This is a genomic window from Vibrio sp. Hep-1b-8 (assembly GCF_006124995.1).
Lineage (GTDB): Bacteria > Pseudomonadota > Gammaproteobacteria > Enterobacterales > Vibrionaceae > Vibrio.
This window is the reverse complement of record NZ_QEWN01000129.1, coordinates 1-57,671: the sequence shown is the minus strand read 5'-3', so window position 1 is coordinate 57,671 and position 57,671 is coordinate 1. Positions and strand designations below refer to the sequence as shown.

General features: G+C 45.9%; 46 protein-coding genes, 3 pseudogenes and 1 other annotated feature (1 of these 50 running past the window's edge). Of the genes and pseudogenes, 22 read left to right on the top strand and 27 right to left on the bottom strand.

Annotation, left to right across the window (positions count from 1 at the left end; all coding sequences use genetic code 11):
* The 3 genes from DA100_RS17470 to DA100_RS17460 form a co-directional block, all read right to left on the bottom strand.
* Nucleotides 1–496 carry the 5' portion of a hypothetical protein gene (locus tag DA100_RS17470; RefSeq protein ID WP_138973295.1) on the bottom strand. Its footprint begins 17 nt before the window's first position, so the window shows 496 of its 513 coding nt (coding positions 1–496); its start codon is at nucleotides 494–496; its stop codon lies beyond the left edge, outside the window.
* A 113-nt stretch (nucleotides 497–609) separates the two neighbouring features.
* Entirely contained in the window at nucleotides 610–1,515 is a 906-nt protein-coding gene (locus tag DA100_RS17465; RefSeq protein ID WP_138973294.1) for a lysine exporter LysO family protein, read from the bottom strand.
* 18 nt (nucleotides 1,516–1,533) lie between these two features.
* Nucleotides 1,534–2,454: an HDOD domain-containing protein gene (locus DA100_RS17460; RefSeq protein ID WP_138973293.1), complete on the bottom strand. Its 921-nt coding sequence runs from the start codon at nucleotides 2,452–2,454 to the stop codon at nucleotides 1,534–1,536.
* Between the two features lie 350 nt (nucleotides 2,455–2,804).
* On the opposite strand from DA100_RS17460, the gene DA100_RS17455 reads away from it, so the two are divergent.
* Nucleotides 2,805–3,392, top strand: a complete 588-nt coding sequence (locus DA100_RS17455; RefSeq protein ID WP_138973292.1) for a TfoX/Sxy family DNA transformation protein — start codon at nucleotides 2,805–2,807, stop codon at nucleotides 3,390–3,392.
* 90 nt (nucleotides 3,393–3,482) lie between these two features.
* On the opposite strand, the gene DA100_RS17450 is transcribed toward DA100_RS17455, so the two are convergent.
* The 3 genes from DA100_RS17450 to DA100_RS17440 all read right to left on the bottom strand — a co-directional run bounded on the left by DA100_RS17450 (nucleotide 3,483) and on the right by DA100_RS17440 (nucleotide 6,662).
* A complete protein-coding gene (locus tag DA100_RS17450) occupies nucleotides 3,483–4,049 on the bottom strand; it encodes a hypothetical protein (protein ID WP_138973291.1) in 567 nt (188 codons plus the stop codon).
* A 166-nt stretch (nucleotides 4,050–4,215) separates the two neighbouring features.
* Nucleotides 4,216–4,713, bottom strand: a complete 498-nt coding sequence (locus DA100_RS17445; protein ID WP_138973290.1) for a response regulator — start codon at nucleotides 4,711–4,713, stop codon at nucleotides 4,216–4,218.
* Complete coding sequence (locus tag DA100_RS17440; RefSeq protein WP_138973289.1) at nucleotides 4,710–6,662, bottom strand: ATP-binding protein; 1,953 nt, start codon at nucleotides 6,660–6,662, stop codon at nucleotides 4,710–4,712. Before DA100_RS17440 ends, DA100_RS17445 begins: the two co-directional genes overlap by 4 nt.
* 173 nt (nucleotides 6,663–6,835) lie before the next feature.
* Here DA100_RS17440 and DA100_RS17435 point away from each other — a divergent pair, with 173 nt between their 5' ends.
* Together DA100_RS17435 and serC are read left to right on the top strand one after the other, a co-directional pair.
* A complete protein-coding gene (locus tag DA100_RS17435) occupies nucleotides 6,836–8,101 on the top strand; it encodes a DUF945 family protein (RefSeq protein WP_138973288.1) in 1,266 nt (421 codons plus the stop codon).
* Between the two features lie 124 nt (nucleotides 8,102–8,225).
* Entirely contained in the window at nucleotides 8,226–9,308 is a 1,083-nt protein-coding gene (serC, locus tag DA100_RS17430; protein WP_138973287.1) for a 3-phosphoserine/phosphohydroxythreonine transaminase, read from the top strand.
* 63 nt (nucleotides 9,309–9,371) lie between these two features.
* On the opposite strand, the gene DA100_RS17425 is transcribed toward serC, so the two are convergent.
* Nucleotides 9,372–11,666, bottom strand: a complete 2,295-nt coding sequence (locus DA100_RS17425) for a YgiQ family radical SAM protein (RefSeq protein WP_138973286.1) — start codon at nucleotides 11,664–11,666, stop codon at nucleotides 9,372–9,374.
* 209 nt (nucleotides 11,667–11,875) lie between these two features.
* On the opposite strand from DA100_RS17425, the gene DA100_RS17420 reads away from it, so the two are divergent.
* From DA100_RS17420 to DA100_RS17405, 4 genes are all read left to right on the top strand, one after another.
* Nucleotides 11,876–14,338 carry an EAL domain-containing protein gene (locus DA100_RS17420; protein WP_138973285.1) on the top strand — a complete coding sequence of 821 codons (2,463 nt, stop codon included), beginning with the start codon at nucleotides 11,876–11,878 and terminating at the stop codon, nucleotides 14,336–14,338.
* A 53-nt stretch (nucleotides 14,339–14,391) separates the two neighbouring features.
* Nucleotides 14,392–16,863 carry an EAL domain-containing protein gene (locus tag DA100_RS17415; RefSeq protein WP_138973284.1) on the top strand — a complete coding sequence of 824 codons (2,472 nt, stop codon included), beginning with the start codon at nucleotides 14,392–14,394 and terminating at the stop codon, nucleotides 16,861–16,863.
* Between the two features lie 55 nt (nucleotides 16,864–16,918).
* Entirely contained in the window at nucleotides 16,919–17,599 is a 681-nt protein-coding gene (locus DA100_RS17410; protein ID WP_138973283.1) for a hypothetical protein, read from the top strand.
* 98 nt (nucleotides 17,600–17,697) lie between these two features.
* Nucleotides 17,698–17,898 (top strand): DUF4250 domain-containing protein, encoded by a 201-nt coding sequence (locus DA100_RS17405; RefSeq protein ID WP_138973282.1) that lies wholly within the window; start codon nucleotides 17,698–17,700, stop codon nucleotides 17,896–17,898.
* Between the two features lie 36 nt (nucleotides 17,899–17,934).
* Here DA100_RS17405 and DA100_RS17400 read toward each other — a convergent pair whose 3' ends face one another.
* Nucleotides 17,935–18,846: a LysR substrate-binding domain-containing protein gene (locus tag DA100_RS17400; RefSeq protein WP_138973281.1), complete on the bottom strand. Its 912-nt coding sequence runs from the start codon at nucleotides 18,844–18,846 to the stop codon at nucleotides 17,935–17,937.
* Between the two features lie 275 nt (nucleotides 18,847–19,121).
* Here DA100_RS17400 and metE point away from each other — a divergent pair.
* Nucleotides 19,122–21,407, top strand: a pseudogene (gene metE, locus DA100_RS17395) (5-methyltetrahydropteroyltriglutamate--homocysteine S-methyltransferase).
* Nucleotides 21,408–21,465: 58 nt separating this feature from the next.
* Here metE and DA100_RS17390 read toward each other — a convergent pair.
* The gene (locus DA100_RS17390; protein WP_138973280.1) at nucleotides 21,466–21,888 is read right to left on the bottom strand and encodes an organic hydroperoxide resistance protein; all 423 of its coding nucleotides are present in this window, start codon (nucleotides 21,886–21,888) and stop codon (nucleotides 21,466–21,468) included.
* 110 nt (nucleotides 21,889–21,998) lie between these two features.
* On the opposite strand from DA100_RS17390, the gene DA100_RS17385 reads away from it, so the two are divergent.
* Nucleotides 21,999–22,460 (top strand): MarR family transcriptional regulator, encoded by a 462-nt coding sequence (locus tag DA100_RS17385; protein ID WP_138973279.1) that lies wholly within the window; start codon nucleotides 21,999–22,001, stop codon nucleotides 22,458–22,460.
* Nucleotides 22,461–22,514: 54 nt separating this feature from the next.
* A pseudogene (locus DA100_RS17380) lies at nucleotides 22,515–23,051 on the top strand (GNAT family N-acetyltransferase); the annotation flags it as partial.
* Between the two features lie 50 nt (nucleotides 23,052–23,101).
* Here the strand turns inward: DA100_RS17380 and DA100_RS21410 are convergent.
* Nucleotides 23,102–23,411 (bottom strand): annotated as a pseudogene (locus tag DA100_RS21410) (DNA-3-methyladenine glycosylase I); the annotation flags it as partial.
* Nucleotides 23,412–23,529: 118 nt separating this feature from the next.
* On the opposite strand from DA100_RS21410, the gene DA100_RS17370 reads away from it, so the two are divergent.
* Nucleotides 23,530–23,709, top strand: a complete 180-nt coding sequence (locus DA100_RS17370; protein WP_138973277.1) for a hypothetical protein — start codon at nucleotides 23,530–23,532, stop codon at nucleotides 23,707–23,709.
* 63 nt (nucleotides 23,710–23,772) lie between these two features.
* On the opposite strand, the gene DA100_RS17365 is transcribed toward DA100_RS17370, so the two are convergent.
* The 6 genes from DA100_RS17365 to DA100_RS17335 form a co-directional block, all read right to left on the bottom strand.
* Nucleotides 23,773–24,372 carry a thiol:disulfide interchange protein DsbA/DsbL gene (locus DA100_RS17365; protein ID WP_138973276.1) on the bottom strand — a complete coding sequence of 200 codons (600 nt, stop codon included), beginning with the start codon at nucleotides 24,370–24,372 and terminating at the stop codon, nucleotides 23,773–23,775.
* A gap of 76 nt (nucleotides 24,373–24,448) precedes the next feature.
* Nucleotides 24,449–24,802, bottom strand: a complete 354-nt coding sequence (locus DA100_RS17360) for a hypothetical protein (protein ID WP_171052249.1) — start codon at nucleotides 24,800–24,802, stop codon at nucleotides 24,449–24,451.
* 125 nt (nucleotides 24,803–24,927) lie between these two features.
* A complete protein-coding gene (locus DA100_RS17355) occupies nucleotides 24,928–25,797 on the bottom strand; it encodes a DMT family transporter (RefSeq protein ID WP_138973275.1) in 870 nt (289 codons plus the stop codon).
* 426 nt (nucleotides 25,798–26,223) lie between these two features.
* Nucleotides 26,224–29,046, bottom strand: a complete 2,823-nt coding sequence (locus DA100_RS17345; RefSeq protein WP_138973273.1) for an Hsp70 family protein — start codon at nucleotides 29,044–29,046, stop codon at nucleotides 26,224–26,226.
* Between the two features lie 61 nt (nucleotides 29,047–29,107).
* Nucleotides 29,108–31,027 (bottom strand): Hsp70 family protein, encoded by a 1,920-nt coding sequence (locus DA100_RS17340; RefSeq protein ID WP_138973272.1) that lies wholly within the window; start codon nucleotides 31,025–31,027, stop codon nucleotides 29,108–29,110.
* Complete coding sequence (locus DA100_RS17335) at nucleotides 31,027–31,659, bottom strand: DUF2760 domain-containing protein (RefSeq protein ID WP_138973271.1); 633 nt, start codon at nucleotides 31,657–31,659, stop codon at nucleotides 31,027–31,029. The genes DA100_RS17340 and DA100_RS17335 overlap by 1 nt, the downstream gene beginning before the upstream one ends.
* A 325-nt stretch (nucleotides 31,660–31,984) precedes the next feature.
* Between DA100_RS17335 and DA100_RS17330 the strand changes: the two genes are divergently transcribed.
* Complete coding sequence (locus tag DA100_RS17330; protein ID WP_138973270.1) at nucleotides 31,985–33,514, top strand: sensor domain-containing diguanylate cyclase; 1,530 nt, start codon at nucleotides 31,985–31,987, stop codon at nucleotides 33,512–33,514.
* An 88-nt stretch (nucleotides 33,515–33,602) separates the two neighbouring features.
* Nucleotides 33,603–34,133: a 3'-5' exonuclease gene (locus tag DA100_RS17325; protein WP_138973269.1), complete on the top strand. Its 531-nt coding sequence runs from the start codon at nucleotides 33,603–33,605 to the stop codon at nucleotides 34,131–34,133.
* A gap of 30 nt (nucleotides 34,134–34,163) precedes the next feature.
* Here DA100_RS17325 and DA100_RS17320 read toward each other — a convergent pair whose 3' ends face one another.
* The 3 genes from DA100_RS17320 to DA100_RS17310 form a co-directional block, all read right to left on the bottom strand.
* Nucleotides 34,164–34,613 (bottom strand): TerB family tellurite resistance protein, encoded by a 450-nt coding sequence (locus DA100_RS17320; protein ID WP_138973268.1) that lies wholly within the window; start codon nucleotides 34,611–34,613, stop codon nucleotides 34,164–34,166.
* A gap of 77 nt (nucleotides 34,614–34,690) precedes the next feature.
* The gene (locus tag DA100_RS17315) at nucleotides 34,691–36,592 is read right to left on the bottom strand and encodes an alkaline phosphatase D family protein (protein ID WP_138973267.1); all 1,902 of its coding nucleotides are present in this window, start codon (nucleotides 36,590–36,592) and stop codon (nucleotides 34,691–34,693) included.
* A 3-nt stretch (nucleotides 36,593–36,595) separates the two neighbouring features.
* A complete protein-coding gene (locus tag DA100_RS17310) occupies nucleotides 36,596–36,961 on the bottom strand; it encodes a hypothetical protein (protein ID WP_138973266.1) in 366 nt (121 codons plus the stop codon).
* A 154-nt stretch (nucleotides 36,962–37,115) separates the two neighbouring features.
* Here DA100_RS17310 and DA100_RS17305 point away from each other — a divergent pair, with 154 nt between their 5' ends.
* From DA100_RS17305 to DA100_RS17290, 4 genes are all read left to right on the top strand, one after another.
* Complete coding sequence (locus DA100_RS17305; RefSeq protein ID WP_240800954.1) at nucleotides 37,116–38,405, top strand: MipA/OmpV family protein; 1,290 nt, start codon at nucleotides 37,116–37,118, stop codon at nucleotides 38,403–38,405.
* A 273-nt stretch (nucleotides 38,406–38,678) separates the two neighbouring features.
* Nucleotides 38,679–42,569 carry an ATP-dependent RNA helicase HrpA gene (hrpA, locus tag DA100_RS17300; RefSeq protein ID WP_138973264.1) on the top strand — a complete coding sequence of 1,297 codons (3,891 nt, stop codon included), beginning with the start codon at nucleotides 38,679–38,681 and terminating at the stop codon, nucleotides 42,567–42,569.
* A gap of 103 nt (nucleotides 42,570–42,672) precedes the next feature.
* A complete protein-coding gene (locus DA100_RS17295; RefSeq protein ID WP_138973263.1) occupies nucleotides 42,673–43,170 on the top strand; it encodes a porin family protein in 498 nt (165 codons plus the stop codon).
* Nucleotides 43,171–43,324: 154 nt separating this feature from the next.
* Nucleotides 43,325–45,133 carry an ABC transporter ATP-binding protein/permease gene (locus DA100_RS17290; RefSeq protein WP_171052248.1) on the top strand — a complete coding sequence of 603 codons (1,809 nt, stop codon included), beginning with the start codon at nucleotides 43,325–43,327 and terminating at the stop codon, nucleotides 45,131–45,133.
* A 323-nt stretch (nucleotides 45,134–45,456) separates the two neighbouring features.
* Here the strand turns inward: DA100_RS17290 and DA100_RS17285 are convergent, their stop codons facing one another.
* Entirely contained in the window at nucleotides 45,457–46,713 is a 1,257-nt protein-coding gene (locus DA100_RS17285) for a dicarboxylate/amino acid:cation symporter (RefSeq protein WP_138973262.1), read from the bottom strand.
* 123 nt (nucleotides 46,714–46,836) lie between these two features.
* On the opposite strand from DA100_RS17285, the gene DA100_RS21065 reads away from it, so the two are divergent.
* The gene (locus DA100_RS21065) at nucleotides 46,837–46,986 is read left to right on the top strand and encodes a hypothetical protein (protein ID WP_171052247.1); all 150 of its coding nucleotides are present in this window, start codon (nucleotides 46,837–46,839) and stop codon (nucleotides 46,984–46,986) included.
* 65 nt (nucleotides 46,987–47,051) lie between these two features.
* On the opposite strand, the gene trpA is transcribed toward DA100_RS21065, so the two are convergent.
* The 7 genes from trpA to DA100_RS17250 form a co-directional block, all read right to left on the bottom strand.
* A complete protein-coding gene (trpA, locus tag DA100_RS17280; RefSeq protein WP_138973261.1) occupies nucleotides 47,052–47,858 on the bottom strand; it encodes a tryptophan synthase subunit alpha in 807 nt (268 codons plus the stop codon).
* Entirely contained in the window at nucleotides 47,858–49,048 is a 1,191-nt protein-coding gene (gene trpB / locus DA100_RS17275) for a tryptophan synthase subunit beta (protein ID WP_138973260.1), read from the bottom strand. The genes trpA and trpB overlap by 1 nt, the downstream gene beginning before the upstream one ends.
* Before the next feature lie 55 nt (nucleotides 49,049–49,103).
* Nucleotides 49,104–50,531: a bifunctional indole-3-glycerol-phosphate synthase TrpC/phosphoribosylanthranilate isomerase TrpF gene (trpCF, locus tag DA100_RS17270; RefSeq protein WP_138973259.1), complete on the bottom strand. Its 1,428-nt coding sequence runs from the start codon at nucleotides 50,529–50,531 to the stop codon at nucleotides 49,104–49,106.
* Between the two features lie 24 nt (nucleotides 50,532–50,555).
* Nucleotides 50,556–51,554, bottom strand: a complete 999-nt coding sequence (trpD, locus tag DA100_RS17265) for an anthranilate phosphoribosyltransferase (RefSeq protein WP_138973258.1) — start codon at nucleotides 51,552–51,554, stop codon at nucleotides 50,556–50,558.
* An 11-nt stretch (nucleotides 51,555–51,565) separates the two neighbouring features.
* Nucleotides 51,566–52,156, bottom strand: a complete 591-nt coding sequence (locus DA100_RS17260; RefSeq protein WP_138973257.1) for an aminodeoxychorismate/anthranilate synthase component II — start codon at nucleotides 52,154–52,156, stop codon at nucleotides 51,566–51,568.
* A 7-nt stretch (nucleotides 52,157–52,163) separates the two neighbouring features.
* Entirely contained in the window at nucleotides 52,164–53,726 is a 1,563-nt protein-coding gene (locus tag DA100_RS17255) for an anthranilate synthase component 1 (protein WP_138973256.1), read from the bottom strand.
* 125 nt (nucleotides 53,727–53,851) lie between these two features.
* Nucleotides 53,852–53,954, bottom strand: a sequence feature (Trp leader region).
* Entirely contained in the window at nucleotides 53,901–54,026 is a 126-nt protein-coding gene (locus tag DA100_RS17250) for a Trp operon leader peptide (RefSeq protein WP_138973255.1), read from the bottom strand. Its footprint overlaps the feature before it by 54 nt.
* A gap of 83 nt (nucleotides 54,027–54,109) precedes the next feature.
* Here DA100_RS17250 and DA100_RS17245 point away from each other — a divergent pair, with 83 nt between their 5' ends.
* From DA100_RS17245 to DA100_RS17230, 4 genes are all read left to right on the top strand, one after another.
* On the top strand, nucleotides 54,110–54,976 hold the full coding sequence (locus tag DA100_RS17245; RefSeq protein ID WP_138973254.1) for a PHP domain-containing protein: 867 nt from the start codon (nucleotides 54,110–54,112) through the stop codon (nucleotides 54,974–54,976).
* A 36-nt stretch (nucleotides 54,977–55,012) separates the two neighbouring features.
* Nucleotides 55,013–55,633: an L-threonylcarbamoyladenylate synthase gene (locus tag DA100_RS17240; RefSeq protein WP_138973253.1), complete on the top strand. Its 621-nt coding sequence runs from the start codon at nucleotides 55,013–55,015 to the stop codon at nucleotides 55,631–55,633.
* A gap of 106 nt (nucleotides 55,634–55,739) precedes the next feature.
* Nucleotides 55,740–56,678, top strand: coding sequence for a 23S rRNA pseudouridine(2605) synthase RluB (gene rluB / locus DA100_RS17235; protein ID WP_138973252.1), 939 nt, complete (start codon nucleotides 55,740–55,742; stop codon nucleotides 56,676–56,678).
* Between the two features lie 480 nt (nucleotides 56,679–57,158).
* Nucleotides 57,159–57,671 (top strand): Hcp family type VI secretion system effector (locus DA100_RS17230; protein WP_138973251.1); only part of this gene is annotated, 513 nt, incomplete at its 3' end.

The following is a 57,671-nucleotide window of genomic DNA, read 5'->3' as shown; positions in this document are numbered from 1 at the left end:
CTTCTAGATTCTTGATTGATTCATTGTAGCGTTTAAGGGCTGAATCAATTTTGGTTGGATGGCTGAGTAGATCAGCGAAAGCAGAACGAAGCTGGTAGTTTTTCTCATGTGGCGTCGCTTGGCGATCTGCGAACGTGATCTGAGCAAGTTGTCCAAGTTCGTCGCTGCGAGAGGCAAGTACCTTAATATCTTTCTGTTCAAGCTGTAACCATGCTTCGACAGGTTGAGCGGTTGCAACTTTTGTAGGATCTTGTTTAAGGTAGTAATGAACTGCTGCTCGATTGAGTTCGAAGTGGTTTTTACGCCCTTTAAGGAACCATTCGCTGACTTCTTTCAACTCTGGATACTGCTCAGCGGTAAGCTGGGATAAATCTTCATACCAGTGCAGAGAAGCGTCAATGTACGCATCATATTTTTGTGACATGCAGGTGTTGTCTGCGGCTGCGGCCATTGTTGAGGTGGCGGCGAGTAGCAGTGCAGCAATCGTACGTTTCATAATGATTCCTTTTGAATATAATTATTATACTAATATTTTCTAATTTAGTGCTTTCTAAAATTAATGGCTTGTAAGCGGCCAATATAAATAATTTTCTTGTCGATTCCTGCGATCTAGCCTGCAAGTGAGACAAAGAAAAGCATCAAAACGGGCACGAGAAGGCTAAGAATAAATCCACTTACGATAGCAATGGGTACACAGCGAACCCCACCGGTTGTCTGAATCACTGGTAGCGTAAAGTCCATCGCGGTTGCCCCTGCATAACCAATTGAAGTACACGGACGGGTTCTAATAAACAAAGGGATTAGAACTAACGCAATCAGCTCACGTAAGAGCTCAATCATGAATGACGCCCCACCATACACTGGACCAAAAGCATCACCCATCAAAATACCAGCTAAAGAGTACCAGCCAAAACCAGACGCCATAGCGAGGCCACGATAGAGGTCGATATCGAGGATCAGAGCCGAAATAACACCGCCGATCATAGAGCTTGCGACTATGGTCAGTGCGATGACCATGCCCTGCTTATTAAGAAGAATTTGGCGCAGAGTGAGGCCGCTATTTCGAAGTTGGATGCCAATAAAAAATAGCAGTAAAAAGAGAATCCATTCGCTTGCGGTGTCAACCCAGCTAAGATCGATTGGCAGCATAAGGCCGATGACCAGTCCACCGCCGACAACCAAAATCAGTTTGGCAGATTCCATCGCCATCGCAGAAAGCGGCAACTTGGTATTACTGGCATCGGTATGAATGGGTAGCCATTTGTCGATCAATGGCAGTACCGCCAAGTTCGCTAAACTTAGACAGGTAAAAAATACCGCTGTCGTCTTTAGAATCAATTGGAGGTTCTGACCGAGATTATCCAGTGCCGCTAAACTCAAGCCCATTAGCGCCAGAATGACGTAAATAAGGTTTGATGTTGTGGCGTTGATTTTATCTAGGAGTGACTTTTTAGATATAGAAATGAAGTACCCCACCACAAGTGGGGCAAAGATAAATAACATCCCTGAAAACATGATACTTCCTGTTCGTGGTTACAAACCACTTGCGCTAATAAGTTCATCTATTTGAGTATTGAACTCAATATCACTTAAATTACTGAGTTTGTACAGTATATCCGCGCCTGTTACATCAAATTCTACAGTGTGTTCATCTATGTGCTCGTCTTGACGACGGAACATTAGTATATGATTAGCAATTCTGGCGATATCAAGGTAAGTCACTGCTAAGTCAGATTTTGTTTTGGTTTGGTTTGAGGCAACTTCTAGGAAGTCATTGTCAAAGCCCCAGCTTTCAAGAACTAGTGAACTAGCGTTAGAACACTGACGGTCGAACACCTGAAAAGCAATCTCTTCGTCAAGGTAATTTCCTTGCTCTAGGTAGCTATGATATTCGCTAATAATGCAGAATAAGCCGATATCGGCGAGCAAACCTGCCAGAAGTGCCTTGTCAGTTTCGATATGTTGATATCTTGGTGATTCTGATTCTTTAAATCCACGAGCAACGAGAACCATAGTGGCGGCAAGCTCTCGTGAGTTTGCAGCACTCTGCACCAGCATTCTGTTGCATGAAGGGCTTAGGTTGATCGAATGCTTTAGCTGCTCAATTGCCTGAGCAGTCACTATGTCACGTACGCGTAAAATACCCAAACGAGATACCGCGGTAACTAAGTCGGTGCAAGTGATATTGCGGCGATTAAAAATGACTGAGTTAGCGACGCGAATAACGATGGCTGCGAGGCCAGGATCTTCCAACAAACTATCAGCGACGTCAGCAATACCTGTGGAGTCTTGCGAACATAATTGCTGGATCTTTAATACCACATCAGGGATAGGAGGCAGTGATATCTTCCGCGATTTGATTGAGTGTTCAATAAGAACTGAAAACTCAGATTCGATGCCTTTAATTAAAAGCTCATTATTCTGCGGTAGCCAATAAAATGATAGGTGATTCATAAGTGCTAGAAGGTTAATTTGTCCTATGCAGTGTAGCGTTTTCCTACATACTTTAGCAAACAATAGATTACTTATATTGATAGGTTTTGTGATACGGGATGTTGTGAAAGCTATGGCATTCAAAGGACGTAAAGTACTAAATTGTGACACTTAATCCAGAATTGCCCCTTTCTCATGCAATTGATGTGACGCATGCCCAGACTTATTTCGTTTCGTTAACTATCATTCTTATTGTTGTTATCACTCTGGCTCAAACAAAAAAATTAACTGCTCGAGTGTGTTTTTATCTTTCGCTTATAACTGCTGCTATCTGGTGATCACGACTAATCGGGGTTTTTGATTGAGGATCAATGGATATGACAGAGCAACAATTTATTCAATATGTTAAGAAATTTGGTGACTTCCAGAAACGATCAATGTTTGGTGGTACTGGGTTATTCAAAGACGACGCAATGTTCGCTCTTCTTAGCGCGAATAAAATTTTCATCCGTGGTGCTGAAGCACTCGACGAAGAGTTAAGAGCTCTTAATTGCGAGAAGTATCGCCACGTTAAAAAACAGACGACAGCAACCGTTAACTACTACGACATTACCTCACTTTTTGTTGATAACTTTGAACGTGTCGAAGAGTTAGTTGAGCAATCCATTAAGTGTTCTGTATCACAACGTAAATACAAACGTTCTTCTGCTAATCGTCGCCTTAGAGATTTGCCTAATATGCAGTTGACGCTAGAGCGCATGGTTAAAAAAGCCGGTGTGGAAGATGTTGATACCTTCCTAGAACTCGGTGCAGCGGCAGTATTTAGCCGTGTCAAAGAAGCTTATGGCAGTGATGTAGATGTCAAGCTACTGTGGAAGTTTGCCGGTGCAGTCGAAGGGATTCATTGGAAACTGATTCAGGAACCACGCAAGCGTCAACTATTGGCTAACTGCCACTAGATTAATCGTCACTTTAAGTGTTCGCTCAAAGCAAATGGATTTGCATAAAAAACCGAGGCAGTGCCTCGGTTTTTTAACAATTACGTTCTATTAGAATTTAAAACGTGTAGTGAACATTAGCTGATCACCGTAGAAGTCATTGATACGCGCTTCAGCACCTAGAGAGAATAGCTCTGTAGAGTGGAATCGTGCGTAGGCTGAACCAATCCACTTGTCGTCGTCATCAATTGAGACATAGCCACCTTTACCACCTACTTCTAGTTGTGGACCTAACCACTGGCGGATGCCTAAATTCAGTTCCATGCCTGTGTTGGTTCCGCGACTGTAACCGTTACGGCCCTGATCACCTGTGTCAACAAGGCGAAGAAGCATTTCACCAGTAAAGTCAGCCCAGTTATTGATTGGAGCATGGAAACCGAAGCCTGCTGCTGCATCGTAGTCACCTTCGAACTCAGAGTCCACTCGACCTAAAATGTGAGCGTTAGGGTGGATTGACTTACTCATTGCTGCACCGAAAGTTACAGGACTAGCACCGATACGAGCTTCTAAGTAGTCATAACTGAAGTTACTCATGACCGCAGGGCTATTTGGATCGGTTTGAGCAAATGATTGACCGGATGCAAGCACTAAAGCTGCAGCTAAGATTGTTTTACGCATATGGACGATAAACCTATATCTTGTTAATTTCCTTGGTCTTTAGCGACACAAGCGCTATGACATTAATTACGACATGATAATGCATCATAGCAATGGTCACTATAAAAATGTCATTGTTTTGTCGTTATTTATACCTATAAGCAATCTGTGTGCCATAAATGATTATTTATTCACCAAATTCGAGGCGATTTTTAGCCATAGCTTCAAACATTCTTTCAGTATCTAAAGCCGACGCCCAAGGCATTAAGTTAGATTCGTTGTCGATGATATAGGTAGTCAACTGGTCTTTAATCACTTTGCGTAGCTCATCACCACGCCAAGGTTTAGCAATGTAAAAATCTAGGCTGGAGTGATTGATTGCTTCAACGGTGTCTTCCAAACCTGCTTGTCCGGTTAGGAGCAACTTGCGCGTGGCCTTGGTTTGAGGGTCATCATTCAACTCGATAAGAAATTGGATGCCCGTTTGCTCAGGCATGATGTGGTCACACAAGATCAGCGCCAGTTTTACGTCTTCTTGCTGTGCTTCATGGATGATATCCTTAGCCTCTTTTACCGACTCAGCCGGTTCGAGTATAAAGTGCTCTTCGAAGCAGTCTAAGTCTTGAATGACGCTGTCCAATACTTCTCGTTCATCATCGACACATAAGATTAGGTATTTGTTCATTCGGGACTCCTTGGCGAAATAGCCAGTTGACGGCAGGGCAGCCAAACTGACATTGACGTAAATTGGTTTTCAACAGACTCGACCTCAATTCTACCGCCGTGCTGATGGACAATTTGCTGGCAGACAGATAATCCAATACCCAAGCCAAAATTGCCTTCTTTCTTGGTGGTAAAGTTGAGATCGAACATTTGTGTCTTAACAGAGTGGGGGATACCACAGCCGTTATCGGTAAATGTCACCACAACCCAGTCTTGATCTGCGTTGTGGGTATTTTGGGTCTCAATCCTCAATACTCCTTGTTGGGGAAAAGCATCAATGGCATTGGAAATGAGGTTGGTCCAGACTTGCTGTAATGCAATCGGTAGGCATTGAATGGTCGGAATGTCAGCATAATGACGCTCAACTGAATGAAATTTGAGTTTGTTCTCAAAAATGGTCAGTGTGTCTTCGATGCCTTCGTGAATATCTGCGAGATGAAAGCGCTCGTCGTCTGGTCGCGCGTACCCTTTGAGGCTTTTAACCATGTCTGCGATTCTTCCAGCACAAACATTAATGGAGCGCAGCGTCGAACCCGCCAGATAGTAATCTTCTAACTTTTCAAGTTGCTCTAAGGTTCGTTCAGGATCCTTTTGTGCCAGATCATGCCAATTGGTTTGTGTCTCTAAACCGAGTTTGACCAGTTTTTTAGCGATTCTTCGGTGGCTGACTAAAGCTTCAACATCGCGAACAATGGCTCGTTCGGTTGCGGTTGAACGCGGGCGTTGAGTCAGCCCTTGTTTGAGGACTGAGATACCTTCGAGCCCGATGTCATCAATCGAATGAACGTCGACCAGATGTTGCATCTTTTCGGTCAAGAGGTCGGTGCCGCGCAGTATTGCTGCAACTGGATTGTTGAGTTCGTGGGCGACGCCTGCGACGAGTTGCCCCAACATTGCCATCTTTTCACGTTCAATGAGTTGCTGGTGGGCAAGCTCTAAGGATTCAAGCGTTTTTTGTAATTCTAATTTAGTGTTAATGCTGCGCTGTAGTCGGCGGTTAAAGTGGCGAAGCAGCAAGTTAGTAAAGAGTGGTAACAGCGTCATATTGGAGTGCATGACCTTACCAAACACTTCTCGATCTAACTTAATAACTTCAGTCTGTGAGAGTGTGACTGCGGTTGAGAATGAAGGTTCTCCGGTCACAAAAGACATACCACCGACAATATTCCCCTGTGAGTGTCTAACCACTTCTCTTTGTCGGCCAATATCATCTTTTTTATACAGGGCAACTTGACCTTTGGTTATGAACCATAGGAACTGGTTCTCTTCACCTTCTTTGGTCAGTAAGTGGTCCGGTGAATAGGTTCTTATCGCCCGACTTTCATCTTGATCAGCAAAGAATTCCAGCAGTGCGGTGGTGACCTGTTGGGCTAATTGTTGATCGGAAAGGCTATGATGATCGGTAATAAAACCTTCTCGATAGCTGCGCATCTTCTGTTCGATGTGGGCACGTAGCAGTCGATGCTGATCGAGCACCATACTATACGCGAGTAAGTTATCTTTATCGTTTTGTAGAATAAAGGTCGTCAGTTCTTTCTGCGCGATTTGGTGAACGAGATTGTCTTGCAACGGTTTGGTTAAGCAGTGGTCTAACCGACCATCATTCACCGCTGACAAGATAGCCTGTATATCCTGTCCGCAACTGATTAAGATTTTACGTGCTCGTTGGGTGTGACTGTTTTTGTCGAGCTGGATAAGAAAGTCAGCGCCGTTGAAATTTTCATGGTGGCTAGCAATGACAAGTGCGACGGTTTGGTTTTGCTCTAGGCAATACTCAAGCGCTGCGTGAGCCTCGTCGAGTGAGTCGGCGGTATGCAGGTCGAATTTGGCAGAAAGAGGGCTGAGTTCACGCCTCAGCTGCTCGATACTAATTGGGTTGTTATCTAAACACAGTACGGCAAAATGATTCACGAGTAAGCTACAATTTGAAAATCCACAGGGATAACTGTATCAAGGTTGAAAAAAATGTATTGAGAGCTAGGTATGAGAATTTCTGATGTTTTTAATAGAAAGCCAATACTCTGATTTATCTCAATGTTTTTTCGTGTAGACTGGATGAAATCGAAGTTTAAGAAATTTATACCATGGAACTTAAAAAAATTGCTGCCATAGGCGGTGCTGTTGTACTTGGATTATGTTGGCCACTTGCTGTCGGTCAGATTGGACAAGCCGTTATTAGTGATGGTATCGCTCACCTTAATAGTGATTCCATAAAAGCAGAAATCGTAGAGTATGACAGAGGCTACTTGTCATCTACGGTAAAAACTCGCTATACGGTTTTTGATCCAACGTTGGCTGAGCAGCTTGCCGTCGATGGTTTGCCAACCGAGGTTGTGCTCACGAGTCATGTAAGCCATGGTTTATTTAATCTTAAAGCGGAATCGGTCATAGATAACCAGCCGGAACTGCCATTGACTTTAAACACAGTCACTCAACTCAACGGTAATACCGATTACGTCTTATCAATGGCCAACTGGAATCAGGTTTCTGAAGGTCCGGATGGGGCTATTGTTTCTGTGACCGCATCAACGCTGAAAGGGCATATCAGCGTATTGGGTGATTTAACCTATCAGCTAAGTGTTCCGTCGGTAGAGGTTGACTTCAATTCCGGTGAAAAAGTGCTGCTTTCTGGATTATCGGGTCAAGGTGAAGGAAAGAAAATTAACAGCTTTTGGATTGGCGAACAGACGCTAAAAGTGGCAGCAGCGTCCATCCTAGATGTGGATCAGTCGCCGCTATTTAGCCTTAGCGACAGTCAGTATACTTTCACAAGCTCATTTGACGACGTGGAAAAAACGGTCAGCAGCCAACATGTTGTCGATTTAAGAGATCTAGTGACTGTCGATGGTGATGTGGATAGCGTGTCAATTGACCTTGCATTTGGCGGCTTAGATAGCGTTGCTTTTGAGCATTTGGTCAATCTCTATCAGAACAACCCAATGCCAACCAATGAGGACATTGATGCCGCGGTACCATATGTGGAAAGTTTATTCTCAAAAGGTTTTTACCTTGCAATGAACAAAATGGCAGTTAAGTTAGGCGATGAGAGTGAATTTGAGTCTAAATGGCAGATAACTGTTCCTCAAGGGACTGACAACGTTACACAGAATCCAGCCATGATTTTGCCTGCGCTAACTGGCGATCTAGACACCTTCTTTTCTAATGGTTTAGTTACTCAATACCCATTTATACAGCAAGGCATTGATGAAGCGATGGTGATGGAACTGATTAAAGAAACCGACCAGGGCTACCAGATTAAAGCGGAGCTGAAAGAAGGTAATTTAGTGTTCGCTAACGGGCAGCAAATTCCTCTAATGGCGTTGCTTCTACCCGCATTGATGACGCCGTAATTGCAAAATTTAATTGCTTAGAGAGAAAAGAGGTCTTAAGACCTCTTTTCTTGCTTTTTATCAAGCAAAAAACATGGTATTAATCGATCAATCTCTTATAGAAGCATATGCAAGGAAAGTATAGATGAGCAAGGTTTTCAACTTTAGCGCAGGCCCCGCAGCACTGCCTAAAGAGGTGATGGAAAAAGCACAACAAGAATTTGTCGATTGGAATGACCTAGGTACGTCGGTGATGGAAATCAGTCACCGTAGTAAAGAGTTCATCAAGGTTGCGGAAGAGGCCGAACAGGATCTCCGCGATTTGCTAAACATTCCTAACAACTACAAAGTTCTTTTCTGCCAAGGTGGAGCACGAGCGCAGTTTGCTGCCGTACCACTGAACTTGCTAGGTGAAGCCAACAAAGCGACCTACATTGATGCTGGTTACTGGGCTGAGAGCGCTATCGATGAAGCGCAAAAGTACTGCCAAGTTGATACTTTTGTGGCGAAAACAGACATTGACGGTAAAACGGCGGTGTTGCCTGCTTCTGAATGGCAAATCGCTCCTGATGCAGCATATGTTCATTTCTGTCCAAATGAAACTATCGATGGTGTCGAAATCAGTGACTTACCAACAACAGACAAGCCAATTGTTGCCGATATGTCATCGAATATTCTTTCGCGCCAAATCGATGTCTCTAAGTATGGGGTTATCTATGCAGGCGCACAGAAAAACATCGGCCCTGCTGGTATCTGTATTGCCATTGTTCGTGATGACTTGTTAGAGCTAGCGAGCAACGTCGTTCCGAGCTTTATGAATTACAAAGTATTGGCGGAAAAAGATTCGATGTTTAATACGCCTCCAACCTATGCTTGGTACTTGTCTGGCTTGGTTTTCAAATGGCTGAAAGAGCAGGGCGGTGTGGCTGAAGTCGAAAAAGTAAACCAAGAGAAGGCGGCGCTGCTTTACAATCAAATCGATGGTTCAGATTTCTACATTAACAATGTGCATCCGAACAACCGCTCGCGTATGAATGTTCCTTTCCAGCTAGCTAAGCCAGAGCTTGACGGGCTGTTTTTGCAGCAGGCAGCCGAGCGCGGAATGGTGGCACTCAAAGGTCACCGAGTTGCGGGTGGAATGCGTGCTTCTATCTACAATGCTATGCCATTAGAAGGTGTTCAGGCATTGGTAGACTTTATGCAAGAGTTTGAAGCTGAAAACGCTTAATCGAAAATAAGTAAAGGGCCTAACGAATCGACGTTAGGCCCTTTTTGTATCTGGAAACTGCTGTTAGCGGCGTTTTGGCTTACGTCCTGCTGGTGGCTTACCCGCGTGACTTGCCGCAGGCTTACCGCCGCGGTTGCTATTCGGTTTGCTATCCGGTTTACCATTGCGTTTTGGCGCGGAACCACCTTTATTATTCGCTGATTGGCCTTTGCCTTGTCCACGTTGCTCGCCTTGCAGTTTTTCAAAGCCAGGTTGGCTCTTGGTATGCTTAGTGGCAAAACGTTGTGAACCGTGTCGACCTGACTTACGGCGCTGAGCTGGGGTTTTAGCCTCGATATCTTCCTCTGGTACCAGACAACCTGGTTTGTCACCAATCAGGTGCTTTTTACCCATGTTGACGAGTGCTTCACGAATCAATGGCCAGTTTGCTGGATCATGATAGCGTAGCAATGCTTTGTGGAGACGACGTTGACGTTCACCTTTAGCGACAGGAACCTCTTCACGCTTTTTGTATTTAACGCGTTTTAGTGGGTTGGTCTCTGAGTAGTACATAGACGTCGCATTACACATCGGCGATGGATAGAAGTTTTGTACTTGATCACATTCAAAGTTGTTCTTTTTCAGCCATAGCGCGAGATTCAGCATGTCTTCGTCTTCCGTGCCAGGGTGTGCAGAAATAAAGTACGGGATAAGGTATTGTTTTTTACCTGCTTCTGCACTGTATTTCTCAAACATCTCTTTGAAACGGTCATAGGCTCCCATGCCTGGCTTCATCATCAAATCCAGCGGACCTTTTTCGGTGTGTTCTGGAGCGATTTTCAGATAACCACCGACGTGATGGGTCACCAGCTCACGCACATATTCAGGCGATTCAATCGCAAGATCATAACGAACGCCCGACGCGATCATGACCTTGTTGATGCCTTGAACTTTGCGGGCAGCACGGTAGAGATCAATCGTGTGTTTATGGTCGGTATTCAGTTTGTTACAGATACCAGGGAAAACACATGACGGGCGACGACAATTCGCTTCCGCTTTTGGATCACTACAACCTAGGCGATACATGTTGGCCGTTGGCCCGCCAAGGTCGGAGATTGTGCCAGTAAATCCAGGAACTTTGTCGCGAATTTCTTCTAACTCGTTAAGAATCGATTCTTGTGAACGGTTCTGAATAATTCGACCTTCGTGTTCGGTGATAGAACAGAATGAACAGCCACCAAAACAGCCTCGCATGATGTTTACCGAGGTTTTAATCATATCGTAGGCTGGAATCTTCGCTTTACCGTACATTGGGTGCGGAACGCGTGCGTAAGGCAGCCCAAACACGTAATCCATTTCTTCCGTTGTAAGTGGAATTGGCGCCTGGTTGACCCAAAGTTCGCGATCACCATGGCGTTGAATCAATGCACGACCCGAATACGGGTTGGTTTCAAGGTGCATGATTCGACTGGCATGAGCGTAAAGAATACGGTCATTGTTGAGTTTCTCGAACGGTGGGATACGTACCGCTGTCGTAGCTGCATCGTGACGAGATGGTCGGATCGTAATCGGCTTGGCTTCAGACTCTTGCGCCTTTGCCTTAGTATCACATTGTTCCTCAACCGCATAAGGGTTAGGCGGAATAAAGGCTTCTTTGCGCGGCTTCTCGATACGCGAAGAGTCGATCACTGTGTAACCTTCTGGCTCTGCAGGAAGGCTGACGGCAGTACCACGAATGTTGGTCATGCTGGTGATCTCTTCACCATCCGCTAGTCGATGTGCGACTTCGACCAAAGCACGTTCTGCGTTACCAAACAACAGGATGTCTGCTTTAGCGTCAAATAGGACAGAACGACGTACTTTGTCAGACCAGTAATCATAATGCGCGAGGCGACGCAGACTGGCTTCGATTCCGCCCAGTACGATAGGTACCCCTTTGTAGGCCTCACGACAGCGCTGCGAGTAGACGAGTGTCGCGCGGTCTGGGCGTTTGCCACCTTCGTTGTTTGGTGTGTAGGCGTCATCATGGCGCAGCTTACGATCAGCAGTATAACGGTTGATCATCGAATCCATGTTGCCAGCAGTGATACCAAAAAATAGATTTGGTTTACCAAGAGCAGTGAAGGCATCTTTATTGTGCCACTCTGGTTGAGCGATAATACCGACTCGAAACCCTTGGGCTTCAAGAAGACGGCCAATAATCGCCATACCAAAGCTTGGGTGGTCGACGTACGCATCACCCGTTACGATGATAATGTCACAGCTGTCCCATCCTAGGGCATCCATTTCCTTACGATTGGTCGGCAGAAATGGCGCAGTGCCAAAGCATTCTGCCCAATATTTTTTGTGCTCGTGAATAGGAGTGATATTGCTGTACATATTTTGCTCTCAGTGCCAAGGAGCGCGAATTATAGCGACTTGAAGGGCGACTATCTACCTCATTATAACTAAGTCTATTTAGCTACCGCGGACGAGGATTTTCTTGATCGGGAACTGATTGACTAAAGTGTTATCTCATTAACGTATTGTTTATACAACTCCAGCTATATTAGACGTTAACGCTATTATGAAAGTAGGTGGTTATACTAGTGAATGACTCCGATACAAATGGTCGCTTAATCAATGATCTAGCTGCGTCTTCAAAATACGCGATTTACGATTGGTATCTAAACTTGAAAACACAAGTTTTTGAGTGTGACAGTCAGGTAAAAGCGCTACTAGTGGGAGATAGCAGGAGTAATTTGACCGCCCGAACGCTATTTCGGCTTTTACCTAAGCCACAGCAGGTTATTGTCAAACAGGCGTTTCAAACGGCCATCAACAGTCAAGAGCGCACCTACGCCCATTGCTGTTTATTCACTGAACCTCATCTGTTTGCCTATGTCGAAATCGCTATTGACAGAGTTAGCGATCATGAATTGAGGGGAACCTTGTCGCCTTGCCTCATTTTTCCAACCGAACATGAAGTCGTTGAGCTGTTTTATGCTTTATTTGAAAATTCTCATCATGGAATTATCGTCACCGATAGCGACACCAGAATCCTTGCCTGCAATCACTACTTTGAAACCTTGACGGGGTACCTGCGCAATGAGTTGGTCGGGCTACGCACGCAGATCTTCAATGCGGGAGAACACAGCGAAGCATATTATCAAGAGATGTGGACACGAGTTCATGAGCAAGGATTCTGGAAAGGCATCATTTTGTCGCGTCATGCTAACGGTGAAGCTTTTCCCCACGAACTGACGCTTCAAAAGATTCATTTTGCTGATGGTCAGGTCTATTACGTTGGCTTCTCCTCTGATGTTTCCAGTGAACTAGAGCGGCTTGAAGATTTAGAGTCGGGTGGGGTTGATCTGCTCACCCAACTTCCCAGCAAGGAGGTATTTCTCACCCGTTTAAAAGAGTATTGCTCTGATACTGACCCACGAAGAGGCGTAGTGGTATTAGCGATTCAGCCGAAGTTTAAACAAAACTCTGCGCAGGAAACGAAGCGCCAGTTCGCTAGCTACCTCAAAGACAATAGCCATGTTCTCGAGAGTGGTTATTTAGGCAGTGATTGCTTCGTCGTGTGCTTAGCCGTTGATGTGCAGTTGTCCCAGCAGGTTGCAAGTGACATCGGACGGTCAATTACCCAACTGTTTCAAAGTTTTAAGCACGCCCAAGCGTCGGTCGCATTGGCTCTTAAAGCAGGGGTAACTGGGGTGTCAGTGTGGAATGTAGATGCAACTCAGCCGAACCAGTTGGTATCTCATGCCTACCAAGCTTTATTAGAACTTCATTCTGGTCAAACGCGACGAATAAACTTCTATGATCGAGAAATCCATCGTCAGGTGGAGCGTAAGAAACTGCTTGAGCACCACGTTTTACATAGCCTTGAGCAAGGGAAAGTGGATGTCTATTTCCAACCGATTGTTGATATTCAGCGTCGTCGAATCGACAAGTTTGAAGCCTTGTGTCGTTTTCCACACAGCGACGAGTTTGCAGCGTCAACGCAAGAGTTGGTCGAAGTGGTTGAAGAGTTAGACAAGGTTGTTGAACTTGATGATCTGGTCTTGCTGTCGGCCCTTGAGCAATTCCCACAATTACAGAAAAAATTTGGGGAGCATGTGGCGATCTCAGTCAATCGTTCACTGAGAAGTACCACAGACCTGAGTGATATCTTGCAACGAGCGGCGCATATTCTAGATAAACAGAAGATGGCTCCTGAATTGCTGACGCTCGAATTTACGGAAAGCGCTTTTTTTCAAAGTAACAGCCACAATAAACATTTACTGGGTTTGCTTCGTGACGCGGGTGTACAAATCGCTGTGGATGATTTTGGTACCGGCTGTGCGTCATTCAAATATTTAAAAGAGAGTTACTTTGATATTCTCAAAATTGATCGTGAATTTATCCAACACCTGTCGTTACAAACACGGCAATACGAAATTGTTGTCGCTTTAATTCAGCTCGCGAAACGCCTTAACTTAAAAGTGATAGCAGAGGGTGTAGAAACCCAACAAGAGTTAGATGTGCTGTATGATCTTGGTGTCGAATTTGTTCAGGGTTATTACTTCTCAAAACCGTTACCCTTAGCTGAGCTGACTTCTATCAATCACTTATTTCAACAAGATGAGAGTGAGGTTCAAGCCTCTCCTAGCTCAATAAGCCATCTTGCTTATTCTTCACAGCATATAGATCCTGGCGAGCCACTGTCGCTGATTTACCAATACTTTTCTGATACAGAAGTGGACTACTTGCCTATCATAGAAGACAAGATTTGTGTCGGGTATATCGACCGGCCAAGCATGAATCTGCATTTGACATCAAACATGGGTACCGACCATGAGTCTACTAAGGAGCATGCATACTGGAACAAACCTGCTAACCGAATTATGTTGCCCGTTATCAGCGAAATTGATTGGCATACCCCACAATCTAAGGTAGCGAGTCTCGTCAAACAAAACAGGCCGTTCCCTTGGTGTTTAGTTGATGAGTATGGTCATTTTAAAGGTTTAGTTGGCCCGCTAGCCGCGCTTAGTTGCCTTGCTAATAATAAATCTGTCACTTAGTTGAGTTTGTTCTAACTTTAATATTAGGGATTGCTCAACGATAGGATGAGTCTATGTACAGGGAGTTAGGCTCCGTACGTGATTTTAAGGCAAACGAGCAGACAACGAGTACGCAACTAGAATGGCAGTGGGATACTGAGCATCATCAACTGCAAATTGATGAAGATTTGTGTCGCCAACTGCTGAATTCAGACCTTCCTACTTTAACGGGCAACGTACTACTGCCGTGCATGAGCTATCACGATCAAACGGAGCTGTTAGCGCTATTGGCTCAGGCATGTAAATACCAGAGCAAACATCGTTTTTGTTGTTGTTTACAACTTAGTGATGACCAGTGTTGCTATGCGGAGTTAAGTTTTCGTGGTGAAAGCCACAGGCTTGTAACTGGAACCCTGACTCCGTTACTGTTTGTTCATGCGACGACATCAACGTTAAGTGCTCTATTTGAACAACTGTTTAATAACCCTCATCACGGTGTCGTTTTGGCAGACGAACAGCGTAACATCGTGGTGTGCAATGATTACTTCCTAGAACATGCCAGTTACAGTAACCAACAATTGGTTGGTCGACCAATGGATCTGCTAAATTCGGACAAGCACAGCGGTAGCTTTTATCAGAAGATATGGCAGGAAGTTGACAAGGAGGGCAGTTGGTCTGGTGTCGTTCTTATTCAATCATCTCGTGGTAAAACCTACCCTCAAGACTTAACTTTACAGAAAATTATCCTTGTCGAGGGAATATTCTATCTTGGCGTATACCTTGACCTTTCCAACAATCTTTACCGGATTGCCGACGTTGAACTAGGTGGCGTTGAGTTGCTCACTCAATTGCCAACTGAAAAGCAGTTTGTTCGCGCCATTACCCAGCAATGGATGGAAAGTGCTGAACCCAATATCCATATGGTGGTCGCCTTTCGCCCAAGTTTTGGACCGGTTGATGATTTTGAACTCAAGTCGATGTTGTCTGAACATCTTACCAACAATAAGGTTGCTAAGTTTGTTGGCTATTTAGGTAGTAACCATTTCGTCGCTTGCTTAGAGTGTGACAAGGTCACGGGTCCAGCTCAGATACGGTTGATTCATCAGGCCATACGCCGCTTCTTTGCCTCTCTCAATCAGTCGGCAGGGAGAACCATACACAGTGCTATCATTAACGGTAGTGTCGGGGTTTCCGTATTGGGCCACGATACCCATAACCCCAAGTTGCTGGTCTCTCATGCCGTACAGGCGATGTTGGACCAAACCTCAGAGCAGCGCGGACAGATTACCTTCTACCATGGAGCTTTACACAAAGAGGTTTTACGCCGCAAAGAACTGGAAGAGTGGGCCGAGAAACTGATCCGTACGCAAAATATAGAAGTCTATTATCAGCCAATCATAGATGTAAAAAATTGGGATATTGTGAAGTTTGAGGCGCTTAGTCGTTTTAAAGCGAACAACGGTAAGATTCTCAATACGCAAGAAATGGTAATGATAGCGGAAGACCTTGATTTGGTTTCGGATCTAGATTGGTGCGTAGGTAAGAAAGCACTGCATGATTTGAATATGATTCAGGAACGTTTTGGTCACCAGCTAGGTGTAACCATTAATCGTTCGTTAAACACTAAGCTAGCAGTGGATGAAGTACTACGCAGTGCTGATTCTCTCATTCATCAATATGCGAATCGACCAGAGACGGTCACCATAGAATTAACGGAAAGTGCTTATTTCGATAGTGAATCTCGACAGTCATCGTTAATTAGAAATATACGTCAGAGAGGGGTGAGTGTTGCGATCGATGACTTCGGTACCGGTTACAGTTCTTTTGCTTACCTCAGTGATTGCAACTTCGATATTCTCAAGATTGACCGTGAGTTTGTTAAGGACCTTAAACATGGGACACACAAATTCTTTATTGTAAAAATGATCACCCAACTGGCACATACGCTGAATGTAAAAGTGGTAGCGGAGGGCGTTGAGACGCTTGATGAGCTGAAAGTGGTGTGCGGTTTAGGCGTGGACTATATCCAGGGGTACTTTTTCTCTAAACCATTGCCTTTAGAGCAATTAGAAAATGCATGGGGTTATTACGATAAACTGGAATCGTTCCTATCAGGCTCAGATCACGCAAGGCAGTCTGGGATATTGAGTATCACTCAGATTCACATTCCGAGTCTTGCTCCCAATGACAATATCGAAAGGGCGAGAGCACTGTTGAACTCTGATCAATACCGAATCGATTTCATTCCTATTCTAAATCGGAAAATGTGCGTTGGGGTCGTTGGACGAGAAGAGCTCAATTACCATTTGTCACCGACATTAGGGACAAAACTTGAAACCAGTAAAGATTTGTCTATTTGCAAAAAAACACTCAACCGAGTGATGCGAACCAACCTCCATACTATTCGACATCAGACACCACTTAGCGAGATTTCTAACATCATCAAATCGGGCATAAAACCCCCTTGGCTGGTGGTGAATGATTCGGGAGAGTATTTGGGCATTGTCACCAATCAAGACATTTTAAAACACTTCGCCAATGGCTAAAATTGTTCAGTCTGCTATTATCCGCATCCAAATACTCACTTAATTTAATTTCACTATGGTTCAGCAACTTCTTGCCGTTTTCGCGCCTATGTTGTTAGGGGCGCAGCTTATTCTCACTCTGATCTTAGTTAAAGGCGATATCTGTCCAGGTCAAAGAGGTCGTATTCATAAAATGCTTCCAACCTTGGCGATTCTTTGGCTTGCGGTCTCTTCATTGCGTATTGAAGCCATGATGGTTGTGTTCGCAATTGCTTACTTTTATACCCAAGTTCAAACCAAGAAAACCCGCGATCAAGGTCCGCTTTGGGTGATGTACCTTGCCAATGGCTTGGCGTTAGCCTATGTCGGTATAGAAGTGACGACGCAAAGTTCTCTCGCTGCCAGCCTGAGTGTTCTGATCCAAGTTTTCCTTTTAGGGGCAATCTTGGCTCATCTGCTGCTGACCATTGCTCGTACTCGCTTACAGGCGTTTCATAGAATATTGCCTGTGACAGGTGTTGTTGCGGCAATGCTGATGAGTTTAGCCATACTGCTCAAAGCTTCTGGTTTGTCTGCTGAGGCATTAACCAACATTACTCAGCCGTTACTGGTTGGTTTGGCACTACTTATTACCGCGGTGGTCATTTGGTGTTGGCACATGTTGACCTCAAAAGAGATAAATAAACTGCAACTGGCGATGGCACTGGCATTTTTACTCCTTTCAGCGACCTCAAACCAAGCACTGTTAATGCTGTAAGTTTGTTAGCCTGCTTCTACAAAGATTAGAGCTGAATCACTTCAATTTCCTCCGTTTAGGTCTAGGCTTAGAAGGCGAGTGTGCAAAAGGAGAGGGTGATGGATCTTAGTAATGCCGGCAGCTTTGACAGCATAATTCTACTAGGTATTGTCAACGAAAAGCTGCGCTTGGAATGTGACTCTTTTGAAGAGTTAGTCAGCATGTATGAAATGGATGTCGAAGCGGTGATAGGTAAACTGGATATGCTAGGTTACAACTATGACCCATTGACGAACCAGTTTAAAGCGTACCAAAGATAACGATAAAGGAGGCGTATGCCTCCTTTATCGTTTCCGCTAAACCGTTTTTATACCGTCTAAATGGCTTTGAGATTGTAGACGGGCAGTATTAAAAAATGCCTGTAGGTAACGCTTGTACCTATCTGAATGGCGTATGGCGGCGAATAGCCGTCTCCATAAACCATTCCCCAGCGGGATGCTGGCAATCAGTCCCTGTCTCGAAAATTCACTGATGGCCCAGTTAGGCAATGCGGCAACCCCAAGACCAGCAGAGACCATCTGGATCAGCATCAGAGTGTTGTCAGCCTGCTTCCATTTTGCTGGTTCTACGTTGGCGGGTTGCAAAAAGTGTTTAACGACATCCAATCGATTCTTCTGAACCGGATAAGAGAGCATTGTCTGATCGGCTAAATCCTGTGGCTCAATGGCCGGTTTTTGTGCCAAGGGGTGGGAAATCGATGTCACCAATCGCATTTCGAAGTCAAATAGAGGCTCGTAATGGACTTCGGATCTTGGCTGAATGTCGGAGGTAATCACCAAATCCAACTCGCCTGCAAGTAGCGCAGGTAATGGTTCGAAGCCAAATCCTGACGAAAAATCGAGCGTCACGCTTGGCCAAGCAAGTTGATACTCCTTGAGCGCAGGCATCAGCCACTGAAAGCAAGAGTGACACTCAATCGCCATGTGTAGCCGACCATTTACGTCCTCTTTGAGACTGGCAATCTCATTCTCAGCTTTGGCAACGCGAGGCAACACCTCATCGGCGAGCTTTAAAAAAATCTCGCCTTCGGAGGTGAACTTAACTGGACGCGTTTTACGCAGAAAGAGTTGACCCCCAATCCTCGCTTCAAGATCTTTTATCTGATGAGACAGTGCGGACTGAGTTAAATGGAGAGTCGTGGCTGTCGCGGTCAGCGAACCAGTGTCTCGCAGTGTTGTTAGCGTACGGAGGTGTTTTAGCTCGACCATGAATTCCCTTCAGATAGATGTCATTCGCATGAATTATATTAACCTAGCTTGTTTTTTGGGTGTGTAAACATCTAGATGGCTAAAAATAAAATTCCAATCTCTATGAGCCCATTGAGCTAAGCCAAACGCCACCATGAAGAAATCTAATAAACATGTTGAATATTTGGAGATTGTTGTCGTGAAGATTTGGCGAGATAGTTTAGCCATCCAGACATCTTGATGATGTTGTAAATGCACAAACAGACGCTAGAAACAGAATCAAAAGGAATCACGACATGACAACAACGACACACATTCTTGGCTACCCGCGAATTGGTGAAAAACGCGAACTGAAATTCGTGCTCGAAAAATACTGGCGCGGAGAAATTGATCAGGCTGAACTGAAACAAGTGGGTTCAACACTGCGTCATAATAACTGGGCGACACAAGCAGAGGCGGGGCTGGATTTTGTATCGGCAGGGGATTTTGCTTGGTATGACCACGTTCTGACGACCACTTTGCTCCTTGGTCATGTACCTAAGCGTCATCGAGATGGATTCCCTGATCTTGATACACTTTTTAAGGTCGGACGAGGTCAATCTCAGGCAAGTTGCGGATGCAGTGGTCATGCAGCGTCAGATATGACTAAATGGTTCAACACTAACTATCACTACATCGTACCTGAGTTCAGCAAGGATGACAGTTTTGAAGTAAGCTGGCCCCAGCTGTTTGAAGAAGTTAATGAAGCGATTAAAGCGGGTCACAACGTTAAACCTGTGCTGCTTGGCCCATTAAGCTACTTGTACTTAGGCAAAGAAGTGGACGAAGGCTTTGACCGTTTGTCACTGCTTCCTCGCCTGTTAACGGCTTATCAAGCTATCTTGGCAAAACTTGCAAAGCAAGGTGTTGAGTGGGTACAGATAGATGAGCCAATCTTAGCTCTTGAACTGGATAAAGCATGGCAAGACTCGTTCAAACTTGCCTATCAGGTGATTCGTTGTGACGTTAAAGTGTTGCTTACTACCTATTTTGATTCGGTCGTTGATACGCTTGATAAGATTGTTGAACTGCAAGTGGACGGCTTACATATCGATTTATCTGCGGCTCCAGAACAGCTAGATGTTGTGGCAAAAAATCTACCACAAAACTGGATTTTATCTGCGGGTGTGGTCAACGGTCGCAATGTATGGCGTGCCGATCTCAGTACACAGCTTGCTTTATAGCAACCAGTGAAAGAGACGCTCGGAGAGAGACTTTGGGTGGCAACGTCATGCTCACTGTTACACAGCCCTGTTGACTTAGAACTAGAGTCAAACCTGAGTGAGGAGGTCGCTAGTTGGTTTGCCTTTGCCAAACAGAAGGTGACAGAAGTGGCGTTGTTGGGTAAAGCTTTAGATGGTGATCATGAGGCGATCTTAGCGTGTGATACTTACAGTGCGCCAATTCAAGCGCGTAAGACCGCAACGCACGTTAACAAACCACAGGTGCAATCCCGCCTCAACAAGATTACAAAGTCTCTGGCAGAGCGCAGTGCACCCTATGTGGAGCGCGCCGCGCATCAGAGTGAAGTCTTGGGTTTGCCGCTTTTCCCTACGACCACAATAGGCTCATTTCCACAAACGAGCGAAATTCGAGTACAACGCAGTGCTTATCGAACGGGGAAATTGTCTGAGGCTGAGTACCACCAAGCGCTCAAAGGTCATATCGCTGATGCAGTGAAGCGACAAGAAGCGCTAGATCTTGACGTACTGGTACACGGTGAAGCTGAGCGTAATGACATGGTTGAGTACTTTGCTGAGAATCTAGCGGGTTTCCAGACCACCCAATTTGGTTGGGTACAAAGCTATGGTTCGCGTTGTGTTAAGCCGGCCATTGTTGTTGCCGATATTGAGCGCGAAAAACCAATTACCGTTGAATGGTCGACCTATGCACAATCATTAACATCGAAACAGATGAAAGGGATGTTAACGGGGCCAGTGACAATTCTATGTTGGACGTTTCCGCGTGAGGACATCTCGCGTAAACAGATTGCTGAGCAATTGGCACTTGCGCTGCGTGATGAAGTCTCTGACCTACAGGAGGCGGGTATTAACATTATTCAGATCGATGAACCTGCAATTCGTGAAGGCTTACCGCTTAAAAAGCGTGACCATAAAGCGTATCTTGAATGGGCGGTCGATGCGTTTAAGATTTCAGCGGCTAGTGCCAAACCAGAGACTCAGATCCACACCCACATGTGTTACTCAGAGTTTAACGAAATCATTGATTCTGTCGCAGCACTGGATGCTGACGTGATCACCATTGAAACGTCGCGCTCAAATATGGAGCTTCTCAAAGCATTTGAAGAGTTTAACTACCCGAATGAGATTGGCCCTGGTGTGTATGACATTCACTCGCCTAACATTCCGAGTAAAGAGTGGATTGAGGGGTTGATTAACAAGGCCGCTGAGAAAATTCCGGCTCAACGTCTATGGGTAAATCCAGATTGCGGTCTCAAAACGCGTAACTGGAAAGAGACGGAAGCGTCACTCACGAACATGGTTCTTGCTGCTAAGGAGCTGCGAAAAACCTACCAGTCATAGAATTACCCTGAAAAACTAATAATGCCGACCTCAGGTCGGCATTATTGTTTTAACACGTTTAAATCGCTTCGCCATTGACTGTAACCGCAACATCAATATTGCCACGAACAGCATTTGAATATGGGCAGACTTGATGAGCCACTTTCACTAACTCAAGTGCTTGCTCCTGCGGTAGCGCTAACGTTGCCGCTAAACTTACCGTTAATGCAAAACCACCTTGTTGGTTCGGGCCAATACCCACTTGAGCTGTCACTGGGGCGGATTTCAAGGCAACTTTTGCTTCTCGTGCAACGTGAAGAATAGCGTTAGAAAAACAGGCAGAGTACCCGGCTGCGAATAATTGTTCTGGATTAGTGGCAAGACCAGAGCCACCCATCTCTTTAGGGTAAGAAAGCTCTAAATCCAGTAAACCATCGTCTGTTTTAACTTGACCATTACGGCCTGCCAATGCTGTTGCTTGAGTTTGGTATAACGTCGTCATGCTGAAAATCCTTAATTTAAGTTGTGCGCAATCTAATTGCTAGCAATCTTATATCGAAAGTTATGTTGAATGCAAGTATATTGTGCGCAACTTATTTTTTTGGGTGTATCATGTCTTACTGCGAAAGTGACAATTCATTCAGTGCGGAACAGAGTCTTTTACTCGACAATCAAATCTGTTTTCCACTTTATAGCGCCGCCAATGCGGTGATCCGTACCTATAGGCCATTGCTGGAAAACTTAGATCTTACCTATTCGCAGTACCTGGTGATGATGGTGTTGTGGGAGAGTGATGGTATCAATGTTAAGGATCTCGGTAGTCGATTACACCTAGATTCAGGCACCTTAACGCCGCTTCTTAAACGCTTAGAAAGCAAAGGGTTTGTTATACGTGGACGTAGCGAGCAAGATGAACGAGTACGAGTACTAAAACTGACTGACTCTGGAGCCAAATTAAAGCAGCAAGCATTACAGATTCCAGCAGAAATGAAGTGCAAAATCCCATTAGAACTTGAAGAGCTCATCGTCCTAAAAAACCTGTGTCAAAAGGTACTGAAAACTCTAGAGGATTAGGCTTCCTCAGTGATTAAGGCAAGGATAAAGATAGTCAGCAGGTAAGAGGAATATATGATAGAAACATCACGACTGATCCTTCGCCAGTGGCGTGAGTCTGATAGAGAACCCTATCGCCGATTGAATGCAGATCCACAAGTGATGCGCTATTTCCCCTCACGCCTCACTAGCGAGCAAAGTGATTCGCAGCTAGACGTTATGCGTCAACTTATCAATCTAAACGGGTGGGGATTTTGGGCGCTGGAGATCAAACAGACTCAAGAGTTTATCGGCTTCGTTGGCTTGCATCAGCAAGCAGAAGACAGTGGAATCCCTAATGCACCATTGGTTGAGATTGGCTGGCGACTTGATGTTCATCACTGGGGGAAAGGCTACGCCCCCGAAGCGGCTTGTGCGGCGTTAGATTATGCGTTCAGGCAACTTAACCTTGAACAGGTTTATTCATTTACAGCTTTGACCAATGTTCCTTCGCAAAGAGTGATGGAAAAAATAGGCATGCTCAACACTGGGCAAGATTTTGACCACCCGAAATTGCCGACTGGTCATGAGCTTAAGCGCCATTGTCTATATAGAATGACGCGTGAACAGTGGCGACTAACTGATTCGATTGTCACCAGTACTGTAGGCGATGGTCTGACTGATCTCGGCCAGTCAGCGACCATGTTTGCGAACGTACCATGCTCCAATGCCGCCTCATGAATCATTAGCGCATTGGCCTGTATTGACCTGATTTTAGCGTGATGGCGAATGATGCTTGGATTTGCGGCTTTATTGTCCCATTGCTCATCAGACAGCATCAATAAGGGCTCAACTTTAAAACCAACAGTCATCACCGATTTTCCGCAGTTGCTCGGCAGATAACGGGCGAGATAGCAAGGATTCCAACTGCTGTTCACCACCTTTACGCTGAGCCGCTCGATGGTAAATGTTATCAAATCTTTCCAAAGCCACTGTGATCTTCTCCTTTAATAATTGCGCTTCTGACCAGAGCAAAACACAAGTTAACCGCTCAATGACATAGTAGCGCCACAAGGCATTAAAGTCTGCGCAAAAAATAGGAGTTCAAAGAATGAAAAATTTATGGTTAACGCTTGCGGTGAGTATTTTTGTTTCTGGTTGCCAAATTAACCGTGTCGAAGGTGAGTATCGCGATGTTGAAGTTAAGGTTTCGAATAAAGAGTCATCGTCAAGCTCCGACTCAAACTCAACCTTCTGTCCGCCAGGTCAAGCCAAAAAAGGACGCTGCTAGCGGGGCGTCGAAAGTGAAAAAGCCAGAGCAGTGTCGCTCTGGCTTTCGCGTATATTTTCAAGTTTAAAGTGTGAGTAGGTAGTTGACCAACTGGCTGTATTCTTCGAAGCTGCCGATCTGTTCTGTTTTAACGAGATACTTATTGTTGACCACAACCCCTGGCACGCCAGTTAGCGTGCTCTTGTTGAACTGTTTGTCAAAACCACGTTGCATTGAATTAACGACGAAACTGTTATACGCAGAATCGAATTTTTTACCATCGATACCATTGTCAACAAACACTTGGCGAAGAGCCTGCTCATCTTTAGGAGGAGCTTTCAGTTCATGGATTTGTTTAAACATAGCGGGGACCATGGTTTCCTCAGCGTCTAGTGCAACCATGGTGGCGTATGATTTTGCCATAGGCACAGCCATGTCGTTCCCCATGAAGGCAACGTGTACTTTTTCTAGCTTTGTGCCCTCGGGAAGGCTCGCTTTCAACTGATTAATCACTGGCTCGAAGTTGTAACAATGCGGGCAGTAGAAGGAAAAGAACTCGGTTACTTTCGAGGTTGATGATTTTGGTTCTTCCAACACTTTGTAGTGAGTGCCTTGTTCAAATTGCGCAGCGTTTACAGCAAGCGAAAACATCATAGTAGTGAAGAATAATAATATTTTTTTCATTGCTTATTCCTAATGAATTCAATAAGTAAATAGATAGATTGCCTTACAGTGGGAGGCAGGAAAATTGAATCTAGGTTTAAGTGATAGGAGGACGAAATAAGGTTTTTGAACGTGTGATAGCCTTGCCAATATCATCAAGATAGCGAGGGGTCAGTGTCGGCATTTCTTGAACACCGATAGAAATAGACTGCGTCGTTGGTAACTTGAGCAGGCAGATTGAAGCACAACAATGATGACCGGAAGCTTGGCTATAGCTCACTAGTTTAGGGCATTGAACAGGGTGGATCTGGTAGTGGTTTTTACTGCTGTCTAAGGATAAAAATGTTGATTCAGCGTTAGGTTCGCTAGCTTGCACGCTCACGATAGCGCTGCTGAAGAGCAGAGCCAATGTAACGATGAATGCGATCATGATAGAGCGACTAACCAACAACAATTTGATCCTAACTAACTTATGGTGTGGAGCTTAACGGATTTTTTCATCAATATAAATCTCCGTTGACCTAGGTTGGGGATGAGTTAACATTTCGGCAAAAAATACGGAACTTACTCAATAGGTTAAATTCTGTTACGCAAACGCTCTCTGAGGGACAATCTTTGTGCATGATAGGTTTTTTTTGCTTGGTATAGGTTGATCAGATTGCCCGCTAACATCAGTAATGCGCCAGCCAGAAGTGAGATTTGGAATTCTTCTGCATAGAGAACAACGCCCACCAGAGCGATAACAGGTAAACGCAAAAAATCCATCGTCACTACGATGGAAACATCGGCTAATTGAAGTGCTTTGGTCATACAGTAGTGGGCGGAGAGGGCTGTCACCCCAATAATGGCTAGCCAAAACCATTGGCTGCCTGCGGGAAATTGCCAATCAGGGACGGCGAGTGAGAAACTCACTGGCAACTGAATTAAACACATCAAAAACAATATCGTTAGTGGGTGCTCTGTGCGAGCAAGGGATTTTGTTGATGAGTGAGATACGGCGTAGCAAACGGCTGACGCGAGCACGATTAATGCTGCGGGAGTCACGATTTCGAATCCTGGTTTGACTATGAAAAGCACGCCGCCAAACCCCAAAGTCATAGCGACTAGCTTACGCTTGGTGAGTTGCTCTGCTAAAAATAGGGCGGCAATAATCGCTGTCCACAGGGGGACGGTAAATTCAATGGCAAATACTTGAGCAAGAGGAAGCAAGCCAATACCAATAAACCACCCGTATTGACCTGCGAAGTGAAAGAGATTGCGTACCGTATGAAGCTTTAGTCGCTTGGTATAAATTAAGTGCTGTTGCTGAGTGACTAGGATGACGATGGATATGATCGTTAAGGCTATCAAACCACGGAAAAACAAAACCTGAAAAGTGCCGAGTTGCCCACTTAACTCTCTAGCACCAACGGCCATCAAGCAGAAAGAGAACAAGGTGCCAAGCATCCATGTGGCTGATCGAATAACGATATTACTCTCCTTAGTTAAAATGTAACAAGCGTCTACTTCCTACTGCTTGTGAGGACTCGCGTCAACTTATGCCCGATAGCGAAGAAAATGATGCACACACCGAGTGTGAGCAAAATGGAATAAGCGTAACCGACGCTGGCGGAAACACCGAATCCCCATACAAAGGAGAAGACCAGTCCCTGAAGCGCTTGATAAGGCCATTGAATGATCGGAAAGTGAGAATCGCCCGCAAGCAGATAGATAAGTGCCAGCAGACTAACTGAGGCAGTGAGTAAGCCGATTAAGTTCTCTTTTTTCATGCGCTGTTTACGTCGTAAAAAGAAGATATTACGAGTAATTTCAGTAGCTGGCTAGAGGAATGTTTGATGCAGACAGCCAAGCATAAGGCTGTCTGCAATCTGGTTAGTGGTGAACCAGTGTCAGACCACTTGGAAGTGCGTCACCGAATACTCGTTTGGATTCACTGTCGGACAACGCCTTGACCTGTTCAACCAGAAGGAGCCATGAGTCGGGAACCTTACTCTGTTTTAGCTTCGCTATGACTTGAGCTCGGACATCGTCGCTAATATCGAATAGGCGATCGCCCGTCTTGCGGCAAATCATCACCGCAGCAAAAGCGATCATTGGTTCTTTCTGCCAGTTTTGTTCAAGTAATTTAGGTAACCACTGTTCCACTTGCTCGCGAGAAATGACGGCGTGTTGGCTGCCATAAAGGGGAGTACGTGATGCGAGTCGACCTAGCGCCCACCAGTGAGCCTGTTCAAACTGGTTAAAGTTGATGGCCTTGCTTAAAAACCATGACGCAAGTAAAACCTTATCTTCGACCTCAAGATGCTCAAGAGAGGCTGCCAAGCGAACCATGGACTCATAGCCCATATCTTGCGCTGCTTTCGCTGATTGAGGGTTCTTCATCGCGCCTGGATGAAGGTATTTTGCAATGTCTGCTAAAATCGTTTCCTGCTGTTCTTGGTTTAATCCACCAGCGATGCGACGCCAGAATACCCACCAGTCAGTCCATCCCTGATGGTTTTTGAATTGAATACCTTGCTGGTAGAGTCCCCACACTTGCTCGATCCGCCAAGAGTCAGTGGCATCGCCAAAGCCAGGTCGCATCGCAAAACCCGCAAGACGAAGCCAGTTTTTCTCGTGTTGCTCTGAGCGACGTCGACGTTTGCGGCCGAGTGCAAAGGAATCAAACAACTGACGCAGCGTGGTGAAGTCCCAATCGTCGCGCTTACCCAGTTTTTTCTCTAAATCTTTCGCAAGTGTCTTAATCTCATTCGATTCAGCGCTTTTTTTATTGCCACTGTAGATACGAGCAATCAGCTCTTTGCATTCATTCAATCGAGGATGCAGTGCTTGCTGTTGGTCTTGTTCGGCTTTTTGATTACGGACTTCGAATTCCACAGCCCAGCGCTTGGTGTCATCTTCAGTATGAACACACTCCATTTTAAGTGTGCCTACTTCCGTCAACTGGCAAGCCAATTGCACTTCAACACGCTCTTTTTGGTTAGCCTGCAGCTCAACCCCTTCGCCTTGCAAAGTAGAGATGTAAGGGGGAAGAGGCGCAAATAGGTCAGGTTCGACATCAACCATAACACCGTTCTGGATGGCCGTCTTGTTAGCAAGTGTATCGTGAGTCGTGGTGAGAAGATTGAAACGAACGGGCTCACCCAAAGTGAGAGAGAAGCGACGTCCGCTTAGGCGGATTTCATGCCCTTCTTCCGTTCCTTTGGCTAATAGACATAATGCTTTGCCCATTTTGTTCTTTTCTTGCAGATGCAAAAAGTAAGAACGGGCTGCACCACCACCAATCTTTAACTGAGCGCCACGGCGTGCTTTGCCAAAGGCGACAGCACCCAGTGCGACAGACCAGTCAGGATGAGGGTTGTCGAGTACAGTAACCGCCGAACCTCGCCAGTTGTTGAGAAGCCTAGTCACACGTTCAGTCACGAGTTCACTGTTGAACACGCCCCCGTTGAGTAGAAGCCCTACAGGGATAGCCGGTTGGGATTCATCTTGCTGGTTTAGTGCGGCATAGGAAACTTGCTGGTGTTGATTTAGGAATTCAGCGATGTGCTTACTAACAGCAGGATCGGCGACATAAGGCAGGCCAAACTCGACAACGGCGCTTCGTCTCTTATCGGGTGTGTGGTTAAAGTCGGAGAGAGGGAAGAAACCATCGAGTGCGATTTGGTGAACTTCCTCTTTGCTGATTGCAATACTTTTGGTGCCACCAAGCAGCTTGGAGCCGCTACCCAACATAGTAATTTTAACTTCTTCAGGTGCGTCAGAAGAAAGCAGGTTTTCTTTTGCTTTGCGTGTTTGCTGAATAAGCTTGGTTAAGCTAGCTGCATTGAGTTTTTTACTTTGGCTGAATCGCTGTTCTGCTAAGTGAGCTAGGGCGAGATCGAGGTTATCCCCCCCCAGTATTAGATGTTCACCAACGCCTATACGATCGAGATTTAGTGCTTCGTCATGGTTGGCATCGGGGTTGAAGCGAGCTTCGATTAAACTCAAATCGGTAGTACCACCGCCCACATCACACACCAATATTAAGGGCAGTTGTTTCAATTCATCGGCAGCACTGTGCTGGTGGCGTGCATACCAATCGTAGCAAACGGCTTGAGGCTCTTCGAGTAAGACGATCTTGTCCAGTCCGGCCAGTTGAGCGGCTTCTAGGGTCAACTTACGCGCGGTTTCGTCAAATGATGCAGGAACGGTTACGACGACATCTTGGTCTTCCAGCTTATTACTAGGATGACGGTAGTTCCATGCTTGTCGAATATGGTTGAGATAGCTGGCACTGGCGATGACCGGCGATACTTTGTCGACATCTGTTGCTCCTGCCCAAGGAAGAATATCAGAGCGGCGATCGACCGCTTGGTGTGATAACCAGCTTTTAGCACTTGATACCTGACGGCCTTCTACTTTGGCGCCCAGTTCACGAGCCCATTCGCCGATAATGACATGGGGAATATCGCCAGCAACGGGCTGCTCGTCCCAAGGTAATGTCAAATCAAGCGGAGATATCTGACCTTGTGCGGGATGGTAGCGAAAAGAGGGAAGAAGCGGCTTTCTAACCACTTCGCCAGGTCCGATAAGCTGGTCAATGTCGAACAGGGACACATTGGAATGTTGTAGGTCGTCAGTAATTTCACAGAATGCGACAACCGTATTGGTTGTACCTAAATCGATACCGACTAAAAAACGAGGCGATGCCATAGAACAAAACCCTTGTTTACGAGATAAGGAAAAGCGGCACCAAAAGGTGCCGCTTAAATTTTTATAGTGATTGTGTATTCGAGCTTGCGTCTTCGCGCACGTCAAACTCTACATGCCATTTTTGGCCATTGTCGGCAGCGATAGCTTCTAGGTATAGCGTGCCGAGCTCAGTAACGCGTGAGGCTAGGGTAACCGGCACGACTTCGCCTTCACGGCGACCTTCGGTGACGGGTAGTGTTACCTGAATTTCTGGTAGCTCGTCTAGCTCTTCTGGTGCCCAGTGGTCAAGATGTGTCCCAGCCTCATCGTCACGGCGAACCGTAGAACCAAAGAACTGGAAGTTGACAGGCTGACCAATGATCAGACCAAATTCCTGACTTGGTACATTAACTTGAGAACCTTCTTCCATGCCAAATGGTGCAACACATAATGCTTCCATTGGTGGAGCCATACCAGGAATGGCTGGCATCGCACTTTCGATCCCCACATAGTAGCTTGAAGCAATACCACCGCGGATACGTACGCCCTGACCACGACGAACAGCGCCATAGTAAGAGGCACCACTTGCGACTGCAAGATCTAGGTCAACGCCAGTGAGTCGTTTTGCCATTTCACAGTCAGCATCAATCAACCACTCATTGATGGTCTCTTCAAGACGGTGAGCGAGCAAGTTAGATTTAAGTACACCACCATTAAACAAGATAGCAGTAGGCTTAATAAAATCACTCGATGGTTGAGCACTGCCACCCATATTGGCAAAAGGATTGAAGTCTTGAGCCGGATTCTCGCCGTTTTGAGCATTGGCCTGTTTCGTTAAAAAGGCGGCGATGTGGCGTGTGATGCCTGCATCCTGAGCGTAAGGCAGACCCATCTGAGTTAGAGCAGCACGGTTACGCTGCACAGGTTGTTCAGTGACCGCCACTTTAGGGAAAAATCCATCAACAAGAGTCTGTTGAACTTCCTGCTGTGTTAGCTCAGTTTTTAAAGTTGCGCCTAGCAGCTTAGAGCCGCGACTAGGTACCACAATAGGAACCGACTGTAGCTCGCTATCGTTGAGAAGGGCCTCTTTCGCGTCGCGACAAGCGTGTGTCATGGCTTGAACTTGCCACGGCTGAAGTTCTTTCCCTTCTTGAGCTAGTTTCATTTTCAAGCGATAGGCGAGGGCGAGATCCATGTTGTCACCGCCAAGGAGTATATGTTCACCAACCGCGATACGATTTAGGGTGAGATTGCCTTCATCCTCAGTCACTTCAACCAAAGAAAGGTCGGTTGTACCACCACCGATATCGACAACCAGTACGATATCGCCAACAGAAACCTCATCGCGCCACTTGTCATTGCTGTTATCAATCCAGTTGTACAACGCTGCCTGAGGCTCTTCAAGTAAAGTAAGGTGGACAAAACCCACGTTGCGAGCGGCTTCTGCGGTCAAATCACGTGCCGCAGGGTCAAACGATGCTGGTACGGTGATGGTCACGTCCTGATCGGCAAGTAAATGATTCGGATTTCCGTAATCCCACGCTTGTTTTAGATGCTCTAAATAGAGCTCAGTTGCTCGCAGAGGTGATACTTTTTCAACCTCTTCTGGGCTGCCTGCGGGTAGGAAAGCGTCACGGCGGTTTACACCACCGTGACACAGCCAAGATTTTGCACTAGCAATCAAACGAATCGGTGTTTTTGAGCCTAGATTTCGCGCAATTGCACCAACCAGCGCGGTTGGCTGTGATGTCCATGGAAGGACTCGAGACACAGGGTTCATCTCGTGCTCATGAGGCTGGTATAGGAACGAGCCCAACTGATTCCGATTCTCCACGGTGCCAGGTGCGGTTAGTTGTGGAATCGCCATGACTTCAACACGCGCGTTTTCATCGGTTGTATCGACGTAAGAAAGCACACAGTGAGTGGTGCCTAAGTCGATACCCACACTAAATTTAGCCAGCGGCTCTTGAGTCGGTTGTTGAGCAATGTTTTGCGTTTCCATTACAGCTCTACCTCTGCAGGAGCAATAACGGTTGCGTCATAGTTCTCAGCCAGCTTTGGCAGATTCATCGAACTTGCTTTCCAGCCTTTGTGAACGAGTGTGCCATGGAATGGTGCACTGCCCGTTACGTTACCTGTAAGGCGAACTTGTTGTGGGTTGAAACCTTGTTCAATAGTGATTCGCGTCTCTTCGTCTTCATTGCGAATATGTTCTAGTGTGACGTAGTCACTAAGCACTTTCTGGCCACCGGTGTGGATAACACGAGCGGCTGCACCGACTTCTTCATCTGAGAATGAAGTCAGGTCTTCTTTGAGGAAATCAATCAATCGTGCTTCTTGCTGCATTAGCGCAAGGAGTTGCATCGCCGAGTCGGTTGAAGCGGTTGCAAGTTTTGATTCTACTTCGACGACTTTCTCGACGATTTTTTCGACTTCAACGACTTTTTCAACTTCAACGATCTTTTCGACAGGTTTTTCGACTTCGACGATTTTTTCAACTGGCTTCTCAACCACTTTCTCGATCACTTTAGATTTGCGAGACACCGCAATAAGAAGAAGTAAAACGCTTGATGCAGCGAGGCCTGCGTGAAGCATATCGAACGTTTGAGGGATCATTTGTAAATCGAACGTCATGACATTTCTCTTAACTATTTAATGAAAGGAGAGATTGGCTCAATCTCTGCTTTGGTTCTCAGCTTGGAACGAGAACCACGTTATTCTGATAAATTGGGGCAGATAGTAACATAATCAAGTCGCCATTCGGCTAGTAAAACAAGTCTTATCAGGAATTTTCGTCACCGTTTGGTCCGTTTTTGACCGAATTTTGCCGCAAAAAGAGGCATGCGCCACGAAACGTAAATTGTTTCATATCAAATTGTTGTTTGCGCTTTAAGTCATCAATTGGATAGGGCTACAATGTGAGCGATATTTCGACAAAGCTGTAAACATAAAATGCGTTATGCAACGACTTAATAAAAAGCACTTCCTTTATCCCTTCTTAACATTTCTCTTTTCTCTGTTCGTTGCATTTTATGCGGTTTACTTTGCGTATCAGTCACAGCTGAAATATACCATCTCGTTAGTCGATAAACTGGCTGACCAGCAAGCAGAAAATCTCCAACAAATTGTTCAGAGTGATCTCCATTTTATCGGTGCTGGGGCGAACTTTTTTCATTCTACGCAACCACAGGATTGGGACAGATTTCCGGTTTTTGCTGATCAAGTGGTTTCGTCTTCACCAACGCTGATCGCTTTGCAATGGATGCAACGTGTCGAGAAGCAGGACATTCCCAGTCATATTGAACAGGTGCGGAAAACATTTCCTGATTTCAATATTTACACAGTACCCAAAGATGGTGAGAAAACGACCGGCTATATCATGACTGATAACCAACCTGTCTACACCGCTTCTGATGTTTACCCTCGCAGCCCAGAAAACATCAGCGTATTGGGTTACTACTCGTCGCGTGAGCGCTTTCAACGAGTACTGAATAACATAACGATGAAAGGCGAGCCAAGCGTATCGGATAAAGTTCGTTTGCTACAAGATGGTCTCGACAGGAGTATTGCGAAATCGGGTCTTCTTGTTTATCACCCAGTGTTCGATTTAGAACACGAAGATCAACTGATTGGTGTGGTAATTGGTGTCATTCGTTCAACCAAATACTTTGAATCGATTGTGGTAAGAACCGCAACGGAACAGGACTTATTAGTACAAGTTACGGACATGGGGTTTGATGCCGAAGATGATCCTATCCTCTACCGCAGCCCAAACTGGAACTACACCCAAGGTATCGAGATTACTAAACGAGTGGTGTTGCCCAATCGTGAATGGCTAGTCGATTTTAAACTCGACAGGCAGGTTACCCGCAATGACTCTTTGGTGCTCGCAGCTATCTTTCTTTCAGGCCTAACGATCGCTTGTCTGTTGAGTTTTATTGTCTATTTGCTAGTGAGAGACAAAGAGCACTTAGCGGTACTTCTCGATGAGCGTACTCAGGAGCTACAGTTCCTTGTTGTGCATGACTCTTTAACGGGTATTTATAACCGTAGAGCGTTTAACCAGTATTTACGCGAGCTGGTCAAAACCAATCAGAGCTTTGCTCTGATCACCTTTGACATTGATAGATTTAAGTTAATCAATGATCACTTTGGTCATGTTGCAGGTGACGAAATGCTTGTGTGTGTCGCGAAACTTATTCAACAACATTTGGTTAAAGAAGATATCTTTGTACGTATGGGTGGCGATGAGTTTTGTATTCTTTCTAAAGTCACGAACAAAGATCAGTTAAGAGATTATCTGAATGTAATTCGTTGTGCAGTCGCTGAGCTTGTGCATACCTATGGTGGACAAAAGATTCGTTGTACATTGAGTATTGGCGCTGCCATTAGACGTCACGAAGATGAGGAGAGCATAATGCAAGCCTCTGACGCACAATTGTACAAGAGTAAACAGACTGGCCGTAATTGTGTATCAATCGCGGAATAACTGAACACTCAACGGCCAAGCAGTCGAGTTTTTCAAATTTCTGATGTAGAATTTTACGCTTTCACAATATTGTCAACAAAGGCGAACCATGAACCATAACCGTGTAGTTTGTTTCGATTTGGAAATGTGCTGTTGGAATGAAAACGGTGTCGGTACCACTGGCGAAATTATTGAAGTCGGGCTTGCGGAAATTGATCTCGCTAGCGGTGAAATTGTTAAGAGAGCTCAGTACTACGTTAAACCTGAGCACGATGAAGTGTCACTGTTCTGTTCTCAATTGACCGGAATTACACCGCGAAAAATAGAAAAACAAGGGCGTCCGCTTAGCGAAGTGATTAAGTCGATGGTGAAAAACTTTGGTGGCACAAATAAGATATACGCCGCTTGGGGGCGAGATGATCGCGTGTTGCGTGCGGAGTGCAAAGCAAAAGGGATTGATATGCCCTTCAATGAATTCATCAACCTTGCCACTTTATATCGAATTCAAAACCGCTTGAAAGACAAAAGAATAGGTCATAAAGCCGCTCAAGAAAGTAAAGGTATTGAGTGGGAAGGTCGCCAGCACTCTGGTTACGTAGACGCGTACAACTTAGCTAAGCTGGCACTGACAATGCTGTGATAAAAACGAAGGGAGCTCACGCTCCCTTTTCTATTTTTGGTCAGTGACCGACAACTTGGCGCGAATAAACTCACTGTGGTCAACGTAAAGTAACTCGGCAGTTTTTCGAATCACAGAGTCTTCTAATGGGTCGATTTGTCCATCGGCGTTCGCCACTTGCCACATCGCTTGTATCAAATCAAAACGTTTTTCTTGGCTCAGTTCTCTAAGTTGAGAGGTGAATTCATAGAGTGATGAAGCCTCTTTGCTGTTTTGTTCCGCTCTCGCGAGCAGACCTCTTGCCTGATTTTCATCAATCGCGAGAAGTTTTTCGAGCAGATGTCTCTTGGCTATTTTTTCTTGTTCACTGACCTGATGATCGGCACCGGCAACCTCGCACAGAAGGGAAGCGATAGCCAGAGTTGGCTCGCCTGTGTTAGCGTGTCCCAGATCTTGCCCATCAAGGAGTTGCTTAAAGAGTTGGGTAATGGAATTCAACATAGTTGTTGCCTCAAATTTGTCTCTACAGCTATAGATAGTGATGAATAGCTGCAATAACAAGTCACTTTACATAAACCTTACTTTTCCTTTATCGGAGGAAAGTCCCATTCAACGCCCTCTGCGGTCAAAATCGAAACTCGCGATGGTTTGCCATGTTGATCCAGTTTCAACTCACCAATTGCGCTGGTGTTAACTAATCTACGTGTTCCTGGTGTCTCTGGATCGCGCTTATTGATTTTTAGCCGCTTACGTTTGGTGAGAAAGTTTAGCGGAGAGCGGGGGGAATATAGTAAACGGTCGGCATGATCGCAGATTGCCAGCAGAGGTTCTGGAAAATGATTTTTAAAGCCGCTGCAGGTGATTTGGTATATGTTTGGACTGTTACGTCGGAACCTCAGTTTGATGTCGTAAGCAAATGAGTAGTGAACATCGCCCGACAGAATCACAAAATTGGTCGGTGTTTTGGTATGGGTAAAGATACTTAGGAGTGTGTTCGCGCTTCCTGGGTGCGCCATCCAGTTTTCAGCATCAATCACCAAAGGTTGTCCAATCACGGTGGCCACTTTCTGCAAAGCTTCGATCACCTTAACGCCAAACATTGGCGCCGCCGACACCACTACGACCTTATCTTGATGCATTAGCTCATGTTGAAACTCGATCAAGGCTTCCCAATCCATCAAACCGGAAGGTTTGTTCATGCGAGATTCAGACCGCCAGCGTCGTGTTCTGGTATCCAACACGACAACTTTTGGGGAGCTGTGAATGGTGTAGTGCCAGCGTTCAAAAGTATATAGGTAGCGGATAAAATCGTCTTGTGCGTGGCAACTAGGTTGTTGGATAAAGCGATTCGCTACATCGAGAAACTCTTGGTTGAAGTTGTCAGGCTCGTTTCCCCAGCCTTGACAGAGCCAGTACGCAATTAACCCATTGCCAATGATTCGGTTTGAAAGAGGGTGGCTGTACGCCGCCTTTTCCCATCCGATAGTGAGGTTCCAGTCATCGGTGACATCGTGGTCGTCGAAAATCATGTAGGTAGGGATGTGGGCGAACAACCTTTGTACCATAGGTAAGCCAGTGACAAACTGGCTTATGATTGCTTTTTCCTCGCGCCACTTGTGTTGAAATTTTGGTGATATCGCTTGGCCACCATGTGTAAAGCCCGCGTCGAGCAAGCGATCCATATTGACGCAATGCCAAAGAGCGGGTGACCAAACCAGCAGATACATCGCGAAGAACTCTGAGAAGGTAACCAGATGATTCTCTGCTTCGCGAGAACTGAATATTGGCGCGTTTCGATGTGGCAACAGTTTGGTTAACCAATGACCGTCGTCAACATAGTGCGGGAGGAGTTTATCTCTCGAATAATAGCAGTGTGGGTGTGCAAACAGCTGCTCGCTCGAGGAGAAAGGTGCGCCTTCGAAGCGCTCGTCTGGTAATCCAAGAAGTTGAATGGTTTGAATAATGGCATCCAGCGTCGGGCCAGCGACATGGTCTGCATAGATTTGATCACCACTCATCATTAGCAAGTCAGGACGTTGCTGCAACTCTTGCGTCGCGACTTTTCTATCCGCCGCAACCAGTGCATCTTTGCTTGGATGGTGAGGATTACGACAAGAGCCATGAAGTATATAGTCAGCTTTGGTTGAGATACGAAATGTTAGTGAGATTTCATCCTCGTACAGCAGGTAGGGGCAAAGTTCCGTTATTGCGCCATACTGCGTCACAAACTGGTAGCTGAGGGCGACATCGGTCGGAAATTGGCCTCGGAAGTGTGCCAAGGTGAGATAGCAGTGAGCGCCAAGCGGTAACTGGTTACACTGTTCGAGGTCTTGGCTGAAAATTTGACCTTGGTTTGGTTCTAGATTGAGTTCAAATTTGCCTTGCAGTGGTTCACTGGTAACCAGCCAAAATACCAAGTCGTTGGCGGTTGTTTTTCTTAATATAGGGCCTGCGATAACAAAGGGTAACTTACTATTCATTGACTACTCAGTGGGTGGCTCAGGGACTTCAGGGTCTTCCAGTATTTCGATGATGTCTGAGCTGGAAAGTTCATGACCCATGAGAAAAAGAGCCAGCATGGCATCTGCTTTCGTTTTCGTGTCCGAACTTTCTTCAAGAATCTGTTCAAAGCGATGGCGGATCATGGCGACTTCATGTTCGACAAAACCGCGACCTTCCTCTTCTCCCTGAGTCTCTTCTGGTGCTGAGTCGAAATGCAAAAACATCATTTCGCCATCTTGTGACGTATCAATCAGGCGCTCTGGTAGCCAGGCTTCACCTGTTACGATGTCTGGATCACTCCCTTCTGGCAGTGAATTTAATAAACTTTTTAGTTCAGATGCTTTCACAATATTTTGATTTAGTGGATCATATATACATATTTTAACGACGAATGACCAAGAAACATAAGTATTAACTGCGATGTTTAGCTAGATTTTGGCTCTCTTCGTCACTTTTGGACCAATAATGACATTTAATAAACGTCTCATTGCCTTAGCCGCCATGGCTAGCAGCATGACATCAATGCAACTGCTCGCAAGCCAAGACGCTTCAATCGGAGAACAAGATTGGGGTATAGCAGCAGTGTATCGAATGGCGTCGATTCCTTTTAATACTCAGAGTGAGGATCAGACCGTCAGCACGTTTGTTCCCCTGATGTACTTTAATAATGACCACTTTTTCGTCAATGGACTTGAAGGTGGCGCTTATCTTTACACATCAGACGACGAGCGTTACCAGTTGAATGGTTTAATGCGCTTACGTTTTGTCGATATTCCTGCGTCGGCACAAAATGCCCTCCAAGGCGATACCTTCGATTTTGGTGCTCAACTTAGATACCAAATTGACCAGCAGTGGCATCTTGATAGCGAACTGATGTCTGATTCAGATTCTCGTATTCATGCCAACCTCACGGCCTCAGGATATTATGAATTTGGCGATTGGGAGTTGGAACCTCATCTGACTGTACGCTATAAAGGTGCTGATTTTAATAGCGAGTATTACGCCTTTTCGAGGCAGGCCAATGAACAAATTGGCGCAGGGGTGGATGTTAAGCTAGGGGTAAGTGCACGCTACCATGTTTACTCCAACTTGTACTTGCTTGGCGCGACCAGTGTCACTCGTCTCGATAATAATGCTTATAACGCTTCTGCAATTAACGACCGATATCAAGGTGAAGTTTATCTTGGCTTTGGATTCTTTAATGACAAGAGTAAAGCGCCAAAATCCGAGCTAACCAACAAGCGTTATTTCAGGGTTGCACACGGTTGGGCTACGCCATCCAATATCGGTGAGATTATGAAATTTAACACCGAGAAAGATCCCTATAATAACCAACTGACTTCGTTGTTTTATGGACACCCATTAACCGATGAGATCTTTGGCGTTCCGCTTGATATCTATTTCACGCCGGGTATTGTTCACCATTGGTCATCAGACGTTCAGTCGTCAGCCACTGAATATGTTGCGGCGATTAAGGCATATTACACCGTTGATTGGCCAACCAAATGGCGTTTTGGTTTCGCAGAGGGTGTCTCTTATATCGACAGTTTTACTTACATCGAACATGAAGAGATGAAATCGAAAGGCTACACACCTAGTAACTATTTGAACTATCTTGATTTTTCTTTTGATGTCAATGTCGGGGATCTGTTCAATAGCCGCGATTTCGATAAAGTCTGGGTCGGATACTCTTTGCATCATCGCAGCGCGATTTTTGAAAAAGCCTCTCAATACGGGCGCATTAAGGGTGGCAGTAACTACAATTCCATCTACGTCCAGATCGATTTTTGATCCGAGCCGATTAGCTGGGCCAAACTCTTAAAACCGAGCGGCAGTGATGCCGCTCGGTTTTCATCGCCATTAAAACTCTAACGAGCCCATGATAGTGCTTCCTGGGAACGGTTTACTCGTATAACACTAGCTTTGTTTAGACGCTAACATGTTTGCAGAACAGAGTGGTGTAAGCCTGACGGTAAGTTGTGTGATACAATTCGCACGCTTTTGAATGAGAAATAAAAAATAGGAAATGCTTTGACTTCGTCACAGCCTAAAAAAGAGACCAACATGACTGCATCAACAAATAGCGCAGCCACGTTACGTAAAGCCCTAAATGAGTGCATGCTGCGCGACCGCTTCCGTTTGAGTAAGCGTATTTCGGGTGCCAGTAAAATTAAGAATGACGCCTCACGCTCTGCCGTGTTTGATGAGATTGCGCTTGATATTGCCAAGTCTATGATGGAAGCAGAGCAGCGAGGGCATAGCTCACCAACAATCGAATACCCTGAAATCCTCCCCGTCAGCCAGAAAAAAGACGATATTGCGAAAGCGATAGCAGAGAATCAGGTCGTGATCGTTGCAGGTGAGACCGGTTCAGGAAAAACGACACAGCTGCCAAAAATTTGTGCCGAACTCGGGCGTGGAAAATATGGTCTGATTGGTCATACCCAGCCTCGACGTCTTGCGGCGCGCTCTGTCGCTAGTCGTATTGCACAAGAGATGGAAACACAGCTCGGTGAGTTTGTGGGTTATAAAGTTCGTTTTAACGACCAAATCTCTGACAATACACAGATCAAGTTAATGACGGACGGTATTCTACTGGCTGAAATTCAGCATGACCGTTTTCTGAACCAGTATGACACCATCATTATCGATGAAGCGCATGAACGTAGCCTTAACATCGATTTTATTCTCGGCTACCTCAAAGAGCTGTTACCGCGTCGTCCGGATTTAAAGATTATTATCACGTCTGCAACGATCGATCCTGAGCGATTCTCTAAGCATTTTGGTCACGCACCGATCATCGAAGTGTCGGGGCGTACTTACCCTGTTGAAACACGCTACCGTCCACTTTTTGGTGATGACGATGTTGACCGTGACCAACTGCAGGGCATTTTCGATGCGGTTGACGAGCTTTGTGAAGAGGGTCTGGGTGATATCCTGATCTTTATGAACGGTGAGCGTGAAATCCGTGATACCGCTGATGCATTAGCAAAACGCAATCTAAAGAGCACAGAAATTGTGCCTCTGTATGCGAGATTGTCAGCTGGCGAACAGAACAAGATCTTTCAGCCACATGCCGGACGTCGAATTGTGCTGGCAACTAACGTAGCCGAAACATCATTGACGGTACCAGGTATTAAATACGTGATTGACCCTGGTACTGCGCGTATCAGTCGTTACAGTTACCGAACTAAAGTACAGCGTCTTCCCATTGAGCCAGTTTCTCAAGCAAGTGCAAATCAGCGTAAAGGTCGATGTGGTCGTGTTGAGGAAGGGATCTGTATCCGTTTGTATTCAGAAGAGGATTTTAATGCTCGTCCAGAGTTTACTGATCCAGAAATCCTGCGTACCAACCTAGCTTCAGTTATCTTGCAGATGACGGCATTGGGACTGGGTGATATTGAAGCTTTCCCATTTGTCGAAGCGCCAGATAAGCGAAATGTCCAAGATGGTGTTCGTTTGCTGGAAGAGTTGGGTGCGATCAATGAAAAAGCGAAAGACCCGAAAAAACGCCTGACGCCGATTGGACGCCAATTAGCAAGATTGCCTATCGATCCGCGCTTGGCACGCATGGTACTTGAAGCGCCTAAATATGGTGCACTGAAGGAGCTAATGATCATAGCGTCTGCGCTTTCGATCCAAGATCCTCGTGAGCGTCCAAGTGACAAGCAGCAATCTTCGGATGACAAGCACCGTCGCTTCTTCCATGAAGATTCAGATTTCATGACTTTGGTAAACCTTTGGGATTACATTCAGAAGCAACAAAAGGCATTGACGGGCAACCAGTTCCGCAAACAGTGCAAGCAAGATTATTTGAACTACTTGCGTGTTCGTGAGTGGCAGGATGTCTACTTCCAAGTCCATCAATCAATGCGTGAAATGGACTTTAAACTCAATGACGAACCGGCGAGCTACCAAGGTGTGCACAGTGCGATTTTAGTTGGTTTGCTTTCTCATATTGGTATGAAAGACCAAGAGAAAAATGATTATCAAGGCGCACGTAACGCTCGTTTTCATATTTTTCCAGCCTCAGGTCTGTTCAAAAAACAGCCGAAGTGGATCATGTCGGCTGAGTTGGTGGAGACCTCCAAGCTATGGGGGCGTATTATCGCCAAGATTCAGCCAGAGTGGATTGAGCCTTTAGCGAAGCATCTGATTAAACGCAGTTACAGCGAACCACATTGGTCGAAAAAACGTGCTGCGGTTATGGCTCACGAAAAAGTGATGCTTTACGGCGTGCCTATTGTACCAAAGCGTTTGGTTAACTACGGCAACATTGACCCAGTCGTCAGCCGTGAACTCTTTATTCGCAGTGCTTTAGTGGAAGGAGAGTGGGAAACCAAACATGCTTTCTTTAAGCAAAACCGTAAGTTATTGCAAGAAGTTGAAGAGCTCGAACACAAATCTCGTCGCCGTGACATTCTGGTTGACGATGATGAACTGTTTGATTTCTACGATCAGCGCGTGGGCACCGAAGTTGTGTCTGGCAAACATTTTGATACTTGGTGGAAGAACGCATCGAAACAAAACTCAGAGCTACTGAATTTTGAAAAAGAGATGCTATTTAAAGGCGATGCCAGTCATGTCACTGATCTGGATTACCCTAACTTCTGGCACCAGAATGGGTTAAAACTCAAACTAAGTTATCAGTTTGAGCCTGGCGAAGATAACGACGGTGTAACGGTTCATCTGCCGCTGCCAATATTAAACCAAGTAGAACCCGCTGGTTTTGATTGGCAAATTCCTGGTTTACGTCATGAGCTGGTGGTCAGCCTTATCAAGTCGTTACCAAAGACTATTCGTAAGAATTTTGTGCCAGCCCCTAACTACGCTGATGCATTTTTAGCACGCTCGACGCCTTTTGAGTCGCCATTGCTGGATTCATTGGAGAAAGAGTTACGTCGAATGACGGGGGTAGAAGTACTTCGCGAAGATTGGAATCTAGAGCAAGTTCCCGACCACTTGAAGGTGACTTTCCGTGCCGTTGATCATCGCAACCGCAAGCTCAGAGAGCATCGTAACCTTCATGAACTCAAAGAGAGCTTAAAAGATAAGGTGCAGGAAACCCTGTCAAAAGTTGCTGACGATGATATTGAGCAGCAGGGTTTGCACACTTGGAGCTTTGGCGAGCTACCGAAAGTTTATCAGCAGAAACGCGGTGGTTATGACGTTAAAGCGTATCCAGCGATCGTTGACAGCAAAGACAGCGTCGAAATCAAGCTATACGAAACCGAGTATGAGCAAATTTCAGCAATGAAAGCCGGTCAGCGCCGTTTGATATTGTTAAACGTACCGTCACCGATTAAATATCTGCATACCAACTTGCCAAACAAATCGAAGCTCGGTTTGTACTTCAACCCTTACGGTAAAGTTCTCGATCTCATCGATGACTGTATCGCTTGTGGTGTTGATAAATTGATAGAAGAGAAAGGTGGTTTGGTGTGGGAGCCAGAACAGTTCGAACAGCTTAAAGAGCACGTACGCGCTGAATTAGGTGACACTGTGGTAGAAATTGCTCAACAAGTAGAGACAATTTTAACAACGGCTTTTAATATCAATAAGAAGCTGAAAGGCAAGATTGACTTTACGATGGCTTTTGCCCTGTCTGACATTAAAGCGCAAATTGAAGGGTTAATCTTCAAAGGTTTTGCGACAGAGTGTGGTTGGAAACGTCTACCCGATATTCTTCGCTATATGAAGGCCATTGAGCGTCGGATGGAAAAACTGCCGATCGACCCTAACAAAGATCGTTTGCACATGCTCAAGATTGAGTCGGTCAGCAATGATTACAAAGAGCTGCTTAACAAGATACCTAAGGGTGTTGCCGTGCCTGATAACGTCAAAGAAGTGCGTTGGATGTTAGAGGAATTGAGGGTGAGTTTCTTTGCTCAGCAACTTGGTACACCATATCCGGTATCGGACAAACGAGTTAAAATGGCAATTGATGCCTGTTAGGTATGCAAATTGCATCAGTAAATATACAGTTCGGAATTTTGACAAATACGGCAGAAGCTTGCCAGCCTTAGCTTCTGCAACTTATAACTAGAGAAGGTTTATTATGAAAAAGACACTACTCGCGCTAGCTCTGATTGGCGCATCAGCTACAGCTTCTGCGGACTCTTGGATTTACGGCAGCGCAAGTGTGGGTCAAGCGGATCTGGGCAATGAATCATCAACCTCGTACAACGTTCACGTTGGTACAGGCATTCTTCCATTCATCGGCTTGGAAGCGGGTTACCAAAACTTTGGTGATTTCGACAATGTGAATTACGGTGGTGTAGTACGCGATCTTGAAGGTTCAGCTGTTTACTTCGCAGCAAAACCAAGCATCGATTTTGGTCCGCTTCACATTTACGCAAAAGCGGGTATTCACTCTTACGAACTGACTGGCCGTAATAGCGATTTCAAAGAAGACGAAATTGACATGATGTACGGTGTTGGCGCTGAGTACTTTGTAATGGGTCCAATTTCACTAGGCGCAAGCTACAACGTATTCTCAATGAAAGAAGAAGACGTTAAGAACTTCTCTCTTAACGCGACTTTCCACTTCCTATAATCAATAGGATAGAATGACTTAAAGCCTGACTCCGGTCAGGCTTTTTTTTGCCAACTCGATAGGGAAACGGTTTCTATCTTTACCAACTAGCGATAGTCTAGTGAGGCATTGTTAAGCGAACCCCGCTGCAATTTGATAATCACAAGGCCGTGTTATGCAATCGCAAATCCCAGTTCGTAACGATTCAGCATCGACAGCGACGTTTTCAAAACCTGACAACAAGAATCTCAGCATATTGCTAGAGTTAATGACCTTCATCAGACCATATAAGCTCAAAGTGGCGGCGGCGCTGATTGCTCTCGTTTTTACCGCCTCGTTGACACTGGCAGTCGGCCAAGGGGTAAGAGTATTAATCGACCAAGGATTTGCTCAGCAGTCGATTGAAGAGCTCAATAGCGCGATCGTTTTTATCTTACTTATCACACTGCTCATTTCCGTGGGGACATTTTTCCGTTTTTATCTTGTGTCATCAGTGGGTGAGCGCGTCAGCGCCGACATCCGCCTCGCGGTGTTTAATCATGTTATCACGCTACACCCGAGCTATTTCGAGACCAATGGCAGTGGTGACATCATGTCTCGTATCACCACCGATACTACCTTGCTGCAAAGTATCATCGGCTCCTCCTTCTCTATGGCAATGCGCAGTGCGTTAATGTGTGTGGGGGCAATCATCATGCTGTTTGCCACCAACATCAAACTGACTTTGATCGTGCTTGCTAGCGTGCCTTTTATACTGGTGCCAATCCTATTTTATGGGCGCAAAGTTCGTGCATTATCTCGTCAGAGTCAGGACTCGATGGCCGACGTAGGCAGCTACGCTGGAGAAGCGATTGAACAAATAAAAACCGTACAAAGCTACAGCCGAGAATCCCAAGAGACAGCATTTTTTGCCAATCAAGTTGAACGTGCTTACTCCATTGGTCGTAAACGGGTAAAGCAGCGAGCGATACTCATTTCTGGCGTTATCGTCATCGTTTTCAGCGCGATATCGGGCATGTTGTGGGTTGGCGGTAGCGATGTGATTAACGGGGCAATGAGTGCTGGCGATCTCGCTGCATTTGTGTTCTATGCCATCATGGTGGCATCTTCACTTGCCACGATTTCAGAAGTGATGGGGGAGCTACAACGCGCCGCAGGTGCAACGGAACGTTTGATAGAGATTCTTCAGGTAGAAAGCCACATTACCGCGCCTGCTGAAACTAAGCGGATCCCCGCCCAACTCAGCGCCGATGTGACCTTCGAGGCAGTTAACTTTCATTACCCTTCAAGACCGGATCAAGCGGCACTGAGCCAGCTCAATTTAGCCGTAGAAGAAGGGAAAGTACTCGCTTTGGTCGGGCCTTCTGGCGCTGGCAAAACGACGCTGTTCGAACTTCTCCAGCGATTCTATGACCCTCAGAGTGGACGAGTAACGTTAGGGGGAGTCGATGTGCGTGATTTCACGCCGAGCGATTTGCGCCAAAGAATGGCGTTGGTACCGCAACAGCCAGCCCTTTTTAGTCATGATGTTTTTCACAATATCCGCTACGGCAATCCTCAAGCGACGGATGAGCAAGTCATCGCTGCCGCTAAACAGGCGCACGCTCATGAATTTATTGTCGATTTGCCACAGGGCTATAACAGCTTTTTGGGCGAGCGGGGCGTACGCCTTTCGGGCGGGCAACGACAACGAATTGCAATCGCGCGAGCGATTCTAAAAGATCCCAACATTTTGCTGTTAGATGAAGCGACCAGTGCACTAGATAGCGAGAGTGAACATCACGTTCAACGCGCATTGGAAGAACTAATGCAAGGGCGCACAACCATCATCATTGCTCACCGTCTCTCGACAATCAAACACGCAGATAAGATTGCGGTACTTGATCAAGGCAAATTGGTTGATGTTGGCAACCACGACTCACTGATGAAGAGTTGTGAGCTTTACCAGCGTCTGGTTGAGCTGCAATTCAAACCCCTTCACTGACAATAGTTATGCTTGGTTTAAGCCTGTTGATTGAGTTTGCACGTATACAAGGGTAAAACCCGCAGAGAAGTATTATGGCGACAAAACAGAGAAACATACCTACACACAGAATATCGCGCTTTGGCAAGCTTGCCTCTTTAGCCACGCGTGTCGCCGGCAACGTGCTGAGTGAATATTCATCGTCTTGTCACGCCATATCTGACACTCTAAGTGAGCATGGAATCATAATGTTCTGGTCATAGCTTCGCAGGTTCTCAAAGTATGACAGACACAAAAAAGCCACTCTTTTGAGTGGCTTTCTATTAACTGAATATCGAGAAGCATCAAGCTTGTTGCTGTTTCATCTCTTGTTGTGCTTCTTCTTCAATAAGCGCGTCGACGATAACTGCACACGCTGCATCACCAGTGATGTTAAGTGCTGTACGAATCATATCGAAGATACGGTCTAGAGCGAACAGTAGCGGTAGACCTTCAATTGGAATACCAGCAGCCAGAAGAACAGCGACAACAAGGAAAGAAGGACCTGGAACACCCGCCTGGCCAACCGCACCCAGTGTAGAGGTCACGATGATCGCGATGTAAGCGCCGATACCTAGGTCGATATTGAATAGCTGAGCAAAGAAGATTGCCACTAGACCGTAGTAAATTGCGTTACCAGACATGTTGATGGTTGCACCTAGAGGCAGAACAAACGACGCGGTAGAGTTTCTTACGCCTAGTTCATTTTCAACGGTATCCATTGTTACAGGAAGCGTCGCCATAGATGACGCTGTTGATAGTGCAACCGCTTGTGGTTTCTTCATAGCAACAAGGAATTTTTTCGCTGAAGTCTTAGTGAAGATATGCACCATTAATGGGTAAGCGATGAAGCCGAAGATCATGATAGCGGCAACGTAAACAACGAATAGTTTGAAGACGACCATCAGCGCGCCAAAACCAAACGTACCGACCGCTTCAGCCATCAGACCGAATACACCAATTGGAGCAATGATCATGACTTTGTTGATCATCCATACCATTGCATCAACAATACAGTTCACGCCATTCATGATTGGTTCGCGACGCTCTTTTGACTGCTTAGAAATTGCAATACCAAAGAACATACAGAAAACCAGAATCTGAAGGATGTTTGCTTCGTTAAGTGATTGGAAAACGTTAGTTGGGATCATACCAGTAATGGTTGCCCAGAAAGTAGGTAGCTCACCTTTAGAAGCGTATTCTGCTGAGAACATGCCTTCAACGCCTGATACGTCGATGCCAAGTCCAGGCTTGAATACTTCACCCATAAACAGCGCAAGTGCAACGGCTAATGCTGAAGTTAGACCGAAGTAACCTAAAGTTACTAGACCCACTTTACCAGCAGACTGGCTGTTACCTAGGCCTGCCGCACCTGAGATCAGGGCAACCGCAACTAAAGGAATAACCAGCATTTTGATTAGGTTAATAAAAATCGCACCAAGTGGAGCGAACATGGTAGCGCTGTCACCCATGAAGGCACCAACGGCAGTACCCAGGATCATGGCAATAACGACTTGTACGCCAATGTTGCTTAGTAAATTCTTTTGTTTTAACACTTCCATAACCTCTGTGCTAAGAAAATTTAAATTCCTAGAATTACCCACCAAGAGAAAACTTGTAATTGGATAATAATTTCGTCGTGAGTTGTACACTTAATTTTTACATTTAGCAATATCGAACAGGGCATGTTGAACGGATTATTCGATGATTTATTGACGAGTGCTAATTTTTTGCTCAATAGCAACCGTTTGCTATTTGATGTGGTGATGGTTTGGGGTGAAATGATTGCTTATTTCAGTTGTTTAGCAGTGGCAACAAAGGGTGGGGTTTGTTAAAAAAAAGATCAGCTTTTTATGCTTGATAAGAAGCTGATCTCATAGAAGTTTAGATGGCTAACACGTTACTTATGTGTTGCTGACTTCATTGAAGAAACAAAGTTTGCCAGTTGATTTAACATTTGTTGTGGGTCATCAAGGTTATTTTCGATGGTTTTGACCACCGCCGAGCCCGAAATCGCCCCCGCAGCACCAGATTCAATCGCCTGCTTTACCTGAGCGGGTTCTGAAATACCAAATCCTAGCAACGCTGGTGGCGCATCAAAGCGTTTTAGTTTCTCTAGCATGTCACCCACGGGCATGTTGGCTTTGGTTTCTGCACCAGTAACACCAGCTCGAGAAAGTAGATAGGTATAGCCACCACCCAGTTGAGAAACTTGCTTAAGCGTCTCGTCACTCGCTGTTGGCGGTGCGATAAAAATTGGATGAATGCCAAACTTTTCAGCCGCAGCGACAAACTCGCTACTTTCGTTGGTCGGAACGTCTGCGATAAGCACAGAGTCAATACCTGCATTCGCGCAGCGTTGGTAGAAGTTATCTATCCCACGTGAGTAAACTAGGTTCGCGTACATAAGCAGACCAATTGGTAGATCTGGATATTTGCTACGAATCTTCGCGATCATATCAAAGCAGATATCAGGTGTTGCACTCGCCTCAAGAGCACGAATGTTCGCTCCTTGAATGGTAGGGCCGTCTGCCAGAGGATCTGAGAATGGAATACCTAACTCAAGGGCATCTGCACCAGACTCAACCAAGGTTTCCATGATTTTGAATGACTGCTCAGGATTAGGATCGCAAACCGTTACGAACGGAACGAAAGCACCTTGATTGGCATCGTTTAAGCGCGTGAATAGCTTTTCATAACGGTTCATTAGATCGCTCCTTTTTGTTGCAGAATGTCATGGACAGTGAAAATATCTTTATCGCCACGACCAGAAAGGTTTACCACAAGTAATTGCTCTTTTTCAGGGTTTTCACGTGCCATTCGTAACGCGTGAGCTAATGCGTGAGATGATTCTAACGCTGGAATAATCCCTTCGTTACGTGCTAGCTCTTGAAATGCTTCCAGCGCTTCATCATCCGTTACGTTATCGTATTCAGCTCGACCAATAGCGTTCAAGTAAGCATGCTGTGGACCTACAGAAGGGAAGTCTAGGCCGGCAGAGACAGAGTACGACTCTTCAACTTGGCCATGCTCATCCTGCATCAAGGGGGCTTTCATACCAAAGAAGATACCTGTTTTACCATGTTTCAGTGGTGCGCCATGTTGGTCAGTATCGATACCCTTACCAGCAGGTTCAACACCGATCAGGCGAACACTCTCTTCTTCAATGAAATCGGCAAACATCCCAATAGCGTTTGAACCGCCTCCGACACAGGCGATGACCGCATCTGGGAGACGTCCTTCACGAGCCAAAATCTGGTTTTTGGTCTCTTCACCGATCATGTGTTGGAACTCGCGCACTATGGTTGGGAATGGGTGAGGGCCTGCCGCAGTGCCAAGGAGGTAGTGTGCTTCTTCATAACTGGCAGACCAGTCACGCAATGCTTCGTTACAAGCGTCTTTGAGCGTCGCTGAGCCAGAGTGAACTGGAATGACTTCTGCTCCCATAAGTTTCATGCGGAATACGTTAGGGCTTTGACGTTCGACGTCTTTCGCACCCATGTAAACACGGCACTTGAGACCAAGCAATGCACATGCAAGAGCGGTAGCAACACCGTGTTGACCTGCACCGGTTTCCGCGATGATTTCGTGCTTACCCATGCGTTTTGCCAGCAGGGCTTGTCCTAACACTTGGTTAGTTTTGTGTGCACCACCGTGCAGTAGATCTTCACGTTTTAGGTAAAGTTTGGTTTTGGTGCCTTTGGTTAAGTTACGCGTCAAGGTCAAGGCAGTCGGACGGCCTGCATACTCTTGGAGCAGAGACATGAATTCGCTTTGGAACTCAGGGTCTTGTTGTGCGCCGATAAATGCTTGTTCAAGCTGATCCAGAGCTGGAACGAGAATTTGTGGTACATACTGACCACCATATTCGCCAAAGTAGGCATCAAGTTTTGCCATGGTGTTTAATTCCTTTAATTTTGTCCAACGTGAAGTAACTCACGTCGCTGATAATTTAGTAGTTTCTAATCGCAATAAAAGCTTGTTCGAGTTTGTCTGCGTCTTTTTTACCCGGGGAGTGTTCCACGCCTGAGTTAAGGTCGAGTCCAAGGCATCCTTGCTCGGCCGCTTTTTGAGCGTTGAAAGGAGTGATACCGCCCGCGAGCATGACTTTGGATGGGTCGCCAATTAACGACCAGTCGAACACTAGGCCAGTCCCGCCAACTTGCGCACCGACTTTGGTATCGAGTAAATGGCGGTCGATGTTTTCACTCAGTAGGACAGGAACGGATTGACTCACACCATACGCTTTCCAAATTTCTACTTGTGGTGGCAGTGCGGACTTCAGTTGATTTACAAATGCTTGGTCTTCACTACCATGCAATTGAACAGCGGCTAAACCCAGTTCACACACGGTGTCGACTATGGTTTCTAGACGATGATTTTGGAACACGCCGACATAATTGAGCGGGGCTCCGCTCATTGTCAGACGTGCGCTTTCCTGATCGACGTAGCGTGGAGACTGTTCAACAAAAATTAATCCGCCAAAAACGGCACCAGATTGATAGGCTTTCGCGGCATCGTTAGGGTGGGTGAGCCCACAGACTTTGTTCTCGCCCATGGTCACTTTACGAACTGCAAGTTCTAAGTCATCTTCAGCCATTAATGAACTGCCAATCAAGAAACCATCGGCATATTGGCTAAGGTCACGAACTTGTTGATGAGTATAAATTCCTGATTCAGAGATAATAACGGCATCAGGTGCGAGCTCACGGATGGTTGGAGCAAGTTGTTTGGTGCGGTTCAAATCCGTTGTAAGGTCGCGTAGGTTACGGTTGTTAATGCCAATCACTTTTGCGCCTAATGCGACAGCACGTTGCAACTCTTCCTCATTGCTAACTTCGGTCAGGACACCCATATCAAGAGAGTGAGCGACTTCAGCTAACTCAACATATTCGTTGTCATCCAATACCGATAACATCAGCAGGATGGCATCAGCGAAGTAGTGGCGTGCAAGGTAAACCTGATAGCGATCAATCATGAAGTCTTTACACAGAATAGGCTGCTTGGCTTGCTTCCTCACCTGAGGTAAAAACTCAAAGTTACCTTGGAAGTACTTCTCATCAGTCAGTACTGAGATTGCATCCGCATGGTTGTTATAAACATTAGCAATGTAATCTAGGTCGAACTCTGCACGGATTAAGCCTTTAGAAGGAGATGCCTTCTTACATTCCGTAATAAAGACGGTTTTTTGTTGATTGAGCGCCTGATAGAAACTGCGATCAGATGCAACCAGTGTATCTTTGAAGGAGGCTAAGGGTTGGGCTTGCTTACGTTCAGCGACCCATTGATGCTTGTCTCTAACAATTTTTGCCAATACTTCTGCCATCTCAGCTTCTTTCACTGAAACGTGCTCGGATAATTTATCTTTCACCTGAGTCATTGTGCTTACCTTGTACTGCCGTTGTTATGCATGTGCTGCGAGTTGCTGAACTAACTGATACGCCTTACCGGAGTTCATCGCTTCGATGGCTTGTTGTGTGTTGGCTTTGAGATCTTCATGACCAAATAAACGCATCAAAAGCGCCACGTTGACGGCTACAGCACCTAGCTGAGCGTCGGTTCCCTTACCAGTCAGCATATTGGTAATGATCGCACGGTTTTCTTCAGGAGATCCCCCCTTGATCGCTTCAAGAGGGTGCGCCTCAAGACCAAAGTCAGCTGGTGTCAGGCTGTACTCATGGATCTGACCATCTTTAATCTCAGCGACGGTGGTTTTGCCATGAATCGCCACTTCATCTAAGCCGCTACCGTGGACAACCGCGGCGCGTTTCATACCCATCTGCAACATGGTTTCTGCGATAGGGCGAACCAGCTCCTCACTATAGACGCCCATCAGCTCAATGTTAGGGCGAGCTGGGTTAATCAACGGGCCTAAAATGTTAAAGATGGTTCGAGTTTTCATGGTTTGGCGAACAGGCATTGCGTGGCGAACACCAAGGTGGTATTGCGGCGCAAATAAAAATGCTACGCCTAGAGTATCGACCGCAGCTCGCGTGTCTTCGGCGCTCATTGCTAAGTTGATACCGAATGAATCAAGCAGATCTGAACTGCCTGATTTACTAGAGACACTGCGGTTGCCGTGCTTTGCCACTTTTAATCCACATGCCGCTGCCACAAATGCCGCTGTGGTAGAAATGTTGATTGTGTCGTGACCGTCTCCCCCTGTGCCGACGATGTCAGCAAAGTCGTAGTCTGGGCGTGGAAATGGATTGGCGTTAGCGAGCAAAGCCTTAGCAGCGCCAGCGATCTCGTCGGGTGTTTCACCTTTGATTTTCAGAGCGGTCAATGCTGCCGCCATTAAAATAGGGTCTAACTCGCCGCGAATAATCACGTCAAATAACTGCTGGCTCTCTTGCTGAGTTAACGACTGCTGTTCGTAGAGCTTACTAATAATCTGTTCCATGATTCTCTTCCTTATTTATTGTTCTTTTCTAGAGCCCATTCAATGGCATTCGCAAGCAATGTTGCGCCATATGTTGTCATGATTGACTCAGGGTGGAACTGGAATCCACATACCTTGTCTTGTTCTTGTACTACAGACATAACCAAACCATCAACCTCTGCGGTAATAGTCAGCGTTTCAGGCACCTTGGTTGCGACAAGTGAATGGTAGCGTGCAATCGCCAACGGTGATGGCAGTCCTTGGTAAGTCGCATGGTTTTCGTGCTCCATCATCGAAACTTTACCGTGGATGATTTCGCCCGCGCCCGCGACAATGCCGCCGTAGGCTTCCACAATGGCTTGGTGCCCGAGACAGATGCCAATCATTGGCACCTTACCTTTTAAGCGCTGAAGAATCTCAGGCATCGAGCCAGCTTCAGAGGGTGCGCCCGGCCCAGGTGATAAGAGTACGACGGGATTCTCGAGTTCGGCAACGGCGCTTTCAATCGCTTGGGCAGAAATGCTATTGCGGTATACCGTGACCTGATGACCAAGAGAGCGAAATTGGTCAACCAAGTTATAAGTGAACGAATCAAAGTTGTCGATGAATATGATATTTGCCATCTCGATGCTACTCCTTGTGTGCTGCTTGAATAGCAGAGATTACTGCTTGTGCCTTGCCGCGCGTTTCATCGGCTTCGCTTTGTGGGTCAGAATCAAATACCACCCCTGCGCCAGCCTGAACCTGTGCAATGCCATTTTCAACATACGCAGAACGAATAACGATACAAGTATCCAGCGTACCTTCGCCCGTTAGATAGCCCACCGCACCACCGTAACTGCCACGTCGGGCTTGTTCGACATCGCGGATTAACTGCATTGCGCGAATTTTAGGAGCGCCGGTTAGTGTTCCCATATTCATGCAAGCCTGGTAAGCGTGTAGGGCATCCAAGTCATCGCGAAGTTGCCCAACCACGCGAGACACTAAGTGCATGACATGGCTATAGCGATCAACTTTCAACAGATCGGCAACGTGACGTGTACCTGGTTGAGAGATACGTGCTACGTCGTTTCGTGCTAAGTCGACTAGCATCATATGCTCAGCGTTCTCTTTTTTATCGGTACGCAGCTCAAGTTCAATTCGACTATCGAGATCGAAATCAATCTCTCCGTTTGCGCGTTTGCCACGGCGACGAGTACCGGCAATAGGGTATATCTCGATTTGATTGGTATGAGTTTCGTATTTAAGTGCGCTTTCTGGTGACGCGCCGAACAGAGTAAACAACTCATCTTGCATGTAGAACATGTAAGGACTTGGGTTGCTTTGCTTCAGTGCTTTGTAAGCGGCAAGAGGCGACGGGCAAGGTAATGTGAAGCGGCGAGAAGGTACAACCTGAAACACATCTCCCTTGACGACATATTCTTTAAGGTCGCGAACAATCTGGCAGAAGTCTTGATCAGATATACTTGGTGTCGCGGTGGTATCGCTGACCAACGTCGCTTTTGGTAATGGCTTGAGCTCTGCACACTGTTGGCGGATAGAGTCAAGGCGTCGCTCTAGTTGAGTTGGATTCGAAGTGTCCGCAAATAGTGTCGCTTGCAGTTCACAAGATTGCTTCTGATGATCGACCACGAGCAGGGTTTCGGCCACATAGAACACATAATCTGGGCATTGATTCGTCGCTTCTGCATCGCCTAAGGGTTCGAAATTCGCCACAAGATCATAGGCAAACAGACCGCCGATAAAAATGGCGTGTTTGTGTAGCGAGTCGATATCAAAGCTATGTTGAATCAAACGTAAGGCATCAAATGATGAGGCCTCACGCAGACGAGAATCCTCGTCAATCGTGTCACAAGGCGTTGTAAAATGGAGGACCAACTGATTGCCATCAAACGAGTGTTCGATATTCGCTTGGATATTGTTGGTGAGGTGAGTAAGTAGATTTTTACCGTTCTCCGTTAAGGCTGTCATGGCCACGGTATGGCCAAAACAGACAATGCGAACAGCTGAATCTACGATAAGCAGACTTTGCAGATCCTGTTTCGAATCAATTTCTGCCGACTCTAACAGTAAGCTATCACTTTTGTGTTCACATAAGGTGTGAAACAACTGTGTTGGATCTTCGGCATAAGGTGCGGTGGTTCGAAGCAGTTCGATAGCGCCTAGCTTTTTGATTTCAATGGCCTTGTTCACCAGACCTCCTTATCTCTAAAAATAGTTTCCTGCCTACATAGTCGCATAAAGCGCACAGTCGCCCAATCAAGTTTCGGTTAAATTTGTCCATTGTTTGAGCAGTTAGATGTGAGACAGATTACAAAACAAAAAAGCCCGCTTCGGCAGCGGGCTTTTGAACATGATTTTCACTTATTAAAAGTACACGTTAGCCCACCAAGAACTTGTCCAAGTGCGCCACCAAGCAAGATCTACTGCTCTATTATTAATAGAGTGAGCAGTAACTTTTGCTTTTTGCTTTTGTTGGATGTCTTGTAACATAGTGAGCCTTAAATCAGGTACTTCGTATTTGTGTACTAGTTAACTAGTGCAGAGGTAAAAAGTCAACAAAAAAAACTAAAATTATGCGAATTGATTTACATAGTCACACTACAGCCTCAGACGGACGATTACCTCCCAATGAATTAATCGATAGAGCATTGAGCTTTCAGCTTGAAGTTTTAGCGATCACTGACCATGACACGGTCGATGCACTGGAGCCTGCGCATCAGTACATAAAGCAAAATAATTTACCGCTGACACTGATCAACGGGATTGAAATTTCCACTGTGTGGCAAAACAAAGATATCCATATTGTTGGATTAAACATCGATCCCCACTCTCCAGCGCTCACTGACTTGATTGAGCAGCAAAAGAAGCATCGAGAAGGTCGTGCGGAACTGATCGCCAGCAGGTTGGCTAAAGCCACTCGAGAAGGCGTGTTGGAAGAGGTGAAGGTTATTGCAGGCGATGCACCAATTACCCGAGCGCACTTTGCCAAATGGCTGGTGGATAACCAATATGCGAAGACCATGCAGCAGGTCTTTAAAAAGTACCTAACTCGTAACAATCCAGGGTACGTGCCCCCAACATGGTGCTCGATGAAAGACGCGATTGACGCGATTCATCAAGCTGGAGGGCATGCGGTACTCGCGCATCCGGGGCGCTATGATCTAACGGCAAAGTGGATCAAGCGTCTGTTAACAGCCTTTACTGAAGCCGGTGGTGACGCGATGGAAGTCGCACAGCCGCAACAAGCTCAACAAGAAAGGCGCAACTTGGCAGATTATGCTATACAATACAAACTATTAGCTTCGCAAGGTAGCGACTTCCATTATCCATCTCCTTGGATGGAGCTAGGTCGAAATTTATGGTTGCCATCGGGTGTTGAACCCGTATGGAAGGATTGGGGCATTGAACCTTCGGCAACAGATTCAGCCCATATTGAATAACTATAGAGTCGAGAGACTCGATAATGAGGAATTACAATGAGCCAGTTTTTTTACGTTCATCCAGAAAACCCACAGGCTCGCTTGATCAATCAGGCTGTAGCAATCATTCGTAACGGCGGGGTAGTGGTTTACCCGACCGATTCAGGCTACGCACTTGGTTGTCAGCTTGAAAATAAACAAGCATTGGAGCGTATCTGTCAGATACGTCGCTTGAACGACAAGCACAACTTTACTCTATTATGTCGTGACCTGTCAGAGATCTCTTTATACGCTCGAGTAGACAACACAGCATTTCGCCTACTCAAGAATAATACACCGGGGCCTTACACTTTTATCTTTAAAGGGACTAAGGAAGTACCACGTCGCCTAATGAATGCAAAGCGTAAGACGATCGGTATTCGTATTCCAGACAACCGCATTGCGCTTGATCTACTTGAAGCGTTAGGTGAACCATTGATGTCGACTTCTCTTATCCTACCGGGTAACGAAGTGACGGAATCTGATCCAGAAGATATCCGCGATAAGTTGGAACATGCGGTTGACTGCATCCTTAACGGTGGTTATTTGGGTGAACAACCAACCACTGTGGTTGATTTTAGTGAAGACGAACCTGTGATTGCCCGTGTGGGTACTGGAGATCCTGCACCGTTCGAGTAATCAAAAGTACGTGATTTTTAGCACACTTTTTGCGATAATGTGCGACCGCGATTTTTGGTCGCACTTGTTTATTCGACGTCTGAGAAGACGACACATAGGTAGATAAATGAACGAAAAACTACAGAAAGTATTAGCCCGAGCTGGTCATGGCTCTCGTCGCGAACTAGAAGCTTTGATTAAAGCAGGTCGCGTGAGTGTGAACGGTGTCGTTGCTAAGCTTGGTGAACGACTAGAAGATGAAAACGCAGTTGTGCGTATCGATGGTCATACTGTTTCTGCTAAAGCGCAGGAAGAAGTGATCTGTCGAGTACTCGCATATTACAAGCCAGAAGGTGAACTGTGTACTCGTCATGACCCAGAAGGTCGTCGTACTGTATTTGACCGTTTGCCTAAAATCCGTGGCTCTCGCTGGATTTCAGTTGGCCGTTTAGATGCCAACACATCAGGACTTCTGCTTTTCACAACAGATGGTGAATTGGCAAACCGCTTGATGCACCCAAGTCGTCAAGTAGAGCGTGAATACTTAGTACGTGTCTTCGGCGAAGTAACGGAACAAAAAGTGAAGAATCTAGTTCGCGGTGTTGAACTAGAAGATGGTATGGCGCGTTTCGAAGACGTTGTTTACGCGGGTGGTGATGGTATGAACCACACTTTCTACGTAGCCATCAACGAAGGTCGTAACCGTGAGGTTCGTCGTTTGTGGGAATCTCAAGATACCACGGTTAGCCGCCTTAAACGTGTACGCTACGGTGATATCTACCTAGATAAGAAATTGCCTCGTGGCGGCTGGATGGAACTGGATCTTAAAGAAGTAAACTACCTACGTGAATTGGTAGAACTTCGTCCTGAACGTCAAACGCTTCTTGATGAGAGCAAATCAAACTCATCACGTAAACGTGAGCGTTCACGCAGCCAAAAAATCCGTCGTGCGGTTAAACGTCACGAAGAGCGCGTGAACAGTACTGGTGGGCGTAGCAACAACCCATCACGTCGTAAACCGAAGAAAAGCTCAGGTCAGCAAGGTGTTCGTAATAAACAGCGTTAATTGAACGTTGAGATTTTAAAACACAACTCCTATCACTTACAGTGGTTTGAACGCACTGGATAGCGAACCATACGCTTACAAACGGCCCTCAATTGGGGCCGTTTTTCGTTCTATCGTGTTACAGCCAATACCCGCTATCAGCCAAACGACCGATGCAGCAGGCAGTTACCCGCTCATTGATGTATCGGACGGCGGTTGAGGTTAAAGTACAGAGGTATCGAGCCTTCCATCGACCTCTCTGTAGCAGTGGGGTATTTTCTGATTTTTCATCATTTGTGATGGTTCACAGTCTCCTCGGTGCATTTCTTGCTTCCGGGCAACTTTTTGCTCGATCTGGGCAAGATCTTGCTCGATTCGAGCAAAAAGTTGCCCAGCTCGTATATTAACAAATGCTTAAATTGTTGAAATATATACATTTTCATTTTGGCACGCTTTTTGATTAAGAGTGAGTGTTATTACACAACCTCTAAGGATTTTACTATGCCAACTCCATGTTATATTTCTATCGACGGTGAAACTCAGGGTCTGATCACGGCAGGCGCCTGTACGGCTGACTCTATCGGTGACTCTTATGTAGAAGGTCACGAAGACGAGATGCTGGTTCAGAAGTTTGACCACGTTATTTCGGTTCCGACCGATCCTCAATCTGGTCAACCTTCTGGTCAACGCGTCCATAAACCCTTCAAGTTTACTGTCACTCTCAACAAAGCCGTACCACTGCTGTACAACGCACTTTCTTCTGGTGAGAAGATGAAGAACGTAGAGCTTAAATGGTACCGCACCTCTATCGAAGGCAAACAAGAGAACTTCTTCACCACTAAGCTAGAAAACGCGTCTATCGTCGATATCCAGTGTGAGATGCCACACTGTCAAGATCCGTCGATGTCCGACTTCACGCAAAATCTAACGGTCTCAATGTCGTACCGTAAGATCACTTGGGATCACGTCAACGCAGGTACGTCTGGTTCAGATGATTGGCGTAAACCTATCGAA

Excerpts from the sequence above, each read along its gene's own strand:
- DA100_RS17465 (WP_138973294.1), bottom strand. The coding sequence starts at position 1,515 with ATGTTTTCAGGGATGTTATTTATCTTTGCCCCACTTGTGGTGGGGTAC.
- DA100_RS17460 (WP_138973293.1), bottom strand. The coding sequence starts at position 2,454 with ATGAATCACCTATCATTTTATTGGCTACCGCAGAATAATGAGCTTTTA.
- DA100_RS17455 (WP_138973292.1), top strand. The coding sequence starts at position 2,805 with ATGGATATGACAGAGCAACAATTTATTCAATATGTTAAGAAATTTGGT.
- DA100_RS17450 (WP_138973291.1), bottom strand. The coding sequence starts at position 4,049 with ATGCGTAAAACAATCTTAGCTGCAGCTTTAGTGCTTGCATCCGGTCAA.
- DA100_RS17445 (WP_138973290.1), bottom strand. The coding sequence starts at position 4,713 with ATGAACAAATACCTAATCTTATGTGTCGATGATGAACGAGAAGTATTG.
- DA100_RS17435 (WP_138973288.1), top strand. The coding sequence starts at position 6,836 with ATGGAACTTAAAAAAATTGCTGCCATAGGCGGTGCTGTTGTACTTGGA.
- serC (WP_138973287.1), top strand. The coding sequence starts at position 8,226 with ATGAGCAAGGTTTTCAACTTTAGCGCAGGCCCCGCAGCACTGCCTAAA.
- DA100_RS17425 (WP_138973286.1), bottom strand. The coding sequence starts at position 11,666 with ATGTACAGCAATATCACTCCTATTCACGAGCACAAAAAATATTGGGCA.
- DA100_RS17415 (WP_138973284.1), top strand. The coding sequence starts at position 14,392 with ATGTACAGGGAGTTAGGCTCCGTACGTGATTTTAAGGCAAACGAGCAG.
- DA100_RS17410 (WP_138973283.1), top strand. The coding sequence starts at position 16,919 with ATGGTTCAGCAACTTCTTGCCGTTTTCGCGCCTATGTTGTTAGGGGCG.
- DA100_RS17405 (WP_138973282.1), top strand. The coding sequence starts at position 17,698 with ATGGATCTTAGTAATGCCGGCAGCTTTGACAGCATAATTCTACTAGGT.
- DA100_RS17400 (WP_138973281.1), bottom strand. The coding sequence starts at position 18,846 with ATGGTCGAGCTAAAACACCTCCGTACGCTAACAACACTGCGAGACACT.
- DA100_RS17390 (WP_138973280.1), bottom strand. The coding sequence starts at position 21,888 with ATGACGACGTTATACCAAACTCAAGCAACAGCATTGGCAGGCCGTAAT.
- DA100_RS17385 (WP_138973279.1), top strand. The coding sequence starts at position 21,999 with ATGTCTTACTGCGAAAGTGACAATTCATTCAGTGCGGAACAGAGTCTT.
- DA100_RS17370 (WP_138973277.1), top strand. The coding sequence starts at position 23,530 with ATGAAAAATTTATGGTTAACGCTTGCGGTGAGTATTTTTGTTTCTGGT.
- DA100_RS17365 (WP_138973276.1), bottom strand. The coding sequence starts at position 24,372 with ATGAAAAAAATATTATTATTCTTCACTACTATGATGTTTTCGCTTGCT.
- DA100_RS17355 (WP_138973275.1), bottom strand. The coding sequence starts at position 25,797 with ATGCTTGGCACCTTGTTCTCTTTCTGCTTGATGGCCGTTGGTGCTAGA.
- DA100_RS17345 (WP_138973273.1), bottom strand. The coding sequence starts at position 29,046 with ATGGCATCGCCTCGTTTTTTAGTCGGTATCGATTTAGGTACAACCAAT.
- DA100_RS17340 (WP_138973272.1), bottom strand. The coding sequence starts at position 31,027 with ATGGAAACGCAAAACATTGCTCAACAACCGACTCAAGAGCCGCTGGCT.
- DA100_RS17335 (WP_138973271.1), bottom strand. The coding sequence starts at position 31,659 with ATGACGTTCGATTTACAAATGATCCCTCAAACGTTCGATATGCTTCAC.
- DA100_RS17330 (WP_138973270.1), top strand. The coding sequence starts at position 31,985 with ATGCAACGACTTAATAAAAAGCACTTCCTTTATCCCTTCTTAACATTT.
- DA100_RS17325 (WP_138973269.1), top strand. The coding sequence starts at position 33,603 with ATGAACCATAACCGTGTAGTTTGTTTCGATTTGGAAATGTGCTGTTGG.
- DA100_RS17320 (WP_138973268.1), bottom strand. The coding sequence starts at position 34,613 with ATGTTGAATTCCATTACCCAACTCTTTAAGCAACTCCTTGATGGGCAA.
- DA100_RS17315 (WP_138973267.1), bottom strand. The coding sequence starts at position 36,592 with ATGAATAGTAAGTTACCCTTTGTTATCGCAGGCCCTATATTAAGAAAA.
- DA100_RS17305 (WP_240800954.1), top strand. The coding sequence starts at position 37,116 with ATGGCTAGCAGCATGACATCAATGCAACTGCTCGCAAGCCAAGACGCT.
- hrpA (WP_138973264.1), top strand. The coding sequence starts at position 38,679 with ATGACTGCATCAACAAATAGCGCAGCCACGTTACGTAAAGCCCTAAAT.
- DA100_RS17295 (WP_138973263.1), top strand. The coding sequence starts at position 42,673 with ATGAAAAAGACACTACTCGCGCTAGCTCTGATTGGCGCATCAGCTACA.
- DA100_RS17290 (WP_171052248.1), top strand. The coding sequence starts at position 43,325 with ATGCAATCGCAAATCCCAGTTCGTAACGATTCAGCATCGACAGCGACG.
- DA100_RS17285 (WP_138973262.1), bottom strand. The coding sequence starts at position 46,713 with ATGGAAGTGTTAAAACAAAAGAATTTACTAAGCAACATTGGCGTACAA.
- DA100_RS21065 (WP_171052247.1), top strand. The coding sequence starts at position 46,837 with ATGTTGAACGGATTATTCGATGATTTATTGACGAGTGCTAATTTTTTG.
- trpA (WP_138973261.1), bottom strand. The coding sequence starts at position 47,858 with ATGAACCGTTATGAAAAGCTATTCACGCGCTTAAACGATGCCAATCAA.
- trpB (WP_138973260.1), bottom strand. The coding sequence starts at position 49,048 with ATGGCAAAACTTGATGCCTACTTTGGCGAATATGGTGGTCAGTATGTA.
- trpCF (WP_138973259.1), bottom strand. The coding sequence starts at position 50,531 with ATGACTCAGGTGAAAGATAAATTATCCGAGCACGTTTCAGTGAAAGAA.
- trpD (WP_138973258.1), bottom strand. The coding sequence starts at position 51,554 with ATGGAACAGATTATTAGTAAGCTCTACGAACAGCAGTCGTTAACTCAG.
- DA100_RS17260 (WP_138973257.1), bottom strand. The coding sequence starts at position 52,156 with ATGGCAAATATCATATTCATCGACAACTTTGATTCGTTCACTTATAAC.
- DA100_RS17250 (WP_138973255.1), bottom strand. The coding sequence starts at position 54,026 with ATGTTACAAGACATCCAACAAAAGCAAAAAGCAAAAGTTACTGCTCAC.
- DA100_RS17245 (WP_138973254.1), top strand. The coding sequence starts at position 54,110 with ATGCGAATTGATTTACATAGTCACACTACAGCCTCAGACGGACGATTA.
- DA100_RS17240 (WP_138973253.1), top strand. The coding sequence starts at position 55,013 with ATGAGCCAGTTTTTTTACGTTCATCCAGAAAACCCACAGGCTCGCTTG.
- rluB (WP_138973252.1), top strand. The coding sequence starts at position 55,740 with ATGAACGAAAAACTACAGAAAGTATTAGCCCGAGCTGGTCATGGCTCT.